Below are 56,096 nucleotides of genomic sequence, written 5' to 3'. Positions count from 1 at the left end.
CTGGGCCGCGGCCGCGCCGGCGACGCTGGGGAAGCCGAGCCCGATGGACTGGAAGGCGGTGCCGACCATCATCATCCGGTCGGGCGACGCCACGGGCCAGTACATGTTGGCCCAGCCGATGAAGTGGCCGCCGTCGGACACGACCACCCGGTCGGCGGGGAGCAGCGCGCCGATGCGGCTCGCGACGCCGCGCGGGTCGAGCCGGCCGTCGGCGGCGAGGCCGTCCGCGGGCCCGGTGTCGTACGTGCGGGCGGCGGCGACGCCGACGGAGTCGCGCCAGCCCGACGGCGCGGCGCCCAGGGCGCGCAGCTCGTCGAGCAGGGCGCGCGTCACGAGCGCGGCGTCCCCGCGGACGAACGAGCCCACGTGGCGGTGCGTCGCGGCCTGCGCGACGTCCACCTGGACGACGCGGGTGCCGGGGGAGAAGAGCTCGCCGAACCGCATCGTGAACTGGTTGAGCGAGGCGCCCACGACGACCGCGACGTCCGCCTCGCGCACCAGCGCCATCGCGCCGTCGGCGCCGAACCCGCCGGCGACGCCGAGGTCGTACCGCCCGTCGGGGAAGACGCCGCGGCCCAGCGCCGTCGTCGCCGTGAGCGCCCCGGTGGCGTCCGCGAGCTCGCCCAGCGCCGAGCTCGCGCCGGCCAGCCAGGCGCCGCGGCCCGCGAGGAGCAGGGGTCGCTCGGCCCCGGCGAGGGCGCGCGCGAGCGCGGTGATGGCGGCGGCGTCGAACGGGCCGGCGGGGGCGAGCGGCCCGGGGAGGGAGGGCTCGGGCGCCTCGGGCACCGGGCCGGCCTCGAGCGCGGCGACGTCGTAGGGGATGGCCAGCACGACGGGCACGCGGTAGGTGAGCGAGTGCTCGATCGCGATGACGGTGGTCGCGGCGGCGTCCGCGCGACCGACGGTATAGGTGCGCGCGCCGACGGCGGCGGCCAGCGCGATCTGGTCCACGTCCCACGGGCGCGGGCCCGACGTCGGCTCGTCGCCCGCGAGGAGCACGAGCGGCACGCGGGCCTGCGCGGCCTCGGCGAGCGCCGTCAGCGTGTTGGTGAAGCCCGCGCCGTACGTGACGGTCGCGGCGGCGATGCGGCCGGAGGCCCGGAAGTAGGCGTCGGCGGCCACGACGCCGCCGGCCTCGTGCCGGACGGCGGTGAACCGGGCGGCCGCGGTGCGCTCGACGTCGTCGAGGAACCAGGCGTTGCCGTTGCCCATGACGCCGAAGACGTGGTCGACGTGCTGGGCGAGGGTGCGGGCGACATGGGCGGACACGGTGGGCACGGGGGCCTCCAGGGGAACAGTGACGGATGAGTGGTGCGGTCCGTATGTGTCCCGTGCGGTCCCGACGCCGGGTCCGACGCGCTGGCGGTGCAGCGGTGCCTGCCGGTGACCGGGCTGCCGTGCGCCCCTTTTTCGAGCGCAAGGCGGCGCGGGTCCGCCTCGACGCCGCGAGTATATCCACCGGTCGGGCGCGATCTCCGACGGGGTCTTGTGGAGGCAGACGGTCAGGCGTAACTTACCGTAAGTGGCTACTGACGTATCCGGGTTCGCCGCCCTGGCGGACCCCACGCGGCGCGAGATCTACCAGCGCGTCGCGGCCCGGCCGTCGTCGGTCGGGGAGCTCGCCGCCGGGCTGCCCGTGAGCCGCCCGGCCGTCTCGCAGCACCTGCGCGTGCTCAAGGACGCCCGGCTGGTCGCCGACGAGGCCGTCGGCACCCGCCGCGTCTATCGCGCCGACCCTGAGGGGCTCGCGATGCTCCGCGAGTACCTGGACCTGTTCTGGCGCCGTTCGCTCGACAGCTTCGCCTCCGTCGCAGAGGAGACCTTCCATGACCACCCCGACCCGACCTGAGACCGCCCCGGTGTCCGTCTCCGTGGACGTCGCCGCCCCGGTCGAGCACGTCTTCGACGTGTTCACGCGGCAGATGTCGACCTGGTGGGACCCGTCCCACCACCTGCTCGACGACACCGTCGACATGGACGTCGAGCTCCGGGCCGGCGGCTCCATCACGGAGGTCGACTCCGCCGGGCGCCGCTGCAGGATCGCCCGCGTGCTCGTCGTCGAGCGTCCCGCGCGGTTCGTCTTCACCTGGGACGTGTCGCCGCGCTGGGAGGTCGAGACCGACCCTGCGCGCTGCAGCGAGGTGCACGTCTCGTTCGTCGCGGTCGACGAACGCCGCAGCCGCGTCGTCCTCGAGCACCGGCACCTCGAGCGGCACGGGGAAGGCTGGGAGGGGATGCGCGACGCCGTCGGCGGCGCCGACGGCTGGGCCGTCGACCTGAGCGGGCTGCAGCGGGCGGCCGGCACGGCATGACCGGGAAAACCGTGGATCGTCGGGGCGGGTCTGCCGTAGCGTCGCGGCCGGCTCGCAGGGAGCCCCGCCGGTCGCGTACCAGGGCGGTGACTGAGAGGTGTGATGCACGATGACGGTCCCGGTGTCGGCGAGCGGGCCTGCCCGCTGCCACGAGCGCACCCACCGGAACCCGTGCAAGGAGCACCACCATGGTCGACCTGAGGATCTTCTCCGTCCGTGAGTCCCGCCATCGCATCCACAACCCGCTGACCGAGCGACAGCTCGCCGACCTCGGGGAGCGGCTCGACCTTCCCGCGGGCACGCGCTTCCTCGACCTGGCCTGCGGGTCCGGCGAGATGCTGTCCACCTGGGCGCGTGACCACGGCGTCACCGGGCGGGGGGTGGACCTCAACCCCGACTTCGTCGCCGCCGCCCGGGCGCGCGCCGACGAGCTCGGCGTCGGCGACGCCGTTCGCTTCGTCGAGGCGGACGCAGCCGGCTACGTGGCCGACGAGCCCGTCGACGTCGGTGCCTGCGTGGGCGCGACCTGGATCGGCGGCGGGGTGCCCGGCACCCTGGACCTGCTGCGCAGGAGCGTCCGGCCCGGCGGGATGCTGCTGGTCGGCGAGCCGTACTGGCGCGTGATTCCGACGTCCCCCGCCGCCCTCGCGGCGTGCGGAGTGGAGTCCGCAGACGCCTACCTGGCGCTTCCCGAGCTGCTGGCGTCGTTCGGCGGCCTCGGGTACGACGTCGTCGAGATGGTCTGCGCCACCGAGGAGTCCTGGGACCGCTACATGGCGCCCCAGTGGCTGACCATGCGCCGCTGGGCGGACACCCACCCGGACGACGAGCTGCACGACGACGTCCGTCGCCTCCTGGCCACCGAGCCGCAGCAGTACGCGGCCGGCGCGCGCGTGCACTTCGGGTGGGGCGTGTTCGCGCTGATCGCCCGCTGATCAGGGCCGCGGTCGGCGGGCGGGCCCGGCCCGTCCGCCGACCGCGCGGGTGCTAGGCGTCCAGGAACAGCTCGACCACCGGCACGGCGACGTCGGGGCGCGCCGTGGGCAGGTGCAGCGTGAGCGTGCCGGGCGGCTGCCCGCCGGGGTTGGTGTTCCACGCCTTCTGGTCCGGGTCGGACACCGACGTGCGCAGCTCGGAACCGTCGTGCAGCAGCTGGGCGTAGCGCACCCGGTCCGCGAGCCCGCGCAGGTGGACGTGCCCGAACGGCCACGCGAACAGGTGGAGGTAGAGGCGGTCGCCGCGCTGCGTGAGCACGACGCCGGGCGGCAGCCCGGGCGCGACGGCGGCCGCGAGCTCAGGGTCGGCCGGGCCCGCACCCGTGATCGACCGCGCGTGCAGGCGCGTCCACGCCCCGAGGGCGGCGAGCGAGGCGGCGTCGCGCGCCGGGATGGCGCCCCGGCCGTCGGGGCCGATGTTGAGCAGCAGGTTGCCGCCCTTGGAGACCGTGTCGACGAGCATGCGCACCAGCAGGTCGGGGTCCTTGAACCGCGTGTTGTCGCGGTCGTAGCCCCAGCTGCCGTTGAGGGTCTGGCACGCCTCCCAGACGACGAGCTCGCCCGCGTCGTCGCGCATCGGCGCATCGGGCTGGTACTGCTCCGGGGTGACGAGGTCGCCAGGGATGCCCAGCCGGTCGTTGACCACGGCCTGGGGCTGCAGCTCGCGGACGAGGGCGAGCAGCGCCTCGGCGTCCCAGTCCTCCGGGTACTTGCCTCGCCAGCCGTCCTTGTCCTCGGCGAACGTGAAGTCGAAGAACACGTAGTCCACCGGCCCGTACCCGGTGAGCAGCTCGCGCACCTGGGCGTGCAGGTACTCGCGGTACTGCGCCATGTCGCGGCCCTCGTTCAGGGCGTGCGCGTCGGGGTCGTCGCGCCGCGGGTGCACGTGGTCCACCGTGAAGTCGGGGTGGTGCCAGTCGATGACCGAGTGGTACATCCCCAGGTGCAGGCCCTCGGCGCGGACGGCCTCGGCAAGCTCCGCCACGAGGTCGCGCCCGCGGGTGCGGGCGATGCTGTAGTCGCTGACGGCGGAGTCCCACAGGGCGAAGCCGTCGTGGTGCTTGGTGGTCAGGACGACGTACTTCATCCCGGCGTCCTTCGCGGCCCGGGCGACGGCGCGCGCGTCGAACAGGTCCGGGTCGAACACCTCGGCGTACCGTGCGTACTGCTCGACGGTCATGCGCTCGTTGCTCATCACCCACTCGTGCCGGGCGGCCGCGGAGTACAGGCCGAAGTGCACGAAGAGGCCGAAGCGGGCCTCGGTGAACCACGCCTGCTCGGGGCGCAGGGGCGGGGCGGCCGTGGTCATGCGGATCACTCCTCGTCGAGCGGCGGGTCCGGCGCGGGGGCCGGTCGAGTCAGGCACGCAGAGATATGACGTCTTGGCGTGCGGTCTGAGGATACTCGGCGAAGGCAGGGCTGGCGCAAGCAGTTGACCCGCCTATACATTGGATGAATCAGTCCGCAGGCCGAGGGAGTCCGGATGTCCGACGTCGTCGTCGACGCGCACCACCACCTGTGGGTCCGCGCGCGGCACCCGCAGGACTGGATCGACTCCGCGACGATGGCGGCGATCGACGCCGACTTCACGACCGCCGACCTGCCCGCCGCGGCGCACGGCGTCGACGCGACCGTCGTCGTGCAGAGCGTGAGCACCTGGGCCGAGACCGAGGACCTGCTCGACGTCGCCGCCTCGCCCGCGGGGCGCGCGGCGCGCATCGCCGGCGTCGTGGGCTGGGCCGACCTCTTCGACCCGGCGCTCGAGGACCGCCTCGCCGCGCTGCGCGAGGGCCCGGGCGGCGACCGTCTCGTGGGGATCCGCACGATGGTGCAGGCCGAGCCCGACCCGGGCTACCTCGACCGCCCCGACGTGCACGCCGGCATCGCAGCCGTCGGCGCGGCGGGCCTGCCGTTCGACCTCGTGGTCCGGGCCGACCAGCTCGCGTCGTGCGCCCGGCTCGCCGCGGCCCTGCCCGGCACGCGGTTCGTGCTCGACCACCTGGGCAAGCCGCCCCTCGCGGCGCTGCACGGCGTCGGCGACCACCCCGGGGACCCGGCCGCCCTGGACGGCTGGCGCGCCGACCTGGCGGCGCTCGCGGCCCGCCCGAACGTCGTCGCAAAGCTGTCCGGGCTGGTCACGGAGGCGCGCTGGGACACCTGGACCACCGCGGACCTGCGCCCCGCCGCCGACCACGCGCTCGACGTCTTCGGCCCGGGCCGCCTCCTGCTCGGCAGCGACTGGCCCGTCTGCCTCCTCGCCTCCGGCTACGGGCGCTGGTGGGCCGCCGCCGACGAGCTGCTGGAGTCCCTGTCCGACGACGAGCGCGCCGCCGTGCGCGGCGGCACCGCCGTCGCCACCTACGGCCTCGCGGTCGACCACCTCACCACCCGCACGAAGGAGCACCCGTGAGCACCGCCCCCCTCGAGAACCCGCCGGAGTTCGCCGGCATCCGCGCGATCGTGACCGGGGGCGCGTCCGGCATCGGCGCGTCCGTCGTGCGCGCCCTGCTCGCCCGCGGCGCCCAGGTGGTCGCGATCGACCGCACGCGCGACGGCGTGCCCGACGGCGCCGGCGCCCAGGTCGCCGACGTCACCGACGACGCCGCCGTGCGCGCCGCCGTCGAGGGCGCGGCCGCCGAGATGGGCGGCATCGACGTCGTCGTGAACAACGCCGGGATCGGCGCGCAGGGCACGGTCGCGGACAACGACGACGCCGAATGGCTGCGGGTGCTCGACGTCAACGTGCTCGGCATCGTGCGCGTGACGCGGGCGGCGCTGCCGCACCTGCGGGCGTCGGAGCACGCCGCCGTCGTCAACACCGCCTCGATCGCGTCGTGGTCCGGGCTGCCGCAGCGCGCCCTGTACTCCGCGAGCAAGGGCGCCGTGCAGGCGCTCACCCTCGCGATGGCGGCCGACCACGTGCGCGAGGGCGTCCGCGTGACCTGCGTGAACCCCGGCACCGTGGACACCCCGTGGGTGGGGCGGCTGCTCGACGCCGCCCCCGACCCGGCCGCCGAGCGCGCCGCGCTCGAGTCCCGCCAGCCCACCGGGAAGCTGGTGAGCCCGGAGGCCGTCGCGCACGCCGTGTGCTACCTCGCGAGCCCGCTCGCGACCGCGACCACCGGCACCGCGCTCGCCGTCGACGGCGGCATGCACGAGCTGCGCGTGCGCCCGCCGGAGCAGGCGTGAGCGCGCTGCCCTCCCGGGAGGTCCGGGCGACCGGGGTCCGGCTGACCGGCCTCGGCTACGGGGCGGCGCAGGCCGGCAACCTCTACCGGGCGACCACGGACGCGGAGACCCAGGAGGCGGTCGACGCCGCGTGGGACGCCGGCGTGCGCTACTTCGACACGGCGCCGCACTACGGGCTGGGGCTGTCGGAGCGGCGGCTCGGCGCGAGCCTGGCCGGCCGCCCGCGGGACGAGTACGTCGTGTCGACGAAGGCGGGGCGCCTGCTGGTGCCGTCGCCGGAGACGGCGCACCAGAAGGACGAGGACATCTTCGACGTGCCTGCCGTGACCCGGCGGGTGTGGGACTTCTCCCGCGACGGCGTGCTGCGGTCGTTGGAGGCGAGCCTCGAGCGCACCGGCCTGGACCGGGTCGACGTCGTGTACCTGCACGACCCGGACGAGCACGAGGAGCAGGCGTTCACCGAGGCCGTCCCGGCGCTGGTGGAGCTGCGCGACCAGGGTGTCGTCGGCGCGATCGGCGCCGGGATGAACCAGTCCGCGATGCTCGCGCGGTTCGTCGCCGAGGCGGACGTGGACGTGGTGATGTGCGCGGGCCGGTTCACGCTGCTGGAGCAGCCCGCGCTGGCCGACCTGCTGCCGGCTGCCGCCGCGCGCGGCGCTTCGGTCGTCGTCGCCGGCGTGTACAACTCCGGGCTGCTGGCCCGCGACGTCGTGCCCGACGACGCGACCTACGACTACGCCCCGGCGCCCGCGGCCCTGCTCGACCGCACGCGCCGCATCGCCGCCGCGTGCGCCGAGCACGGCGTCACGCTGCCGCAGGCCGCGCTCGCCTACGTGCGCACCCACCCCGCGGTGACGAGCACCGTGGTCGGGCTGCGCACCGCCGACCAGGTGCGGCAGGCCGTGGACCGGCACGCCGCCGTCGTCCCCGCCGACCTGTGGACCGACCTGGTGGGCCGGGGGCTCCTCGCCCCCGAGGCCCATCCCGACGCCTTCGCGTGACGTCCCGTCCGCCCCGCCGCCCGCATGGCGGGACGGATGTGACCCGGACGCGACCCGGGCGCATGATCGAGGCGCCCCCCAGAGAGAACAGAGGACATCGATGCAGCTGCTCCGCCTGGGCCCGGTGGGCCAGGAGATCCCCGCCGTCACCACCGCCGGCGCCACCTACGACCTGCGGCCGCTGACCGGCGACGTCGACGGCGGCTTCCTCGCCGCCGACGGCATCGCGCGCACGCGTGCCGCCCTCGCCGCCGGCGAGCTGCCCGTGCTCGACGGCGCGGACGGCCTGCGCCGCGGTGCCCCGATCGCGCGGCCCACCGCCGTCGTGTGCGTGGGCCAGAACTACGCCGCGCACGCGCGGGAGTCCGGGGCGGAGCCCCCGCGCCTGCCGATCATCTTCTTCAAGCACCCGAACACGGTGGTCGGTCCCGACGACACGGTGCCGATCCCGCCCGGCTCGGAGAAGGTCGACTGGGAGGTCGAGCTCGCGATCGTCGTCGGGACGCAGGCGAGCTACCTGCCGTCGCCCGAGGCCGCGCTGGCGCACGTCGCCGGGTACACCGTGGTGGACGACGTCAGCGAGCGGGCCTGGCAGCTCGACGACTCCCTCGGTCAGTGGTCGAAGGGCAAGTGCGGCCCGGCGTTCCTGCCGACGGGCCCCGCGCTGGTACCCGCCGACGAGGTGGACCCGGGTGCGCTGCGGCTGCGGTCGTCCGTCAACGGCGAGCCCCGCCAGGACTCGTCGACGACGGACATGATCTTCGGCGTCGCCGAGATCGTGCACCACCTGTCGCAGTACATGACGCTCGAGCCGGGCGACCTGATCTGCACCGGCACGCCCGAGGGCGTCGCGCTGTCCGGCCGGTTCCCGTACCTGACCGACGGCGACGTCGTCGAGGTCGAGATCGACGGCCTCGGCCGCCAGCGGCACGCGTTCGCCGACGCGCGCGTCCCGGCCGCGGCCGCGCGGGGCTGACGTGCTCCGCTACGAGCTGTTGCACCCGGGCCTCGTCGCGGAGCTCGCCGCGGCGGGGCACGGGTCGCGGGTGCTGCTCGCCGACGCGAACTACCCGCACTCCACGGGCGCCCGGCCGGGCGCCGCGCGCGTGCACCTCAACCTGAGGCCCGGCCTGCTGACCGTGGACCAGGTGCTCGAGGTGCTGCTCGACGCCGTGCCCGTCGAGTCCGCCGCCGTGATGGTGCCCGGCGGCGTAGCGGGCGACGTCGTCGCCGCGGGGGAGGAGATCCCCGCGCACACCGGCTACCGGGCGATGCTCGGGGCCGAGGTCGGCTGGGACGAGCTGGACCGGTTCGCGTTCTACGACGCCGCCCGGTCCGACGACGTCGCCCTGCTGGTCGCCACCGGCGACCAGCGCGTCTACGCCAACCTGCTGCTCACGATCGGGGTCCGGTCCCCCGCGACGTAGCGTCGGGGAGAGGCCTGCTCGTCCCGCTGTGCCCCGATTCGTCAGAGGAACCGGCCAGCCGTCGTCGTGCGCCGGATTTCTCGGCACGCCGTCGCCCAGGCTGGAGCGACGGATCCCCGGCACTTTGACCACAATGGCACGCGGGCCGAGCGGGCTCTCACCTGCGGACCCATCGGTTCGTGGACCTCTGCGGACTGCCAGGCGACCGGGGTCATCTGATCTTTCAGGGTCGAGGGGATATGCAGCGCGTTAATCATCAGGTAGCCTGACTAAAAGTAATCACCGCGGCCGTCCGGCCGCCCGGACGAGATGGTCGCAATGATGCGGAAGCCCCTGTCGGTCAACGAGCGGATGGTCGTCGACCTCCTGCTCGAGCACCAGTCGGCCTCCCGGGCCATGATCAGCAAGGCGACCGGCCTGTCGAAGCCCTCGACCGGTGAGCTTGTCGTCCGGCTCATCGAGGCCGGGCTGGTCACGCCCGTCGGCGAGGTGTCGTCGGCCCAGCGCGGCCCGAACGCGGTGCACTTCCGCGCGGTGACCAACCTCTGCCACGTCGCCGGCGTCGAGATGCAGCCGGGCCGGTTCGTGCACGCGGTCGTCTCCGACCTTTCCGGGGCCGCGCTGTCCGACGTACGCATCCCGCAGCGCGGTGACGACCCCGTCGAGACCGTGGCGGAAGCGGTCGCCGCCGCGAGCGCGGAGGCCGGCATCGAGCCCTCCGACCTGTGGCAGGTGCTCGCGGGAACGCCCGGCGTCGTGAACCCCCAGGGAGACATGGACTTCGTCTCCGGGCACCCGGCCTGGCGTGCGGGGCAGCGCGGCAGGCTCGCCGCACGGCTCGGCTGCCCCGTCGCGCTCGAGAACGACGTCAACCTCGCCGCCCTCGCCGAGGCCGAGAGCGGCAGCGCGGCCGGCGTCGAGAGCTTCACCCTCCTGCGCCTCGACGAGGGCATCGGCGCCGCGACCGTCGTCAACCGCACCCTGCTGCGCGGCGCGCACGGGTACGCGGGCGAGATCGGCCTCGCGCCGACGACGGTCGGCGGCCGGCTCGGCTCCTCGTCCGCCGGCTTTCAGAGCCTCGTCGGCTCGGCGGCGCTCCAGGAGGTGCTCGACGGGCTGGGGCTCGCCGGCACCTCGCCGGAGCAGGCGCTCCGGGACGACGCACCAGGAGAGGCTCTCCGCACGTTCCGCAGCGAGGCGGCGCGACGAGTCGCCGTCGTCGTCACCACGATCTCGACCGTCGTCGACCCGCACTGCGTCGTCCTCGCCGGGACGGTCGGTACGGCGGGGGCCGAGCGCTTCGCCGCGGAGGTCGAGGAGCTGCTCCGCGCGGAGTCGCCCCTGCGGACCGAGGTGGTCCCGTCCCTGCTGGGCGCCGGCGGCGTGGTGAGCGGCGCACTGACCCTTCTGCGCGAGGCCGCGCGGGAGTCCGTCTACGGGATCGGCGCGGTCGCCGCCCCGGTCCGGACCTGGCCCGAGCTGCGCGGCCCCTGACGACCCACCACGCACGACCCAGCACAGCACGCCGCGCGAGAACGACCTCGAGCGACGGCACCGACCGCCACACCTGTGGATCACCACGGACCGCTTCCAGGTCCGGCCCACCGTCGGGTAGACACCTCACGAGGAACGGCTGAAACCATGACCACTCACACCCTCATGCCCCGACCGCGCCGCCGCGGCCGCACGCTTTCGGGCGGCGTCGCCGGCGTCGTCGTCGCTTCCCTCGCCCTGTCCGCGTGCGGTATCGGTGGCGGCTCCGCCGAGGTCGGCGCCGACGGCAAGCCGACCACGGCGGGCAAGTGCGAGCTCTCGGACGAGGTGACCTCCGACCAGCGGCTGGCGGGTGAGCCGTCCGGCGAGATCACCTTCCAGACCACGGCGCTCAAGCAGGACTTCAGCCCGTACTTCGAGAAGCTCATCGCGGCCTTCGAGGAGAAGTACCCGGACGTCACGGTGAAGTGGCAGGACGACCCGGGCGACGCCGAGTTCACCCAGCGCCTCGTGACCAACGCGCAGTCGTGCGACCTGCCCGACGTCGTCAACCTCAACCAGACGACGGCCTACGCGCTCTACCGCGAGAACTTCCTGCTCGACCTCACCACCAAGGGCCCGGAGGACATCGGCGAGTCCTTCATCCCGTCGGTGTGGGAGTCGCAGAAGTTCCCCGGCGACGACGACCACTACGTCCTCCCGTGGTACTGGGGCCTGAACGGCCTGCAGACGTTCAACGAGGACCTCATGAAGGACGCCGGCCTCGACCCGCAGGCCCCGCCGTCGACCGTCATGGAGCAGCTCGAGATGGCGAGCCAGATCGCCGAGAAGTCGGGCGGCGAGTACTACGCGTTCCCGGCGAACCCGTACACGCACGTGCCGAACGACTGGCAGCTCATGAACGCCGCGATCACGAACGCGGACGAGACCGAGTTCACGTTCGCTGACGACCCGAAGATCCAGGAGTGGCTGGCGAAGTACGCGGAGCTGTACGCGGAGGGCGCGCTGCCGAAGGACACCCTCTCGAGCGACGTGGACGTCACGCAGCTCTACTCCGCCGGCGACGTCGTGTGGGGCTCTACCAACGCTTCGTTCCTCCGCTACGTCAAGGACACCAACGAGGCCACCTACGACGTCACGGGCGTCGCCACGCTGTTCGACGCACGCGGCCACGCGTTCCAGGACGGCCAGCTCATCGGCGTCCCGTCCACGTCGAAGAACCCCGTGGCGGCCGTCGCCTTCGCGCAGTTCCTGCTGAGCCCGGAGTGGCAGACGGAGTTCGTCTCCAGCCCGCTGGTCTCCAACTTCCCCTCGACCGAGGAATCGCTGGACATCCCCAAGTTCACGGACATCACCGGCGACTCGCCGCTCGACGAGGCCAACCGTCTGTCGGTCGAGGCCGCGACGGATGCCGAGAACGTCTTCATCTTCGCGTGGTCCGATGCCGTGCAGACCGCGGTCGTCTCCGAGCTCCAGCTCGCGATCTCGGGCAAGAAGCCGGTCGACGAGGCGCTCCAGGCCGCCGAGGACGCCGCGAACCGCATCCTCGAGCAGCAGGGCTGACCGATGGCGACCGACGTCTACGCGGGGACCCTGGCCGCCGGTGAGCCGGTGGCCAGGGTCACCCGGTCCAGCCGGACGCGCACCCGCCGTCCGCGTCCGTCCTCGGGCGCGGCGCTCTACCGGCCCTGGTGGACTCCGTGGCTGTGGGTCGCGCCCGCGATCATCGTCATCGGGGTGTTCGGGGTCTTCCCGTTCCTCAACACCATCCTGCTGTCCTTCACGGACGCCCGGCCGCTCGGCGGCGGCGGCGGCTGGGTCGGCCTGGACAACTACTCGCGCATGGTCGCCGACCCGGCGTTCTGGCTCGCGGTGCGCAACTCTGTGCTCTACGCGGTCGTCGCGGTCCCGCTGCTCGTCGTCCTGCCGCTGATGCTCGCGCAGCTCGTGTACAAGAAGGTCCCCGCCATCGGGTTCTTCCGCACGGCGTTCTACGCACCCGTGGTCGCGTCGATGGTCGCGGTCGCGCTGGTGTGGCAGAACCTCGTGTCCGAGAACGGGCCGATCAACACCGCGCTCCAGCAGGTCGGGATCATCGACTCCCCGATCCCCTTCCTGTCGGACACGACGCTGCTGCTCCTCACCGCCGTCGCGCTGACCGTCTGGAAGGGCCTCGGGTGGTACATGATCTTCTACCTCTCCGCGCTCGCCAGCGTGCCCAAGGACCTGTACGAGGCCGCGTCGCTCGACGGCGCCGGCACGTTCCGCCAGTTCGTCCACGTCACCGTCCCCGGTGTCCGCCTCACGATGCTGCTCGTCGGCATCATGTCGGGCATCGGCTCCCTGCGGGTGTTCACCGAGATCTACATCCTCGGCGGTGCGACGGGCGGCGTCGGCGGCCAGGCACGGACCCTGCCGTTCTACATCCGGGACGTCGCGCTCGACCCGATCTCGGGGAACGTCGGCTACGGCGCGGCGATCTCCGTCGCCCTGTTCGTCCTCACGATCGGTCTCGCGGTCGCGTCGCACAAGCTCGGCTCCAAGGAGGAGGACTGATGACCTGGTGGCGCACGCACGGGCGCACCCGCGCGCTCGTGACGCGGTACGTCCTCCTGCTGGTCGTGCTCGCGATCTCCGTGGGCCCGCTCCTGTGGCAGTTCTTCTCGTCCCTCAAGGGACCGCAGGACGCCCTGTACGGGAGCAGCGCGACCTTCTTCCCGGCGAACCCGACGTTCGCGGCCTACCAGACCGTGTTCGAGCAGGTGCCGATGGGCCTGTACATCCGCAACAGCCTGATCATGTGCCTGCTCACGGTGTTCTCACAGGTCGTCTTCCCGACGCTCGCGGGCTACATGCTCTCGCGCCAGGGATGGCGGGGCCGCGGCGTCTTCTACTGGGTGCTCATCATCTCGATGATGTTCCCGTTCGAGTCGATCATGGTCTCGCTGTACACCCAGATCACCGACCTCGGCCTCGACGACTCGTTCATCGGCGTCTGGCTGCCCGGCGCGATCGCGGCGGTCAACGTCCTCATCACCCGGGCCGCGTTCAGTGCCGTGCCGAACGAGGTCGAGGACGCCGCGATGCTCGACGGCGCCGGCGAGGTCCGCCGGTTCTGGAAGATCTACCTCCCCGCGGCGCGGGGCGCGATGGTCGTCGTCGTCATCAACTCGTTCATCGCCGCCTGGGACGACTTCCTGTGGCCGTTCATCGTGCTGCGGTCGGAAGAGCTGTACACGCTCTCCCTCGGCCTGTCGCGCCTCGCGTCCTCGTCCCTCTCGTACGACCCGCGCGTCACCATGGCCGGGTCCATCATCGCCATCGTGCCGATCCTCGTGCTCTTCGTCGCACTGCAGCGGTACTTCTTCAAGGGTGTGGAATCAGGAGCAGTGAAGTGACCTCGAACCAGGACGTCGTCCAGGACGTCGCGCCGCAGGCGGCCAAGGACGTCATCGTGCCGACGGCGGACCAGCTGCGCTGGCAGCAGCTCGAGGTGGGCATGTTCTTCCACTTCGGCATCAACACGTTCCACGCCAAGGAGTGGAGCGACGGCTCCCTGCCGGCGTCGTCGTTCGACCCGACCGAGCTCGACGCCGACGAGTGGGTGGCCCTGGCCGTGGCCGCGGGCGCGAGGTACGTGGTGCTCACCGCGAAGCACCACGACGGGTTCTGCCTGTGGCCCACCGCGACCACCGACTACTCCGTCGCCTCGTCGCCGTGGCGCGACGGAAAGGGCGACGTGGTGGCCGAGGTCGCCGCTGCGTGCCGCGCCGCGGGGATCGGCCTCGGCCTGTACCTGTCCCCCTGGGACCGGAATCATCCGGCCTACCGGGACCCGGAGGCGTACGCCGACGTCTACGTCGCCCAGCTCACCGAGCTCTGCACCCGGTACGGGCCGCTCGTCGAGCTGTGGTTCGACGGTGCGGGCTCCGAGGGGTACACCTACGACTGGGCGCGCGCCATGGAGGTCGCGCGCACGCACCAGCCGCAGGCGATGGTGTTCAACATGGGCGCTCCGACGATCCGGTGGGTCGGCAACGAGGACGGGCTCGCGAGCGACCCCGTCGAGTACGTCGTGCACCACACGCAGATGAGCAACTACACGGTCGTCACGACGCAGTTCGCGGAGGCGCTGTACCTGCCCCCGGAGTGCGACGTGTCCGTGCGCCGGGGCTGGTTCTGGGCCGAGGACGACGAGCCCAAGTCGCTGGAGCACCTGCTGGCCATCTACTACCGGTCCGTCGGCCTGGGCGCGAACCTGCTGCTCAACGTCCCGCCGGACCGTCGTGGCCGCATCGCCCCGGCGGACGCCGCGGTGGTCACGGCGTTCGGCGACGAGGTCCGTGCGCGGTTCGGGGACCCCGTCGCGGCGGCCGTCACCCGCATCGGGGACACCACGTGGCGTGCCGACCTCGGCGACGAGCCCGTCGAGCTCGACCACGTGCTGGTCCGGGAGGACCTCACTACGGGCCAGCGGATCGCGCGGCACGAGGTCCGCCGCGGCGGGACCGTGGTGGCCGCGGGCGGCACGGTCGGGGCGGGGCGGCTGCACGTCCTGGACACCCCCGCCACGCGGGAGCTCGAGATCGAGCTGGAGGGCCCGGGCGCTCGCCTCGCAGAGGTGCTGGTGTACCGGACCGGCCACCGGACCGCACCGGTGGTCCCGGAGGGTTACAGCGCGCCGACCGACTACCCGGAGGACTGAGCGCGTGCACGACCGGAACCTGCAGGACGTGACCGCGGCCGGGACGGTCCATCGCACGGACCTGAGTGGACCGGGCTGGACCGTGCGGCTGGGCGGAGCCCTAGCAGCCGGTGCGGACGGTCCGGCCGACGACGTCGTCGCGCGCCTGCGTGACGGGATCGCGGCGTCGGTCCCGGGGTGCGTCCACGACGACCTGCTCGCTGCGGGCGTCATCGCGGACCCGTACGTCGACGACAACGCCGCCGCGGTGCGCTGGGTGGGAGAGAGCGACTGGGTGTACGAGGCGGACGTCGAGCTGACGGACGCCCTCACGGCCGGCCGGGTCGAGCTCGTCCTCGACGGCCTCGCCACCGTCGCCACGGTCCGCGTCAACGGCCGTGAGGCCGTGGCGACGGCGAACATGCACCGCGCGTACGCGGTCGACGTGTCCGCGCTCGTCCGCCCTGGCGCGAACCGGCTTGCCGTCGAGCTCTCCTCGGCCGCACGGGCGATGCTCGCCGCCGACGACGGCACCCTGCCGTACGACTGGGCCTACCCGTACAACCGGCTGCGCGTCATGGCGTCGAGCGTGGGATGGGACTGGGCGCCTCCGCTGGTGTCGGCCGGCCTGTGGCGCCCCGCCCGGATCGAGGCGTGGAGCGGCGTACGGCTGCGTTCGCACGCGCGCGGCGAGGTCTCGGCGGACCTCGCCGGGCGCCGGGTCGTGGTCGCCGTCGAGCTCGACGGGCAGGACGGCGAGGTCGTCATGGGCGAGGTCGAGATCGGGTTCGGCGAGCACCGGTCGCGGCACGTGGTGATCGGCCGCGACGAGATCGTCCTCGACGTGCCGGACGCCGAGCTGTGGTGGCCGCGCGGGTACGGCGCCCCGACGCTCCACGAGGTCACCATCGCGCTCGTCGGGACGGACCAGGAGCAAGCCCACCGGGTCGGGCTGCGCCGCGTCGACCTCGACACGACTCCGGACGCGCACGGGCGCCGGTTCGTCGTCGTGGTCAACGGGCGCGAGGTCTTCGCGCTCGGCGCGAACTGGATCCCCGACGAGCTGCTGGTCTCGCGCATGACGGCCGGGCGCTACGCGGAGCGCGTGGACCAGGCGGTCGCGGCGAACATGAACATGCTGCGCGTGTGGGGCGGCGGCGTCTACGAGGCCGCCGCGTTCTACGCGGCCTGCGACGCCGCGGGGATGCTGGTCTGGCAGGACTTCGCGTTCGCCTGCGCCGCCTACCCCGAGGAGGAGCCGCTGCGCTCCGAGGTCGAGGCGGAGGCGCGGGAGCAGGTGCGCCGCCTCGCCGCGCACCCGAGCGTCGTCGTGTGGAACGGCTCCAACGAGAACCTCCAGGGCTGGAGCGACTGGGGCTGGCCCGACCGGGTCGGGACCCGCACGTGGGGCGAGGGGTACTACCGCCAGCTCCTGCCGCAGATCGTCGCCGAAGAGGCCCCGGGCACCCCCTACGTGCCGTCGAGCCCGTTCTCGTCGACCGACGGCGTCGGGCCGAACGTCGACGGGGAGGGCACGAGCCACCTCTGGGACCAGTGGAACCTGTACGACCACACGACGTACCGCCACCACGTCCCGCGCTTCGCCGCCGAGCTCGGATTCCAGGCCCCGCCCACGTGGGCGACGCTCGCGGCCGCGCTCACCGAGCGCCCGGTCGACGTGCGGGGCGACGCCCTCGCGACCCGCCAGCGGCAGGTCGGCGGGATGCGCCACCTCGTGCGCCGGCTCGACGGGCACGTCCCCGACCCCGACCGCCTGCTCGACGACGTCGACGACTGGTCCTGGGCGACCCAGCTCAACCAGGCCGACGCCCTGCGCACCGCCGCCGACCACCTGCGCGGCTCATGGCCGCGCACCGCCGGGATGCTCGTGTGGCAGCTCAACGACGCGTGGCCGGGGATCTCGTGGTCGGTGATCGACCACGGCGGGCGGCCCAAGCCCGGGTGGCACGCGCTGCGCCGGGCGTACGCGCCGCGCACCCTCTCGATCCAGCCGCACGACGGCGCACCCCGGGTGGTCCTCGTCAACGACACGGACGCGGTGTGGCGGGCGCGCGTCGTCGTGCGGCGCGTGCACGTCGTGGGCGGTCCGCTCGGCGCGCCGGCGGAGGTGGAGCACATGGTCGAGGTCGCGCCCCGGTCGGTCGCACGGTGGGACGTGCCGCCGCAGGTCGCGCTCGCCGGCGCTCGCCGCGACGAGGTGCTCGTGGCGGACTGCGACGGCCTGCGTGCGTGGTCCGCGCTGTGCCGCGAGGACGGCGTGCGCTGGGCCAGGCCGGCGCCGGCGGTCGAGGCCGAGAGGACCCCGCTGGGCTGGCGCGTGCGGATCACGGCGGACGTGGTGACCTGCGACGTCGCGCTGCTCGTCGACCGGCTCGACCCTGCGGCACGGGTCGACGACCTGCTGACGCTCCTGCTCCCCGGCGAGACCGTCGAGCTCGACGTGACCGGCGCCGAGGCCGCCGACCCGGCGGCGTTCGGCGCACGCCCCGTACTGAGGACGAGGAACGACCTGTGGCACCGATGACGCACGAGGCCCCCGCACCCTGCGTGCACGGCGCCGGGACCGACCCGGCTCGGCGGCGCGCCGCCGAGGTGATGGCAGGCATGTCCCTGCGCGAGCGGGTCGGCCAGCTCAACCAGCGGCTGCTCGGGTGGCAGGCCGTCGAGCGCACGGCCCAGGGGACGTGGCGGACCACCGACCTGCTGCGCGAGGAGGTCGACCGGTGGGGCGGGCTGGGCGCGCTGTACGGCCTCTTCCGCGCCGACGCGTGGTCCGGGCGGGGCTGGGCCGACGGGATCCGGCCGGAGGAGCGGGCCGAGGTCGCCGCGCTCGTCGTCGACGAGGTGCGCGCCGCGTCCGGGCAGGACGTCGGGCCGCTGCTCGTCGAGGAGGCCCCCCACGGGCACCAGGCGCTCGGCGCCGAGCTGCTGCCCGTCAACCTGGCCGTGGGCGCCACCTGGGACGCCGAGCTGTACCGGCAGGCGTGCGCGTCGGTCGCCACGTCGCTGCGCGCCGACGGCGTGCACCTGGCGCTCGTGTCCACCCTCGACCTGCTCCAGGACCCCCGCTGGGGCCGCTCCGAGGAGTGCTACGGCGAGGTCCCGGCGCTGGCGGCGCGGATGACGGAGGCCGCGGTCGTGGGCATGCAGGGGCGCGACCGCTCGCGCCTGGCCGACGGGAGCGGCGTCGGCGTCGTCCTCAAGCACTTCGCCGCGCAGGGCGCCGGTGCCGGCGGCCGCAACGGGCACTCCGCTGCGCTGGGGCCGCGGGACCTCTCCGAGCTGCACCTGCCCGCCGCGCGCGCAGGGGTCGCGGCGGGGGCCCTCGGCCTCATGGCCGCGTACAACGACATCGACGGCGTCCCGTGCGTCGCGAACCGTGCGCTCCTGACCGACCTCCTGCGGGGGAAGTGGGGCTTCGACGGCCTGGTCATGGCCGACGGGCTCGCCGTCGACCGGATCGTCGAGCAGGCCGGGGGCCTGGTGGCGGCGGCCGCCACGGCGCTCCATGCCGGCGTCGACCTGTCGCTGTGGGACCGGTCGTTCACGATGCTGGAGGAGGCGGTGGCGCAGTCGCCCGACCTTCTGTCCCGCGCCGTGGACGAGGCCTGCCTGCGCGTGCTCACGGTCAAGGCCCGGTCGGGCCTCCTGGGGCCCGTGGACGAGGCGCGGCCCTCCGACCGTCCGGCCACCGGCGACCTCTCCGTCGCGATAGCCGCCCGGTCCGCGGTCCTGCTGCGCAACGAGCCCGCCGCGGGGGCGGACCGTCCCGCCCTGCCCGTCGCCCCCGGGGGACGGTGGGTCGTCACCGGTCCGCGCGCCGACGACGTCGACGCCCTGCTCGGCGACTACGTGGCCCCGCTCGCCCCGGACCGCCGGGTGTCGGTCGCGGATGCTCTGGTGGCGTCGGCCGGCGCGCACGGCGTGGTGGTCGAGCGCGCGGATGCCGACGACGTCCCCGCGGTCGCGGCGGCGGACGGGGTCGTGGTCGTGCTGGGCGGGTCGAGCCACCGCGCCTACACGGACGAGTTCGCGGGCAACGGCGCGAACGCCGGCCAGACCGCCGCGGACTGCGGCGAGGGCGTCGACCTCGCGTCCCCGGTGCTGCCCGCCGGGCAGGTCGAGACGCTCGCCGCGGTGCGCGCGGCGGCCCGCGGCCCCGTCGTCGCCGTCGTCCTCGCCGGGCGCCCGTACGTGCTCGCGGACGTCGTCGCGCACTCCGACGCCGTCCTCCTCGTCTTCTACCCGGGGCCGGCCGGGGGCCGGGTGGTCGCCGACCTGCTGCTCGGCGTGCGCCAGCCCGTCGGCCACCTGCCGGTGACGCTGCCCGCGCACCCGGGCGCGATCCCGGTGCGTGACGACGAGCGGATGCCCGCCGAGGGCGTCTACCGCGACGTCCCGGAGCCGGTGCTGGCACGCGTCGGGGACGGGATCGGCTACGGCGGTCTCGACGTCGACGGGGTCCGGCTCTCGGTGAGCGGCGAGGACCTGGTGGTCGAGGCGGACGTCCGTGCCGCCGCGGGGGACTGGGACGGCGAGGGCCTGCTGCTCGTCCGGTCGCGGCGCGTCGGCGGCGTGGACTGGGCGCGCACCGTCGTCGTCGGGTGGGAGCGTGTGAGCGTCGCCTCCGGGGACGGGGCGCGGGTGTCGGTGCGCGTCCCGTGCGACGAGATCCTGCGCCCGGACCTGGCCCTCGCGGTCCTCGCGGACCGGCGCGCGCGCGTCGAGGTGGCACTCGCCGGGCGGCGGTGGTCGTTCGACGTCGCGCAGGACGGAGCCGGGGAGGTGACCGTCGATGGGGCTCGAGCCTGACGACGTGACCCTCGGTCGCGTCCGGCGCTTCGTCGACGAGCGGCTCACCCCGGCTCTGGACGCCGCGAGCGCGCCGATCACCGTGACGGCCTGGTCGCAGCCGGGGGAGCCCGTGCGCCCCGACGTGGTCCTGGCCCTGCCGGACGACGCATTCCACCCCGTGGCCCCGGGCGAGCCCTGGGGCGAGCCGTGGTCGACGACCTGGCTGCGGCTGCGCGGCGAGGTGCCGGCCGCGTGGGCGGGCGAGGAGTCGCTCGTCGACCTGGAGGTGGACCTCGGGTTCACGCGCGACACGCCCGGCTTCCAGGCCGAGGGCACGGCGCGCGCGCATGACGGCCGGGTGCTCAAGGGCATCTCGCCGTACAACCGGCGCGTGCCTCTCCCGCTCCTCCTGCGCGCGGACCGCACCGGCTGGGACGCATGGTCCGCCGGAGAGGCGGCCCTGCCGGTGGACGTGTGGGTGGAGGCCGCGGCCAACCCGGTCATGGACCCGGACTTCACCTTCGCTCCGACGCCGCTCGGCGACCCCGCGACGCTGCCCGCCGTCCCCCAGTACGCGTGGGGCGAGATCGGCCTGCGGCTGCGTGACGACGCCACGTGGGGGCTGTGGCGCGACGTGCGCGTCCTGCGCGAGCAGCTCGAGGTGCTGTCCGGCCCCGGGCTGCGTCGCGGCCGGGTCCTGCGGGCGCTCGCGCGCATGCTCGACGTCGTGCAGGTCGCGACGCCCGAGGCGCTCCGTGCGTCGGCCCCCGCGGCGCGCGCGGAGCTCGCCGGGGTGCTGGCCGAGGGCAACGGGGACGGCGGGCACGAGGTCGTGGCTGTCGGCCACGCGCACATCGACTCCGCCTGGCTGTGGCCCTTCCGGGAGACGCGCCGGAAGGTCGTGCGGACGTACTCCAACGCCCTCGCGCTGCTGGAGGAGTACCCCGAGACGACGTTCGTGACCTCCTCCGCGCAGCACCTCGCGTGGGTGCAGGAGAGCGAGCCGGAGCTGTTCGAGCGGATCCGGTCGGCCGTCGGCGCGGGCCGGTTCGTCCCGGTGGGCGGGATGTGGGTCGAGTCCGACACGGTGCTGCTGTCGGGGGAGTCCATGGCGCGACAACTCCTGGAGGGGACCACCTGGTTCGCGGACGAGCTCGGGGTGCGGTGCCGCGAGGTGTGGCTGCCCGACTCGTTCGGCTACTCCGCCGCCCTGCCGCAGATCTTCCGTGCCGCCGGCATGCGCCGGTTCCTGTCGCAGAAGATGTCGTGGAACGACACCAACCGGATGCCGCACCACACGTTCACCTGGGAGGGGATCGACGGTTCGCGCGTGCTCGCGCACTTTCCGCCGGTCGACAACTACAACAGCGACCTCACCCCGCGCCAGCTCGCGCACGCGGAGGCGAACGTCGCGGACTCCGACACGGTGTCCGCCGAGCTCTCGCTCGCACCGAGCGGGTGGGGCGACGGCGGGGGCGGCCCGACGCGCGAGCACGCCGAGACGGCGCGGCGCGTGCGCGACCTCGCCGGCTCGGCCCGCGTGGCCTGGGGCACCCCCGAGGACTTCTTCGCCCGCTCGGAGGCGCTCGCCGCCGCCGCGCAGGAGCGGGGCGAGGCATCGCCCGTGTGGGTCGGTGAGATGCCGCTCGAGCTGCACCGCGGCATCTCGACGTCGCAGCAGCGGCTCAAGGCGGACAACCGGCGGAGCGAGTCGGCGCTGCGCGAGGCCGAGCTCTGGTGTGCGACGGCGACGCGGCGCACCGGGGCCGCCTACCCGCTCCACGAGCTGCGCGACCTGTGGCGTACCGTGCTGGTGCACCAGTTCCACGACGTGCTCCCGGGTTCGTCCATCGCCTGGGTGTACCAGGACGCGGCGCGCGACCACGAGCGGGTCCAGCGGCGGTGCGCCGAGCTGGTCGCGGGTGCGCTGGACGTGCTCGCCGGTCGGGCGCAGGGCGACCTGACAACCGGCCGGGGGGAGCTGTGGGCGAACCCGAGCCCCGTCGTCCTCGACGGCGTCCCGCCGCTGTCCGTGGGCCCGCGTCGCGCGGCGGAGTCTCTGCCCGCGCGGGCGGTCGGCGCGACGTGGATCCTCGAGGACGACGCGCTGCGCGTCGTCGTCGACGGATCCGGCCACGTGCTCTCGCTCGTCGACCTCACGACCGGGCGCGACGCGGTCGCCGCGGCGGGACCGGCCAACGTCGTGCGCCTGTTCCGCGACCTGCCCAACCGCTGGGACGCGTGGGACATCGACGCGCACGCGCACCGCGTGTCCCGGGACGTCCCCGAGGCCCGCGTCCGGGTCGAGGACGGCTCGATCGTCGTCGAGCGCGTGCTCGGGCCCGGTGACAGCACCCTGGCGCAGCGGCTCGAGCTCGTGGACGGCGCGCTCGAAGTGACGACGGCTGTGGACTGGAACGAGCGCGAGGAGCTCCTCGTGCTGTCGTGGCCGCTCGACGTGCGCGCGCAGGAGGTGGCGGCCGAGACGCAGTTCGGTCACGTCCGCCGCCCCACGCACCGCAACACGAGCTGGCAGTCGGCGCGGTTCGTCGACGTCGCCCACCGCTGGGTCCACGTGGGGGACGCCGGCTTCGGCGTCGGCATCGCCAACCGCACGACCCAGGGGTACGACGCGGCGAGCGAGGTCCGCCCCGACGGCGGGACCACGACGACGGTGAACCTGCACCTGCTCCGGGGACCGCAGTACCCCGACCCCGGGGCCGACCTCGGGCGGCACACGTTCGTCCACCGCCTGCGCCCCGGGGCCGACGTCGCCGACGCCGTTCGGGACGGCTACGCCCTGTCGCTCCCGCCGCGCCAGGTGTCGTCCGGGCGAGCAGCCGTCGAGCCGCTGGTGCGGGTCGACGGGCCGGGCCTCCTCGTGGAATCGGTCAAGCTCGCGCACGACGGGAGCGGGGACCTGGTCGTCCGGCTGTACGAGCCGTACGGCGCGCAGGCGAGCGCCGGGGTCGCGTTCGACGGGCCCGGGACGGTCGCGCGCGTCGACCTGCTCGAGGAGCCGCTCGGGGACGGGGCCGACGGCTGCCGCAGCTTCGAGGGATGGACGGCGGACGACGCGTGCGGAGCCGCACTGGTCGTGCGGCCCTTCGGCATCGTCACCCTTCGGGTGACAGAGGTGGGGGCCTGAGATGGAGACGAAGGGAATCACCATGACGACGAGGTCGCGACAGGGCGTCCCGGGTACCACGGTCGGCATCGACATGGGCGGGACGATGATCCGCGGAGGGTTGGTCGGCCCGGACGGCTCCCTGCGAGACGTCGTGCGCCGACCGCTGCCCGACAGCCCCCAGGCTCGGCACGCCGCGGTGCTCGACCTGGCCCGAGACCTCGGGCAGGACGCCTCTGCTGTCGGCATCGCGGTCGCCGGTGTGGTCGACGATGGTCGCCTCCTGCTCAGCGCGAACGTGGGCCTCGGTGATATCGACCTGCGTTCCGCTCTCGTCGAGTACACGGGCCTGCCCTCCGAGGTGATCAACGACGCGCAGGCCGCCGCTCTCGCCGAGGTCCACGGGAGCTCGGCGCCAGGCCTCGTCCTGGTCGTCACGGTCGGCACCGGGATCGGTGGCGCGGTCGTCCTGGACGGCACGCTCGTCCGGGGGCGAGGCTTCGCCGGCGAGATCGGCCACGTGGTGGTCGACCGCGGCGGCCTGTCCTGCGGTTGTGGCGCTGCCGGATGCTGGGAGGGACTGGCGTCCGGGGAGGCGCTTCGCCGCGCCGCCGAGCGGGTGCTGCCGGGACCGGATCGCACGGTCGACCGCCTCGTCGCGGCCGCCGACTCGGGCGAGCCTGCGGCTGTCGGGGCCCTGATGGAGGCCGCCGAGGCCTTCGCCGACGGGCTCAACGGCATGTGCGCGGTCCTCGCGCCGCACCGCATCGTGCTGGGGGGCGGCGTGTTCGCCCGAGGTGGCCTCGTCGCCGACGTCTACCGGTCCCAGGCCGCCACGAGGCGCTGGGTCCGAGGGGCGGAGGTCAGCATGGCTGCCCTGGGCGACCATGCCGGTCTGCTCGGGGCCGGGCTGGCGGCCCGTGATCTCGTGGCCGACCCGCCGACGGACGTTCTTGCCACGCTCTGACCAGGGAGGCGCACCATGGCTCAGCACATCACTCCTCGTCTCGACCCGGCGATCGACACGACGCTACGGACGGCGGCCGACCGCGTGCGAAGGGTCGCCGGCGAGCGCATCGGCACGATGGTCGACCGGGCGCTGCGGCGCACCCTCACCGACACCATGACCGTCGGGACGGACGGCAGCACCTTCGTCATCACCGGTGACATCCCCGCGATGTGGCTGCGGGACTCGACCGTCCAGCTCACGCCCTACCTGAGATTCCTCGCCGACTGTCCACCGCTGGCCACGCTCGTGGCCGGGGTCGTGCGGCGCCAGTTCGAGTGTCTGGACCACGACCCGTACGCCAACGCCTTCAACGACGGCCCCACCGGGGCTCGATACGACCCCGACGACATCTGCGTCGACCCTCACGTGTGGGAACAGAAGTACGAGGTCGACAGCCTGGCGTACCCGGTGACGCTCGCGCACCGGCTCTGGCGTGCCGACCCGGGCCAGGCGGCGCGGCTCTTCGACGAGCGCGCGCACCGGGTCCTCCGGGTGGTCGTCGACCAGCTGCGTGCCGAGCAACGACACGACGGCTCGACCTACCGCTTTTCCCGCGACACCGCGACTCCCACCGAGACGCTCGCGCGGGGCGGTCGGGGTACGCCCGTGGGAGTCACCGGGATGACCTGGAGCGGCTTCCGTCCCTCGGACGACGCATGCACGTACGGCTACAACGTGCCGGCCAACCTGTTCGCCGCACAGGCGCTCCTCGACCTGGCAGCGATCGCGGGCGAGGTCTACGCCGACGGCGTGCTGGCGCACGACGCGCGCTCTCTCTCCCGCGAGCTGGTCGACGGCGTCGCCACCCACGGGGTCGTGACCTCTCCCGGCGGCGACGAGCAGATCTACGCCTACGAGGTGGACGGCCTCGGCGGTGTCCTGTGCATGGACGACGCCAACACGCCGTCGCTCCTGTCGCTCCCTCTCGTCGCACCGGACGTGATCGACGCGACGATCTGGCAGGCGACGCGCAGGTTCGTCCTCAGCCCCGCCAATCCGTATTTCTTCACCGGGACGCTCGTGAGCGGCGTCGGCAGCCCGCACACGCTACGAGGCCATGTCTGGCCGATCGCCCTCGCCGTCGAAGGGCTGACCGGCACGCCCGATGACCGCAGACGCCTGCTCGAGCTGATCGCACGGGCGGACGGCGGCACAGGGCAGGTCCATGAGAGCTTCGATCCTTCCGACCCGACGCAGTACTCACGACCCTGGTTCTCCTGGGCCGACTCGATGTTCTGCGAGCTCGCGCTCGCCGTGGTCGACGACGCTGCCCGGGTCACCCTCGGGGTCCGGTCCCCGTCCGCGTAGCGTCGTCGAGCGGCTCCGTCGGGTCGGCGTCGACGAAGTCGACCAGCATGTCGAAGCTCATCATCTCGAAGATGTCGCGGACGAGCTGCGGAGCGCCGACCACCCGCGGGTGCGGGCCGTTCTCGCACGCGAGGACCACGAGGCGGACGCCGGACGAGTCGATGAACGTGACCCTGCGCATGTCGAGGGTCTTGCGGCCCTCGCCCGCAGCCTCCAGCGTGGCGTAGACCTCGTGGGCGACGGCGACGTCGATCTCGCCCCACATCTCCCACCGGAGCCCGTCGTCGCTCAGGTTGATACCACCGTGGGCGGCCATGATCCGTTCCTCTCGCACGCGTCTCCTGCTGGTGACCGGTGGCTTGATCGCAGGCGACGTCCAGTCTAGGTGCGGCCGCCGGGGGCTCCGACCCGCGGGGTCAGCCCTCGGTGGCCTCCGGGCCGGGGAGGGTCTCCTCGACGTCGAGGAGGTGCGCGGCCATGCGCACGCGCGCGGCCTCGGCGTCCCCGGCGGCCAGGGCGCGCCAGACGGCCTCGTGGTCGCGCTGGGTGCGGGCCTCGGCACCCTCCTCGTGCAGCCCGCGCCAGAGCCGCTCCCGCGCGGTGCGGCCGGCGATGGCCTCGACGAGGGCGGTGATCACGGGGTTGCCGCCCTGGTCGGCGACGATCCGGTGGAACGCGGTGTCGGCCTCGATGAAGGCGGCGTGGTCGATCTCGTCCTGCGCGAGGGTGCTCGCCGCCTGCTCGAGCACGACGCGGGCCTCCTCCAGCGCCGCCGGGGTGATGCGGTGGGCGGCCAGGCCGGCGGCCTCGGTCTCGAGCACCCGCCGGACGGCGTGGAACGGGCGCGCGCTGGTGTCGCCGTGCAGGTCCACGACGAACTGCAGCGAGGACATGAGCCGGGCGGGGTCGAGGCTGGTGACGTACGTGCCGTCGCCCTGGCGGGTGTCGAGGACGCCGAGCACGGTGAGGGCGCGTACGCCCTCGCGCAGGGAGCCGCGGGAGACGCCGAGCCGGTCGGCGAGGTCCTTCTCCACGGGGAGCCGGTCGCCGGGGCCGAGCTCGCCGCCGGTGATCATGCGGCGGACGCCGTCGACGACCTCATCGGTGCGGGACATGACCTGGATTATGGCCCAGTTCCCGCGCGGGTGCACCGATTCCTCCGATGAATCCGGGGGCGTCCGTGCGTGGACCCGCCGCGGTCCGTAGCCTGGCGCGATGGCGGACCTCACGCTCGACCGGCTGCTGAACCTGGAGCACCAGGGGTGGGACGCGCTGTGCCGCAGCACCGGGGGCGCGTTCTACGGCGACCTCATGACGCCCGCCGCGCTCATGGTGCTCGTCGACGGCTCGGTGCTCGACCGCGACGCCGTCGTCGCCTCGCTGGACGGCGCGCCGCCGTGGGACTCCTACGACCTGCACGACGTGCGGCGCGTCGGGCTCGTGGACGGCGCCGCCGCGCTGGTCTACCGCGCGCGGGCGGTGCGCGGCGACGACCCGCCGTTCGTCGCGCTCATGGCCAGCACCTACGTCGTCGTCGACGGCGAGCCCCGGCTCGCGCTGTACCAGCAGACAACGCTGTGAGCGGGCCCCGGCCCTGTCTCCCGACGGAGACAGGGCCGGACGCCCGCTCACGGCGCGGGGGCGTCAGGCGGGGACGATGAGCCCGGCGGTCTGGGTGCGGGCGCGCTGGAGGCGGGCGGCGACGTCCTGCCAGTTCGCGATGTTCCAGACGGCCTTGACGTAGTCGGCCTTGACGTTGAGGTAGTCGAGGTAGAAGGCGTGCTCCCACATGTCCAGCATGAAAAGCGGGGTGATGCCGACGGGGACGTTGGCCTGCTGGTCGAAGAGCTGGAAGATGGCGAGGCGCTGGCCGATGGAGTCCCAGCCGAGCACGGCCCAGCCGGAGCCCTGGATGCCGGTGGCGACGGCGGCGAACTGGGCCTGGAACGTGTCGAAGGAGCCGAAGGCGTCCTTGACGGCCTCGGCGAGCTCGCCCTCGGGCTGGCCGCCGCCCTCGGGGGAGAGGTTGTTCCAGAAGACGGTGTGGTTGGTGTGGCCGCCGAGGTTGAACGCGAGGTTCTTCTCGTGCAGGTTCACCGCGGCGTTGTCGCCGGACTCGCGGGCCTCGGCGAGCTTCTCCAGGGCGGTGTTGGCGCCGGTGACGTAGGCCGCGTGGTGCTTGTCGTGGTGCAGCTCCATGATCTTGCCGCTGATGTGCGGCTCGAGGGCGCTGTAGTCGTACGGCAGGTCGGGCAGGGTGTAGACGGGCATCTCGTCCCCTTCGTCGTCGCGGATGTCGTTGCTGGTCACGCTACGACCTGAACCCTTGTTGAGGTCAACGTGTTCCGGGCAACGTGTCCCAGGTCACCACGGTCACGACGTCCACGCAGCGCCGCCGGGGAAGCGGAACTCCGCCACGGACTCCGGGCGCATCTGCGTGGAGTAGCCGGGCGCGGTCGGCACGACGTACGACACGCCCTCGCCGAGGTCCTCCACCAGGCACGGGTCGGTGAAGTGCTCGTGCAGGTGGTCGACGAACTCGGTGATGCGCCCGTCCAGCGACCCCGACACGGCGACGTAGTCGAGCACCGACACGTGCTGCACCATCTCGCACAGGCCCACCCCGCCGGCGTGCGGGCAGACGGGCACGCCGAACTTCGCGGCGAGCAGCAGCACCGCGACGATCTCGTTGATGCTGGCGAGGCGGCCCGTGTCGAGCTGGCAGTAGTCGGTGGCCCGCGCCTGGAAGAGCTGCTTGAACATCACGCGGTTGTGGCAGTGCTCGCCCGTCGCGACGCGCACGGGGGCGACGCCCTCGCGCACGGCGGCGTGGCCGAGGACGTCGTCGGGCGACGTGGGCTCCTCGATCCACAGCGGGTCGAACCGCTGCAGGGCGCGGACCCACTCGATGGCCTCGGGCACGTCCCATACCTGGTTCGCGTCGATCATCAGCGTGAGGTCCGGGCCGAGCTCCTCGCGCGCGATGCCGAGGCGGCGGACGTCGTCCTCGAGCCGCGCCCCGACCTTGAGCTTCACGTGCCGGTAGCCGGCGTCCACGGCCTCCCGGGTGAGGCGGCGCAGCTTGGCGTCGTCGTACCCGAGCCAGCCGGCCGACGTCGTGTACGCGGGGTAGCCGCGGCGCTCCAGGTGCGCGATGCGCTCGGCCTTGCCGGGCTCGGCGGCACGCAGGATCTCCAGCGCCTCGTCGCGGGTGAGGGCGTCCGAGAGGTAGCGCAGGTCCGCGACGTCGACGAGCTGCTCGGGCGTCATGTCTGCGAGCAGCCGCCACACGGGCTTGCCGGCGCGGCGCCCGGCGAGGTCCCAGGCTGCGTTGAGGACGGCGGCCAGCGACAGGTGGACGACGCCCTTCTCCGGCCCGAGCCAGCGCAGCTGGCTGTCGGCGGTGAGGTCGCGGTACGTGCCGCCCAGGTCGCCGACGACGTCGTCGACGTCCCGCCCCACCAGCCGATCGGCCTGGTGCCGGGCCGCCAGGGCGACGACGTCCGTGCCGCGCCCGATGGTGAACGTCAGGCCGTGGCCGGCCAGCGGCTCGCCCGCGGGGTCGGTGCCGTCGGTGCGCAGGACGACGTAGACGGCCGAGTAGTCGGCGTCGGCGTTCATCGCGTCCGACCCGTCGGCGGTGCGGGAGGTGGGGAAGCGGACGTCGGTGATCTCGACGTCGGTGATGGTGGGCATGCGCACCTCTTCGTGGCGACGGGCAGAAAGATCGGATGACTGAGGCCAACCTAGCGGCAACACGTCGAGAACGGCAACGAACGTGCGGTCGTCCGCGGGGCAAGAGATCCGAGGACTGGGGGCGTCAGGCGCGGGTCGAGCCTCGCTCGACCAGGTGGACGGGGACGGTCACGTGCTCGTGCGGACCGTCGCCGCCGGCCATCCGCTGCTCGAGGAGCCGCACGGCGGTGGCCGCCACGACGTCGTAGCCGGGGTCGACCGAGGTGATCCCCGGCGGGACGAAGCGCGAGACGCCGAGGTTGTCGAAGCCCACCAGCTGGACGTCGTCGGGGACCTGCACGCCTCGCTCGGCGAGGGCGGCCACCGCCCCGAACGCCACGGTGTCGTTGACGGCGAAGACGCCGTCGAACGGCGTGCCGTCGTCGAGCAGCCGGGTGACGGCGTCGTACGCGGCCTCGGACGTGAAGTCCGGCACGGGCGTGACGAGGCGCTCGTCCGCGACGAGCCCGGCCGCGCGGTGCGCCTCGGCCCATCCCGCGTGCCGGTCCGACTCCATGCCGACCGACGCCTCGACGGAGGCGCCGAGGGCGAGCACCCGCCGCGCCCCCCGCTCGAGCAGGTGCGCCGTCGCCAGGCGGGCGCCCTCGACGTTGGCGAGCCGGACGTGGTCGAACTGCTGGGGCACCTCCCGCTCGCCCAGGAGCACGATCGGGGTGGACGTCGGGACCCGGTCGAGCTCGTCGCTGAGCAGGCCGGCCACCGAGAGGAGGACGCCGTCGTACATCCGCAGCCGCGGCATGCTCAGCGACTCCATCTCGCTGCGCGCGTCCGCGCTGGTGCGCTCGACCACGAGGTGGCGGCCGCCGGCCTCGACCAGGGGGGCGATCCGGTCCGCGACCTCGCCGAAGTAGTCGTGGAAGCTGGGCACGATGAGGGCGACCGTGTCCGTGCGTCCGGCGCGCAGGTGCCGGGCGGTGAGGTTCACCTCGTAGCCGAGCGACTCGACCGCCGCGAGCACCCGGTCGCGGGTGGGGTCGCCCACGCGCTTCTTGCCCGTGAGCACGTTCGAGACGGTCATCATCGACACGCCCGCCTCCCGCGCGACGTCGCTCATCGTGACCATGCGCCACCTCCCGGGGTGATCCTGCCAGGCCGTGCGCGGCGGCGTCGTGCCGGCCTTGACGACGCGGTTCCGCCATGTCAGGGTCGGCCCGGATTAACGATAAACCGAGAAGGGTTCGACGATGCGCTCCGACGATCCGTACGGCTATCTCCTCGTGCACTTCGTGGAGGACCCGGCGGGCCACGGGGAGCGCGTCCACCTCAGCCTCAGCGAGGGCGACGACCCGCTGCGATGGCGTCCGCTCCACGGCGGCGCGCCGGTTCTCGAGACCACCGCCGGCACCACCGGCGTCCGCGACCCGCACGTCGTGCGCCGGCCCGACGGCGAGGGCTTCCACCTCGTCGCCACCGACCTGCGGGTGTGGCGTCCCGCCGGCCCGGACTGGCACGAGTACGCCCGGCACGGCAGCCGGGACGTCGTCGTCTGGGACTCGCCGGACCTCCTGACGTGGTCGGAGCCGCGCCACGTGACCGTCGCGCCGCCGCACGCAGGCATGGCCTGGGCGCCGGAGGTGTTCCACGACGCGGACACCGGCGTCCTCGTGCTGCACTTCGCGGCGGCCCTCTACGCTCCCGACGACCCGCGGCACGAGGGGCCCTGCGTGCCGCGGATCATGACCGCCACCACCCGCGACCTCCGCACGTTCGCCCCCGCCGAGACGTACCTCGAGCTGCCCGGTGGGGTGATCGACATGACGGCGGTGGCCGTCGGCGACGAGGTGCACCGGTTCGCGAAGCAGGACGACGGCGCGCCGGGGTCGTGGCAGGTCTTCCACCAGGTGGGGTCGTCGTTCTTCCACCCCGCCTTCCGGACGCTCGCGACCGGGCTGGGCCAGGTTTTCGGCCCCGCGGTCGAGGGTCCGCTCGTCTTCCCGACGCACGACGGGAGCCGCTGGTACCTGTGGGTGGACCAGTACGGCCGTCCGCCGCAGGGGTACCGGGCGCTGACCACCACCGACCTCTCGTCCGGACGGTGGGAGCCCGTGCCGGAGGAGGAGCTGCACCTGCCCCCGCACACCAAGCACGGCGCCGTGCTCCCGCTCCGGCGCGGCGAGTGGAGGGGCCTTGCCCGGCTCTGACCAGGACGACGCACCACGAAGGAGACGCATGAGAAGAACGCCCGTGCCGCTCACGCCGGAGGCTGCGGCGTGACCGGCCTCGACCACCGCCGCACCCGGAGCGTCGTCACGCTCACGGACGAGGGGGGCCGCCCTCTCGCGCACGAGGACGTCACGGTGCGCCAGGTGCGCCACGCGTTCGAGTTCGGCTGCGCGGCCTTCGAGGTGGCGGGCGCGGACGCCGGCTACCAGGACCTCTGGCTGGGGCTGTTCGACACGGCGACCCTGCCCGTGTACTGGGGGCGCTACGAGCCGCGGCGCGGGGAGACGGCCCTCGCCGACCTCACCGAGGCGGCGCGCTGGTTCGCCGACCGGGGGGTGCGCCTCAAGGGGCACCCGCTCGTGTGGCACACGGTCAAGGCCCCGTGGGTCGACCGCCTGCCGCTGGACGACGCGGAGCGGCTGCTGCGCGAGCGCGTGCGCCGGGAGGTGCGCGACCTCGCCGGCCTGATCGACACGTGGGACGCCATCAACGAGGTGGTGATCATGCCCCGGTTCACGAACGAGCCCGACGGTGTCCCCAACGCGATCAGTCGCCTGTGCGCACGACTCGGCCGCGTCGAGATGGTGCGGCTGGCGGTCGACGAGGCGCGCGGCGAGGGCACGTCGCCGCGCCTGCTGATCAACGACTTCGACCTGGGGCCCGAGTACGAGCGGCTGATCGAGGAGCTGCTCGAGGCGGGCGTGCGGATCGACGCGATCGGGCTGCAGTCGCACATGCACCAGGGCTTCCGCGGCGCCGACCGGCTGCTCGAGGTCTGCGACCGGTTCGCCCCCTTCGGGCTGCCGCTGCACTGGACCGAGACGACGCTCGTCTCGGGCGACCTCATGCCGGCCGACGTCGAGGACCTCAACGACCACCAGGTCGCCCGGTGGCCGTCCACGCCCGAGGGCGAGGCGCGCCAGGCGGACGACGTGGTGGCGCACTACTCGGCGCTCGTCTCCCACCCGGCCGTCGAGTCGATCACGTACTGGGGTCTCGGCGACGCCGGGGCGTGGCTCGGTGCGCCGGCGGGGCTCGTGCGGGCGGACGGCACGCCCAAGCCGGCCTACGACGCCCTGCGGTCACTGGTGCGCGACGCGTGGTGGACGGGCCCGACGCCGGGGCGCACGGACGCGGCCGGGCGGATCGACGTGGAGGGCTTCGCGGGCAGGTACGAGGCGCGCTGCGGCGCGTCGTCGGCGACGGTCGACCTGGCGGCGGGAGAGCACGCCGTGGAGCTGCGCCTCGCCCCCTGATCCCCGGTGAGACGGGGGTTGACGGGCCCGGAGGCGGGCTCTAGTTTAACGCTAAAATCGCAGACGGACCGGGCAGTCGGACGGTCGGTCGGCTCGGGCGACGTGGCCCGGGGTTCTCGAAGGGGAGACACATGATGGGTGATCTGACACCGCGGGCGCGCCGCCCGTGGCGGGCCGTCCCGGCAGCCGTCGCGGCGTCGTCGCTGCTGCTCCTCGCCGCGTGCAGCGGTGAGTCGGAGGAGGGCGGCGCGGGGCTGGACAACACCGAGGCGTCGATGACCGACTTCGCCGCCGACCAGCAGTTCAAGGCGACGGAGCCCGTCGACTTCTCGATCCTGTGGACCGACTGGCCGGAGCTCCCGATCAAGGACTCCTGGCAGCTCTTCGACGAGATCGAGAAGCGGACCAACGTCACGCTCCAGCCGACCAACATCCCGTTCAGCGACGCCACGGAGAAGCGCAGCCTGCTCATCAGCGCCGGCGACGCCCCCCAGATCATCCCGCTCGTCTACACGGGCGAGGACGCCCCGTTCGTCTCGTCGGGGGCGGTGCTCCCGATGAGCGACTACGTCGACCTCATGCCGAACTTCCAGAAGTACGTCGAGGAGTGGGACCTCGGCGACATGATCGACAACCTCCGCCAGGACGACGGGAAGTACTACATGGTCCCCGGGCTGCAGGAGGTGTCCGTCCCGGTGTTCTCGATGATCATCCGCAAGGACGTCTTCGACGAGGTCGGCGCCGAGGTGCCGGAGACCTGGGACGAGCTGCGCGTCGCCCTCGAGAAGATCAAGGCGAAGCACCCCGACTCCAAGCCGCTCGCCGACGGCTTCGAGGGGCAGTCGATGCTCAACTACGCGGCGCACGCCTTCGGCACCGTCGCCGGCTGGGGCTTCGGCAACGGCACGTTCTGGGACGAGGGGGCCGACGAGTTCACCTACGCCGCGACGTCCGACGGGTACAAGGAGATGGTCGAGTACTTCCACGGGCTCGTCGAGGACGGGCTGCTCGACCCGGAGACCCTGACCACGACCAGCGACGGCAGCGTGAACGAGCTCTCCGAGAAGGTGGCGAACAGCGCGGTGTTCGCGGCGTCCGGTGCCTCCGGCACCGTGGCGGAGTTCCAGCTCGCCCTCCAGGAGGCCGACCCGGACGCCGAGTTCGAGCTCGTGCAGATCGCCCCGCCCGGCGGCCCCGCGGGCCAGGTCGTGGAGCCCCGCAACTTCTGGCACGGGTTCATGATCAGTGCCGAGGCCAAGGACGACCCGCACTTCGTCGCCCTGGTCCAGTTCCTCGACTGGCTGTACTACAGCCCCGACGCGCGCGAGATGCTGCGCTGGGGCGTCGAGGGCGAGACGTACACGAAGGACGCCGACGGCACGATCACCATCGACCCCGACTACTCCCTCGACGCGTACAACATCAACCCGGACGCCACGACCGACCTCGCGAAGGACCTCGGCTTCTCCACCTTCCTCGCGGAGTCCACCGAGTCGCGCGCCCTGAAGGAGTCCTACAACTCCGACCAGTTCGTCGAGTACATGGACCGCGTCCTGGAGAGCAGGACCCCGCGCGACCCGTTCCCGCCGGCGCCGCTGGACGACGCCGAGCTGGAGCAGGCGTCCCTGCTCGCCACCCCGCTCAAGGACACCGTGGACACGAACACGCTGAAGTTCATCCTCGGCGACCGTCCGCTGGCGGAGTGGGACGACTACGTCACCGAGCTCGAGGGACAGAACCTGCAGGGCTACCTCGACCTGATCAACGGCGCGCAGCAGCGCTTCGCCGAGAAGAACTGACCCATGAGCACGACCTCGGACCGGCAGCTGTCGGCGCCGACGCCGGTCCTCGACGGGCCCACGCCCCGCCCCCCGCGGGCGGACGTGGGCCGGTCGAGGCCGGCCCGCCGGTCCTGGCGGCTGAGCCTGCGCCGCGACTGGCAGCTGTACGCCCTCGCCGTCCTGCCCGTCCTGTTCCTCGTGGTCTTCCGCTACGTGCCGATGCTGGGGAACGTCATCGCCTTCCGGCAGTTCCGCCCGGGCGGCAGCATCTTCGGCGAGCAGTGGGTGGGCCTGCGGTACGTGGAGATGTTCATCCACGACCCCACCTTCTGGAAGGTCTTCTGGAACACGGTGATCCTCGGGGGGCTCACCCTCGTCGTCTGCTTCCCGCTGCCGATCGTGCTCGCGCTCCTGCTCAACGAGGTGCGCAAGAAGGCCTTCAAGCGCACCATCCAGTCGATCTCCTACCTGCCGCACTTCCTGTCGCTGGTGATCGTGGCGGGCATGGTCATGCAGTTGCTGTCGCTGCAGGGCACCGTCAACCAGATCATCGAGGGCCTCGGCGGCGAGGCCATCCCGTTCCTGCAGCGGGCGGAGTGGTTCCGCACGATCTACGTGGGGTCGGAGGTCTGGCAGACCGTCGGCTGGGGCACGATCCTCTACCTCGCCGCCCTCACCACCGTGGACGCGTCCCTGTACGAGGCGGCGCGCATCGACGGCGCGAACCGGTGGCAGCAGACGTGGCACGTGACGATCCCCGGGATCCGGCCCACGATGATCACGCTGCTGATCCTCAACATCGGCACGTTCCTCAACGTCGGGTTCGAGAAGGTCCTGCTGCTCTACAACCCGCTCACCTACTCCACGGCGGACGTCATCTCGACGTACCTCTACCGGGTCGGCCTGGTGTCCAACAACCTCAGCTACGCGGCCGCCATCGGGCTCTTCCAGGCGTGCATCGGGCTGGTCATGGTGCTGAGCGCCAACTTCATCTCGCGACGAGTGGTGGGAGCAAGCCTGTGGTGATGCAGCGCGCGACGTCGTCCCCGAGCGTGCGGTCCGCCGGCACGCCCGTCGGGGCGCGGGACACCCGGGGGTACCGGGCGTTCACGGTGTTCAACACGGTGGCGCTGGTGGTGGTGTCCCTGTTCATGCTCTACCCGTTCGTCACCGTGCTCGCGCAGTCGTTCAGCAGCCCCGGCGCGATCAAGGCCGGGATGGTGAGCTTCTGGCCGGTCGGGTTCAACCTGGACACCTACCGCGCCATGGCGCAGGACGGGCTGTTCTGGAGCAGCTACCGCAACACCCTCGTCTACACGCTCGTCGGCACCACCATCGCGATGGTCCTGACCACGACGTTCGCGTTCGTCATCTCCAAGCGGCACCTGCGCGGTCGCGGGGCCCTCATCGGCGTCGCGGTGTTCACGATGTTCTTCAACGGCGGGCTGGTGCCCAACTACGTGCTGATCTCGTCGCTCGGGCTGAAGAACACGATGTGGGCGGTGGTGCTCCCGGGCGCTGTCTCCGTCTTCAACCTGCTGGTCATGAAGTCGTTCTTCGAGAACCTCCCGCAGGAGCTGGAGGAGGCGGCGCAGATCGACGGGCTGGGGTGGTTCGGGATCTTCGGCCGCATCGTGCTGCCGCTGTCGAAGGCCGTGCTCGCCACGATGGTGCTGTTCTACTCGGTCGCGTACTGGAACGACTGGTTCTCGGCCTTCCTGTACCTCGACAAGAACGAGCTCTTCCCCGTCACGCTCTTCCTGCGGAACCTCATCGCGGGGGCGTCGTCGTCGGCGTCCGAGGGGGCCGCCGCCGTCGGCGCGACCACCCAGGCCGTCTCGGCGAACATCCAGGCGGTCACGATGATCCTCACGATCATCCCCATCGTGTGCGTCTACCCGTTCGTGCAGCGGTTCTTCGTGTCCGGCGTGATGCTGGGCTCGGTCAAGGGCTGAGGGCGGCGGGCGCGTGCGCGGCCGATCGCGTGGACGACGACGAGGTGCTGCACCAGCAGCGAGAGCCCCAGCGCCAGCAGGATGCTCCCCTCCGTGACGCCCGGGGACGCGCCGACCCGGGCGCCCGCGTCGGCGAGCTCGAAGCGCAGCGCCACGGACACAGCCCAGAGCGCCACGGTCACCCCGGTGTAGCGGAACCGGACCGACCCGGTCGGGTCTGTGGTGACCTCGACGGTGGCCCCGCGGGCCACGCCGAGGCCCACCGTGAGGACGAGGTCGACGGCCAGGACCGCGATCGTGGCGATCGCGCCCCCGGGCGACGGCAGCGCGAGCCACGGCACCAGCAGGAACGCGCCGACGAGCATGACGACGACCGGGACGATCAGCAGGCGCCCGGTCCGCGCGGGTCGGGGGCGCAGGCGGAGGAGGACGATCACCGTCAGGGTCGCCAGGCCGACGAGGACCTGGGGCGGCACCGTGTCCAGCACGGGGTCCAGCGTGGTGTCCATCAGGCGGTCTCCTCGCCGACGAGGTACGCCGCCACCGCGGCCGAGAGTGCGGCCCGGAACGCGGTGGCGCGCTCGGGGTCGCCCGGGTCGTGGCCGAGCGCCGACTGCCAGGACCGCCCGCCCAGCGCGTAGCCGTACGCGCCGGACATCCCGACGAGCAGCACCGCCTCGATCCGGTCGCGCGACGGGACCCGGTCGGCGGGCAGCGCCGCGCGCAGGCCTGCCTCCATCACGTCCGCGACGCCGGCGAGCCCGTCGGTCGCGAGCGTGCCGTGCTCGGGGTGCAGGGCGGACCAGGCCCACAGCCGCAGGTACCGCTCGTCGTCGAGGGTCGCGAACACGACGTCGAGCATCCGGGCGGCGTACGGGACGCCCGCGTCGTCCGCGACCCGGGCGCGGACGCGCTCGCGGTGGTGCGTGTCCTCCTCCCGCAGCACCGCCCGCACGAGGCCCGCGTAGGTGCCGAAGTAGTGGCTCACCAGCCCTCTCGTCACGCCGGCCGCCCGGGCCACCTTCGCGAGGGTGACGCCGTCCGGTCCGTGCTCGGCGACGAGCGTCGTGGCGGCGTCGAGGATCTCCTGCCGCGCCTGCTCGGGGGAGCGGCGTCGTCGCGGGGGACGACCGGGCGCCCGGCCGTTATTGGCGGTCATGCCAATAACGTACCGGACGCCCGTCGTCGAGGGGTCAGCTCGCGGGGGAGAGGCTCATCTCGCCCGCGGGCCCCTGCCGGTAGACGGTGAAGTACCCGTCGGTGGCGAGCGGGTTGCCGGCCGCGTCGTCGAGGTAGCTCCACACCGGCTCGCCGTCCACGCGCAGCACCACGCGGGTGCCGCCCTCGACGTCGACGGCGCCGAACGTGACCTCGTGGGTCGAGTTCGGCTCGATCACCGTGTTGGGGAACGTGTCGACCATGAAGACGGCGGGGCTCCACTTCTGCATCTCGATGACGTCCTCCTTGATGACCACGAGGTAGCCCGAGCTGCTGTTGGTCCACACCGGGTCGCCGGCGGTCTTCGACCGGACGGAGAACCCGAACCAACCGCCGTTGAAGGCGCCGACCGAGGTGTCGAACCGGAGCAGCTCGTCCCCGAACTGCCGGGGCTTGAAGCTCCACGCGCCGCGCGGCGCCAGGTGGGCCGCGCCGTCGGCCACCGTGATCCCCTCACCCGGCGTCCAGGCCGCGGGGTCGAGGATCTCGGCGCCGAGCGGCGTCACGGGGTGGTCGGCCGCCTGCACCGTCACGGTGGACGACGCCGCGAGGCCTGCCACCACGGTCGACGTCGCCGTGATCGTGGCCGTGCCGGCGGCGACGCCGCGGACGACGCCCTTCGCGTCCACGGTCGCGACGGACGCGTCGCTCGAGGTCCACTCCAGCCCGGTGCGCGTGGCGTCCGCGGGGGTGAACGACGGCGCGAGCGGGTGCGTCTCGCCCGGCTCGATCGTCGCCTCGGACGGCGCCAGGGTGAGCCCGTCGGGGTCCACGCCCACGAGCGAGAACCGCACGTCGTCGAAGTCGAGCGACACGAAGCCCTGCACGTAGAAGCCGACCTTGCCGGCCCCGCCGGGTGCCGGGTTGGCGCCCGCCACGACCTCCTCGCCGTCGAGCAGCACACGCACGCCGCCGGCCGTCACCACGACCCGCACGTCGTACTGGGTGGAGGGCTCGAGCCCCTCGCCCGCGGGCAGCGTCACCTCCTTCACCGTGCCCCACGCGGAGTCGAAGATCGTCCACGTCGGACCGGCCGCCGCGTGGCGGTAGCGGACGTACCCGCCCGGCGTGCTGCCGGTGCGGTCGTAGACGAGCATCTGGCCGCCCTCCGGCACCTCCGCCGGCGTCGTCACCGTGAAGTCGAGCGCGTACTCCGAGAAGGAGCGGTCGAGCTGGGAGTTGGCGCCGTTCTTGATCCGGTAGACGTGGTCGCCCGTGCCGTCGTCGACGATCGCGCGGTTCGGGTCGGTGGCCCAGCCGTTGCCGCCCGTCTCGAAGTCCGTGGAGTGCAGCACGCCGTCGCCGGCCGCCACGGTCACGGTCATCTCGTCACGGATGCCCGCGTCGGCCTTCGCCTCCGCGGTCACCGTCACCTCGCCGGGCGCGACGGCGGTGAGGACCCCCGCGGCGCTGACGGTCGCGACCTCCGGGTCGCTCGAGGTGTAGGTGACGGCCTGCTGGGTGGCGTTCCACGGCACCGCCTGCGCGGCCACCGACACCTCGTCGCCGAGCGTCACCGCCAGCTGGTCCGCGGGCAGCTGGAGCGACTCCAGGGCCACGGTGTCCGGCGTCTGCGACTGGCCGACGTGCCCGTCCGTGCCGATCTCGTCGAACGGGATCGCCTCGAACCCGGGGATCTGGTCGAAGACGGCGGCGTCGTCGCGCAGCGTGTAGTCGCCGTTCGCCGCGTCGACGAAGCCCGGGTCGGCGTCCGCCACCCAGTTGGCGTCGTCGCCGGTCCCGTAGTTGAGGAGGTTCTTCGTGTCGAGCGCCCCCTCGGCGTTGACGTCGGGGTTGCGCGTGCGGTCCGGGTTCCACACGACGTTCTTCGCGAACGTGGAGTGGTTCGGGAAGTAGTGGTTGTCCTCGAAGAAGTGGCCCAGCTCCGGGTACTTCTCCAGGTACGGCGTGCCGACGAAGTCCTTGTTGTCGGCGAACACCTTCTCCCACTTCGGCATGTACACGCGGTCGACGGTGTTGCCCTCCCCGTCGCCCATCCACTGCGTGTAGTTGTCGTAGGGCACGGTCGTGTCGACGAACACGTTGTTCGTGGCGTCGATGTAGTCGGCCGAGCCGGACTTGATCGCGTCGTTGCCCATGTCCACGAAGACGTTCTGGCTGATCTCCAGGTCCCACGTGAAGTTGTCGGCGTAGATGCCCTCGACGCCGTGCTTGGTGAGGCCGACGTCGTGGAAGTAGTTCTGCCGGAACACGTGCCCGCGCTGCTGCGGCGTCTCGCCGGAGTTCATGTAGATCGCGCCGAGGTCCTGGAACGTCTTGCAGACGTCGTAGACCTCGTTCTGCTCGAACAGGTGGTCGTTGCCGTGCACGATGACGCCCGGGTGGGGCGCGTCGTTGATCTCGTTGCCGCGCGCGACGTTCCCGACGCCGTCGAACATCACGCCCGGGTTGTACGCCTTGTGGTAGTACGCGAAGTCGTGGATGTGGGAGTCCTCGACGCGGTTGCGGCCGGGCTCCAGGGTGGTCTTGTCCCCGCCGGTCAGCACGACGCCGACCCCGCCCACGTGGCGGATGTCGCTGGAGACGACGGCGTGGTCGCGACCGCCCCGGTTCACCGGGATGCCGTCGTACGTGTACCGCCCCGGCGAGTTGATGGACACGCCGCCGTCGGAGAAGTTCTGCACGTCGCTGTTCGAGATCGTCACGTGGCTGCCGCCGAGGATGACGGCGCCCAGGGCCCGCCCGTACTCGAGGACCAGGTCGTCGAACGTCACGTACGACGCGCCGTCCGTGCGGATCATCGGCTCGTCCAGCGTCGTGACGACGGGCGCCCCGCGCTCGGCCAGGAACGACGCGTTCGGCACCAGGTAGAGCATCCCGGTGTCGCGGTCGATGTAGTACTCGCCCGGCGCGTCGAGCTCCTCGAGCAGGTTCTGCGCGAAGTGGAAGTCGGGGTACCAGGTCTTCATCAGCCCCGACATCTCGCCGTAGCGCAGCGTGATGGTGCGCGCGTCGGTGTCGATCTTCTCGATCTTGTTGTACGACCACTCCCAGCTCTGACCGAAGATGCCGTCCATCCAGACGCCCTTGGCCTCGCCCCAGTACTGCGGGCGGTCGTAGGAGTAGCTGAACGTGCCGCCGCGCTCCTGCAGGTCGGCGTCGTCCTTGGTGGGGCCGGGGTCGACGATCTTGTTCATCTGCACGGTGTCCTTCGCGGCGCCGGCGTTGGGCCAGCGCGCGAGGGTCATGTCCTCGCCGTCCACGTACAGCTCCATCGGCGGCGTCGTACTGACGTCGTTGGCCTTCCAGTAGCCGTGCCGGCTGAGCTGGCCGTAGTCGTCGATGCCGAGCTCGCTCAGGTCGATCTGGAGGACGTCGTCGTGCGCGGACGTCTCGATGATCCGGTCGAGCACGGCCTGGTCGGTGACGGGGGAGAAGCCGTCGTACGGCAGCTCCCTGCCGCCCGAGATCGTGGCCCGCTCGCCGGGGTAGGAGGCGTACGTGATGGGGGCGTCCTTGGTGCCCGAGTCCTCCGGCCCGAGGAGGAACGACTCAGAGCGCTCGTACGTGCCCTCGCGGAGGTACACGGTGACGCCCTTCTTGCGCTGTCCCTTCGACAGCTCGCGGATCGCGTCGCGCGCGCCCTCGAGGGTCGCCAGGGGGCGCTTCTGGGTCCCCTTCGCGCCGTCGTTCCCGTCGGGGGAGACGTAGAGGACGACGCCGGCCTTGTGGGCGCCGGCGGCCGCGGGCGGTTCCGCGTGCGCCGTGGTCTGTGTCCCTGCGAGGAGCAGGGACGTCAGCAGCAGTGCTGACAGTGGTCGCTTCATTGCGAGTGCTCCGACCTCTCGTGCGGTCACGGGGGTTCTCGGGGCGACGCGGGTGCGGCGCGCCCGGATCGACAAGCATCCGCAGGTTACATTAATCGATAATCGCTGACAATGCGGCGACGGGCGCTCCGACCCGCTACGGTCGGACCCGTCACTCGAAGGAGAGCTCATGACCAGCAGCGCAGCCCCCGATCGACTCGTGTTCGTCGGGGACTCCATCACCGACGCGGGCCGCGACCGCGCGGACGAGGCGTCGCTCGGCGACGGCTACGTCTCGCTCGTCGCGGCGGACCTGCCCGACGTCGTCGTGCTCAACCTCGGCATCGGCGGCAACCGCGCCGTCGACCTGGAGGAGCGGTGGGAGCGCGACGTCGCGGCGACCGCGCCTGACGTCCTCACCGTGTACGTGGGCGTCAACGACACCTGGCGCCGCTTCGACTCCGACGACGCGACGAGCGCCGAGGAGTTCGAGGCCACCTACCGGCGCCTGCTGGCGCGCGTGCCGGGCAGCCCGCGGCTCGTGCTGGTCGAGCCGTTCCTGCTGCCCGTGCGCGACGAGCAGCACGGCTGGCTGGAGGACCTCGACGGCAAGCGGGACGTCGTCGCGCGACTGGCCGCCGAGACCGGGGCCGCGCTGGTGCCCCTGCACTCCCTGCTGACCCACGCCGCCCAGGACGCCGGCGCCGCGGCTCTCGCCCCCGACGGCGTGCACCCGACGCCCCCGGCGTCCCGGATGATCGCGGACGCGTGGCTGGCGGCGTACGCTGACGACACACAAACGATTGTCGATAACGACCCGAGGAACGACGTGAGGCTGCACGGATGACGGACGCGCTCAGCTCGATCAGCGGCCTGGAGCGGGGGCTGCTGTCCGACCAGATCTACGACCTCGTGAAGTCGATGATCAAGACGTCGCAGCTCGCCCCGGGGGAGCAGCTCGTCGAGTCGCAGCTCGCCCGCCGCCTCCAGGTCAGCCAGGCGCCCGTGCGCGACGCGCTCAAGCGCCTCGCCCACGAGGGCCTCGTGACGCACGTGCGCCACCAGGGCAACTTCGTGGCGCAGTACTCCGACGAGGAGGCGCAGCAGGCCAAGCAGGCGCGTGTCGCCGTCGAGGCCCTGGCGGGCCGGCTCGCGTGCGGGCAGCTCGCGCCCGAGACGCGCTCCAGCCTGGAGAAGGTCATCGACGAGATGCACGGCGCCGTCGACGCGGCCGACCTGCCCGCCTTCCGCGAGCTCGACTTCGGCTTCCACCGCGCCGTCATCGAGGCCAGCGGCAACACCTACCTGCCGCGCATGTGGGACATCATCGAGCCCAGCCTCCGGTCCATGCACCTGCTCGGCGACCCCGAGTTCACGGGCGACTGGCACCAGGTGGCCGACTGGCACCGCAGCCTGCTCGACGTGCTCGACGACGGCGATGCCGACGCCGCGTCCGCGCTCTTCGAGGCGCACGCGGCGGGCACCCTGCTCGACGGCGAGGGCTAGAGACGCCAGCCCGTGGCGGCGGCCCACGCCTCCGCCCGGGCGGTGATCTCCGCGATCAGCCCGCCCTTGGCGTCGGCGTAGTGGTTCATGCTCGGCCAGTCCCGGGCCGCGAGCTCGCGCTTGAGGGCGGCGTAGGCGGCGCGGTCGTCGGCGTCGTGCCGCAGCCGGTCGCGGAACAGCAGGTGGCTTCGCTCCCAGTCGCCGCCCGCCGCGCAGACGTGGACGTGCACGTCGCGCTCCGGCGTGCGGACCAGTCGGTGGCCGGGCTCGCGCACGCGCAGCTCGTAGCCCGCGACGAGGAGCGCGGGCAGGTACGCGTCCTCGTCCTCGACGTCGGGCACGCTGACGTCGATGTCCACGATCGGCTTGGCCGCGAGGCCCGGCACCGACGTCGACCCCACGTGGTCCACCCGCACCGCTGTCGGGCCCAGGGCGGCGACGATGCGCTCGCGCTCCCGCGCGAACCGCGCCGGCCACGCCGGGTCCGGCTCGACGAGGACGATCTCGCGCTTCTCGATCCCGCCGACAAGCTCGACGCCGTCCAGCTCGACGCCGTCGTCGGTCATGCCCTGGCCTCCCACTCCGGCGCGAGCACCGACCAGACCTCGATGTCCTGCCGCACGCCGCGGTGCTCGTGGTGCTCGCGCAGCACGCCGTCGCGCCGCATCCCCAGCCTGCGGGCGACGGCGATGCTCGCCGTGTTGCCCGACGCCGCCCACCACTCGACGCGGTGGATGCCGCGCTCGCGGACGGCCCAGTCGATGATGGCGCGCGCCGCGCGGGTCACCAGGCCGCGCCCCGCGGCCGCCGGCTCCAACCAGCAGCCCGCCTCGGCCGTGCCCTGCGCGACGTCCATCGTGCGGAACAGGACGCCGCCCACCAGCGTGCCGTCCAGCCAGATGCCGTAGAGGCGCCCGGTGTCGGTCGCGGCCTTCTGCGCGTACGACTCGAGGAACGACCGGCTCGACGCGAGGTCCGTGATCCGGTCCGCCAGGCCGACGAACCGCCCGACGAACTCCCGGCCACGGTCGATCGTCGCCAGCAGCTCCTCCGCGTGCCACGGCTCCAGCGGCCGCAGCTCCGCGCCGTCGTCCCCGAGGGACCTCGCGAACATCGTGCCTCCCTGGTCATGGCCGGCGGAGCGCCGGCCCGTCGAGATCCTCGCACGCCGGTCCCGTGGCGTGCAGGCTTCCTCCGGTGTGCCCGCGACTCGCCAGCAGGGAGCTCAGCGCCGCGGCACCACGACCGAGGCGCTCTGCGCCCGCGTCCCCGTCGCGTCGGCCTTGACCACCACGCGCCACCGGACGGCCGCCGCCCCTCGGGTGACGGTGAACCGTGCGGTGCCGATCGACGTCGCGCTGCCGGCCGGCGTCTTCTGCGCGGTCGTGCGCCACGCGCCGCGGGTGTACTTCTGGAGCACGAAGGTGCCCCGGGGGCCCGCCTTCGCGGTGAGGACCTTCGTCGTGCGTGGGCTCGTGGGCGAGGAGGTCATCGACAGGCTCACGGATCGGCGGGCCTTGATGACCTCGGTCCTCGCGCCGCTCGCGGCCTCGTACTGCGAGTCCGCCACGACGACAGCGCGGTACGACGCGCTCACCTGGTGCGTGACCGAGGTCTTCGCGACTCCGCCGGACGACGCGACCGTCGCGAGCGCGCGCCACGTCGTCGAACCGCTGGTGCGCGCCTGGAACTGGACGCGCGCTCCTTCCGACGGCGTCCAGGTGCCTTCGTCGGACAGGCGTGCGGTCAGGGTCAGCCGCTTCCCGTAGGCGAGCACGGGCGGGTCCCATCCCGGCAGCACCTTCTCGGACACGAGGCCGTCGGTCGAGAAGACGGGCTTCGAGCGTGCGAGGTTCGTCGTTGTCGAGGTGCTCGTCGGTGCGTAGTTGGTGTTGCCGGTGTAATCGAGCGTGACCGTGTGCCGGCCGGCGGGGATCGGCAGGTGCTCCCACTCGAGCCGCTGGGTGAACGCCGGTGCGGTCTGCTGGAAGGCGTCCGGCTCGAGGGGCAGGGTGGCGACCTGCCGGCCGTCGACCCGGAGGGCGACCGACCTGCCCGCCCCGGCGAACAGGGCATCACCCTGGGTGTGGACGGTGGCGGTGATGCCGGCGTCGGCGCGCGGGCCCCTCACCACGACGTTGGTGAGGGTCACGGCGCGCCGGCGGTCCGCGAAGGTGGCCACCCGGGTGGCCGGTCCGTAGTCGAAGCCCTCGGCGTAGGCCACGGTGAGGTCCTGCCCGGCGGCCACCGGCATCCGCTGGAGCACGAACTTCCCGTCGGCCGCCACCGGAGCCGAGCCCACGACGACGTCGCCACGCCGGAGGGTGACGGTGCCGGCCAGCGAGAGGACCGAGCCGAGGCCCGCCGAGGTCGACGGCGCCTCCGTCTTGAGCTGACCCGAGATCGTGACCCGCGACGGGTCCTCGCTCCAGTGGGCGACGGTGAGCGGCCCGAACGACGTCACGGCGTACCGCGAGGTGAACTCCTTGCTCGCCGTCGCGGCGTACGTCGCGCTGCCTGTCGGCCGGAACGCGGCGGTCAGCGTGTGCACGCCTTCGACCGCGGCGAAACTCTTCCCCCCGGACCAGTGGCCGGCCACGGTCCAGTAGGCGGCGGCCTCCGTGAACGGTCCGCCGTCAACGGAGAACAGGACGGTTCCGGCGTCGGGACCTAGCGGCTGCCCGCACGACGTGACGCTGACCTGTACCGCCGCCTTTCGCCCGACGCCCTGGGCCGACGGGTTCAGGACGAGCGGGCATTCCGCCGCGTCCCCGTCCGGCTCCGTGGTGGTCGCGCCGGCCGCACCCCCCGAGACGAGGAGCGCCGCGCAGACGAGGGCGGCCCAGAACGTCCTCGTGAGGTGCCGTACGTGCATGGGAGGGCCCTTTCGTCCGCCGGGAGTCGCGCGAAGTCTAGGGACGGTGGCCGGTCGCCAGCCGCGCCCGAGGGCCTGGCGGCGGGTGAAATCCTGGCGGCCTCAGGTGAGGCCCGTGCCGTAGAGCCGGGTCGCCGTGCCGGACCAGACGTCCGTCGCCGCGGCGTCGTCGAGCGGGGGGAGGGCGGCGGCTGTGCGCCCGACGACCTCCGCGTAGGGGGCGACGCGCGCGGACATCGGCCAGTCGCTGCCGAACAGCAGCCGCTCCGGGCCGAGCAGGTCGACGGCGGCGCGGGCGGCCGCGGCCGTGCGCAGGGCGTCGTCGGGAGCCGTGGTGTGGAGGCCCGACAGCTTCGCGTGCGCGCGGGGGCGGGTGGCGACGGCGGCGAGGGCGTCGCGCCACGACGCGTCGGGGTCGCCCGCGCCGAGGCCCAGGTGGCAGACGACGACGTCGAGGTCCGGGTGCCGCCCGGCGAGGGCGGCGAGGGCGGACAGCTGCTCCGGTCGCACGAGCGTCTCGAGCACGCGGCCCGACGCCGCGAGGCCCTCGCACAGCGCGTCGAGGCCCGCGACGTCGGACAGGTCCGCCGCGCCGCCCGGGACGGCGAGCCGCAGGCCCGCGACGGGGACGCCGTCGTCGATCGGTGCCTGCGCCATCCCGGCCCAGGCGTGCGGGTCGTCGGGGCGGGCGTCGTACTGGAGCACGACCGGTCCGGGCAGCGGCCCGTGGGCGGAGGCCTGCCGCGCGAGCCAGCGCGCCTCGCCCTCCGTGTCCGCGGCCTGCACGGCCACCGCGGCGCGCACGGGCACGGGTGACGTCGCGACGGCGCGGGCCAGGTCGTCGGGCCCGACCCGCGCGGGCAGGCCCAGGTCGTCCCGGAACCACGAGACCCGCACGGCCGCCGTGTCCCACAGGTGCACGTGCGCGTCCACGACCCCGTCCAGGCCCTCGCCGAACAGGCGGTTGACACCGTTATGCGGTGCCATGCGACCCGATAACGGTGTCAACCGCCTGTTCGGCGGAGCTCGCGATCGCGTCGAGCTCCGTCCACAGGCGGTCGGGGACGACGGCGTCGGCGGCGTCGGCGAAGACGTCCACCTCGGCGGGGGTGCGCGCCCCCACGACGACGGCCTCCACGCCCGGCACGCGCAGCGGCCAGCGGACGGCGGCGGTGGGCAGGTCGATCCCCTCGCGGTGGCACGCGGCCGCCATGCGCAGGGCCCGGTCGACCTGGTCCGGCGACGCGGGGTGGTAGTCGAAGAACGGCGCCGCGACCGGGTCGGCGAGCACGCCGGAGTTGTAGACCCCCGCCGCGACGACGCCGACGTCGCGCTCGCGGGCGGCGGGCAGCAGGTCGTCCAGGGCGGTGCGGTCGATCAGCGTCACCCGCCCGGCGGGCATGACGACGTCCAGCGCGCCGGCGGCCTCGCGGACCAGGCGCGCCACGGGAGCGTTGCGCCCCATCCCGACGCCCACGGCCCGCACCACGCCCTGGTCCCGCAGCTCCAGCATCGCGGGCAGGGCGCCCCGCAGCGCCTCGTCCACGTCCGCCGGGTCGTGCAGGTACAGCAGGTCGACGCGGTCGGTGCCGAGCCGCGCCAGGCTGCCCTCCAGCGACCGCAGCACGCCGTCGCGGCCGAGGTCGCCGACCGTCGTGCCCCCGGGGCCGCCGGTGCCGCCCGAGGGCACGGGCGCGCCGTCGGCGTCGACGATCACGCGGCCCACCTTGGTGGCGATGACGACGGAGTCGCGGTCGACGCCGGCCAGGGCGTGGCCGAGCCGCAGCTCGCTGACGCCCTCGCCGTAGTGCGGCGCCGTGTCGAAGAAGCGGATCCCGCGATCGAGCGCGCGGCCGACCGTCGCCTCGGCGTCGGCCTCCGCCACGGGGGTGAAGAGGTTGCCGATCGGCGCGCAGCCGAGGCCGAAGGACGACGCGGCGACGCCGGTCGGGTCGGGCGCGCCGTCGTCGGCCGGGGTCAGCGGGCGGAGCCCTGCGCGGAACGCCATGCCTCGAACTCCCCTCGGGTGTCGGGGGTCAGCGGGTAGTAGTCGCTGAGACGGGCGCCCTCGTCGAGCCGGCGCCGGCTGAAGACCTCCCACTCCTCGTGGTCCTGCGCGGACTCGACCACCTGGTCCGCCATCGCGCGCGGCACGATGACGGGGCCGTCGTCGTCCGCGACGACGAGGTCGCCCGGCATGCACAGCACGCCGCCGACGGCGACGGGCACGTCGTACGCCCAGGGGAACAGCTCCGACTGCGAGGCGTAGTGCGGGGTCACGCCCGTGGACCACACGGGCAGGCCGAGGTCGCGGATCTTCCCGGAGTCGCGGATGCGGCCGTCGACGATCATGCCCGCGCCACCCTTGCGCTGGAAGTACCGGGCGAGGATGTCGCCCACGCAGCCGGAGAACCGGCTGCCGTACGCCTGGACCACCAGCACGTCGCCGGGCTGGACCGCCTCGAGCACGTGCCACAGCGCCGTGTGCCGCTCCACGTACTCCTGCTCGTCGCCGGCGGCGAGGTCCTCGCGCTGGGGCATGAACTGCAGGGTGAGCGCGGAGCCCACGACGCGGTACCCGGGCTTGAGCGGCCGCGGGCCCTCGACGAACGAGTGCCGGATGCCGAGGCCGTGCAGCTTGGCGCAGGCCGTCGCCGCCGACACCTGGCCGAGCCGCTCCAGGGACTGCGCGTCCGCCCGCTCGTACGCGCCGCCGCGCACGGGCAGGGAGATCTCGGGCCGCACGAGGCCCGCGCCGGGGCCGGTGGTCAGGGTGTCGACGGGCAAGGTGTCGACGGGCGACCCGTCGGTGAGAGCGTCGGTCATGGTCGGGCTCCTTCGTGGTGCTGGTGACGTGGCGCGCTGCCGGCCGGTGCGGTGAGCAGCACGACGTCGGCGCGGTGGCTCGGCGGCAGCTCGACGAGCAGGTCGGGGGCGTCGAGCGGGACGGTCGCGGCGGTCCGCGTGCCGGCGCGGCCGGCGGACGCCGTGGACGGGCCGGGCCAGACGCCGCCGTCCTCGCCGCGCACGACGACGCCCGTCAGGCGCTCCTCGCCGAACCGCGAGGGCCGCACGCGCACGCGCCGGGCGTGGGTGGGGGAGAGGTTGACGAGGCTGAGCTCGACGCGGCCGGTGCCGTCGGCGTCGCGGTCGAGGCCGGAGACCAGGGCGGCGACGTCGGGCGGCAGGCCGGGGCGCCGCCGGTCGGCGTCGGTGTACGCGACGGCGGCGAACGGGAGCCCGCCGTTGTACAGGGTCTGCGGCGTGCCGGTGATCAGCTGCCCCAGCACCTCCGTGACGACCGGGTTGGCGCGCTGCCAGAAGTGCAGGTGCACGGTCTCGGGGTCCACGGGCTCGGCGTCCATCACGGCGACGCGGCGGGCGAGCTGGCCGAGCGCCATCGACAGCGCGCGCTCCGGGTAGTCCGGCAGCGAGCCGTCGAGGAACGCGAGCCACGGGCCCTCGTGCCCGGCCTCCACCTTGTCGCGGAACGGGCGGACCTCGTCGGAGCCGGGGACGCCGTCGAGCACCCGGTCCAGGCGCTTGCGGTCGGCGTCGTCGCGCGTCCACCACCACAGCCAGGTGGGCAGGTCGAGCTGGAGCGGGCCGTAGTCGAACCAGCCGTCGGCGCCGAACCTGTACGGCACGAGCGTCGCGGGCTCGGCGGCGTGCGGCCCGAGCCGCTCGAGCCAGCTGCCGCGCAGGCTGAACGGCGTCTCGGTGACGGGCGCGGTGATCGCGTGCTCCAGCGCCGTGTCGAGCATGGTGCGCACGAGGTCGAGCGGGCCGTCGTCGCGGGTGCCGGTCGTCCCGCCCGAGACGAACGACGCGTTGATCGCGCCGATCAGCGTGCTCATGCCCACCGAGTGCAGGCCGTGCGGCCACGTCCACCCGTAGTGGCCGCCGTACCAGGCGCCGTCGTGCAGGCCGCCGACGACGCCGTCGGGCGCCACGTTGTCGGGCATGAGGCCGCCCGCCGCGGCGGCGCGCTCGCGCCAGCCGTCGACGTACCGCGCCACCCACGCCGCGGACGCGGCGTCGCCGTCGTACAGCCACCGGTTGGTGACGAGGGACGTCGCGGCGAGGTTGACCGCCGTGTCGCCCGCCGCCCGGCGCTGGAGCTCGTCGCCCATGAGCTGGGCGTGGGCCGGGTCCTCCAGGTCGGACCACCGCGTGATGCCGGGCAGCCCGTGCAGCGGCAGGCCGTACGCCTCCATGTAGTCGAGCGACGCCGGATAGGTGAGCCACTCGGTGCCCAGACCTTCCAGAGGTCCCTGCGCGCCGTTGTGCGGCGCCGTGATCAGGTTCCGCCGGGGGTCGTAGTTGCCGTGCGCCGGGTCCGTGTACAGGGCGGCGAACCGGCGGGCGCGCTCGGCGAACCGCTCGTCGCCCGGGTCCGCCGCGCACAGGCCGTAGAAGAACAGCAGCGACTCGCCCTGGTGGAACCAGTCGTACCCGTTCTCGTACTCGTCGGTGAGCATGCCGCCCTCGGTGAGCTGCGCCGTCACGCCCTCGAAGTGGCGCTTCGCCGCGGCGAGGATCTCGTCGCTGCCGCCCAGGGCGTAGAACGCGGGCCAGTTGAAGAACGGCTCGTACAGGTCGTCGACGCCGTCGCGGTGCTCGAAGCCGCCCGCGTGCAGGATGCGGCCGTCGGGCCCGGTGTAGCGGTCGGAGAACAGCCGCCAGGCCTCCTCCGTCGCGTCGAACAGGCGGCGCTCCAGCACGGCCCAGGCCGGGACCTCGCGCAGCGGCGTCGTGGGGATGCAGGGCCGGGTCGTGCGGTCGGTCGTGCCGTCGGTCGTCTCGCTCATGGTCGGGCTCAGCCCTTCGTGGCGCCGGCGACGAGGCCGCCGATGATGTGCCGCTGCATGAGCACGAAGAACAGGATCGCCGGGCTCACCGCCAGCAGCAGGGTCGGGAAGACGGTCGTGTAGTCGGTGGAGAACTCGCCCACCGCCGCGTACACGCCGGTCGTCACGGTGTAGATGCCGGAGCTCGGGCCCAGGATGATCTGCGGGCTCACGAAGTCGTTCCAGACGCTGATCGAGTTCAGCACGACGATCGTCGCGACCACCGGCTTCATGATCGGGAAGATGCACGACCAGAACGCGCGGATCTTGCCCGCGCCGTCCAGCGCGGCGGCCTCGTCGATGTCGCGCGGCACGGTGCGCAGGTAGGCGGCGAACAGGAAGATCGTCACCGGCAGCGTCGCCGCCGTCTCGAACAGGATGAAGCCCGGGATCGTGTTGATGAGCCCCAGCACCCGCAGCACGAAGACGACGGGGATCAGCGTCACCTGGCCCGGGATGAACAGGCCGGACACGAAGAGCAGCAGCAGGCCCAGGTGCCACTTCGACCGGCCGCGCGCGATGACGTACGCGACCGGCGCGGCGAGCGCGATGCCGCACACGTTGACCAGCGCGACGAACAGCAGCGTGACGCCGTACGCGCGCACGACGTTGAACTTCTCGCTGGTGAGCGCGGCCTGCAGGTACTCCAGGCTGAACGTGTCCGGGGTGATCGCCAGCGGCGAGGAGATGATCGCGTCCTGCGGCTTGAAGGCGTTGATCACCATGATGTACAGCGGCACGAGCATGACCAGCGCGCCGAGGCCCAGCACCACCCACTTGAGGACGGTGCCCACGCCCGGGACGGGCCGTCGCCGGGCCTTCGACGACGGGCGTGCGGCGGGCGTGCGGGGTGCCACGGGCGGGGTCACGGGGGTCGTCGGGTGCGTCGTCGTCGCCATCAGTCGGCCACCTTCTTCTCCGCGCCGCGTCGGGCGAACGTCACCGCGAGTCCCAGCACGGCCGTGACGAGCAGCAGGACCACGGACTGCGCCGCGCCGAAGCCGAGCTCCGAGTTCGCGAACGAGTCCCGCAGGATCTGGTAGACGATCGTCTGGGTGGACCCGGCGGGCCCGCCGTCGGTCAGCGCCAGCACGATGTCGTAGACCTTGAGCAGCCCCACCAGCGTGAGCACGAGGTTCACGGTGAACACGGGGGCGATGAGCGGCAGCGTCACGTTGCGGAACTGCTGCCACTTCGAGGCGCCGTCGACCGTGGCGGCCTCGTAGTACTCGGTGGGCACCGACTTGATGCCTGCGAGGAACAGGATCATGTTGAAGCCGAAGTGCGACCACACGATCGTGAGGATCACGCTCGCCTTCGCGAACGCGACCTCGGTGAGGAACGGCACCGGCCCGAGGCCGAGGTGCCCCAGCAGGCCGTTCACCGCCCCCTCGGGGGAGAGCATCGCCGACCACAGGAACCCGATGATCAGCGCGCTGATGATGTACGGGTAGAAGAAGATCGTGCGGAGCAGGGTGTTCGCGCGGCTGTTGCCGGCGATGAGCGCGGCGATGAACAGCCCGACCGCGTTGCACAGCACCGTGCCGCAGAAGGCGACGACGGCGGTGAAGATCGCCGCGTCCACGGTGCGCGGGTTGCGGAACGCCTCCGCGTAGTTGTCGAAGCCGATGAACGTGAAGTTCAGGCTGTAGCCGTTCCAGTCGGTCAGGCTCAGGACGAACGCCAGGAACATCGGCACGATGAACATCGCCAGGAAGACCAGGACGGCGGGGCCGCCCATGACGATGCCGGGCAGGCGGTCGCGCCACACGCGCGCCGCCGGGCGGCGGCGCGCGCGGGCGAGGGGGACGGTGGTCGCCATCGTCAGCCGATCGTGGCGGCGAACCAGTCGTCCATCGCGGAGTCGACCTTGTCGGCCGAGGTGCCGCCGATGAGCGCCTGCGTCTGCGCGTTGATCTCGTCCGAGTAGCCGGTGGGCAGCGTGCGCTCGCCGTAGCCCTGGCCGGTCGGCGTGTACGACTCGGCGGGGGTGTCCGCGACGATCTGCAGCAGCTCCTTGCCCAGGTCGTCCATCTCGTACTCGTAGCCGTCGCGGAAGTTGCCGTCGACCTCGAGCTGGCTGGCCACCGCGTCCTGGTCGGTCACGAGGAACTCGACGAGCTTGGCGGCCGCGTCCTGGTCCTCGCTGGTCTTGAGGATCGAGTACGGGCTGGCGATGTTCGCGCCCATGGCAGGGCTGGCGACGCCGTCGACGGCGGGGGCGCGGAAGACGCCGATCTCGGCCTTCTCCTCCGCCTTCGCCTCGGTGCCGGCGAACCAGCTGCCCATCGGGTAGACCGCGCTCTTGCCGGAGAGGAACGCCTGCTCGGCGTCCGGGTACTTGATGCCCAGCGCGTCCTTGGGGACGTAGCCCTTCGCGACCCAGTCGGCGTAGGTGGCGACCGAGTCGCCGTACGTGTCGGAGAAGGTGGCCTCGCCCGAGCTCATGTGCGCGAACCACTCCGGGTCCTGGCCGACGATCGACGGGAGGCCGAGGGCCTGGAGCGAGTGGCTGGTCATCCAGTCGCCGCCGGTCTGCAGCGGCGTCCAGCCCGCGTCCTTGAGCTTGCCGAGGGCCGCGGTGAGCTCCTCCACCGTGGTCGGGGTCTCCGAGATCCCGGCCTCCTCGAACGCCGTCTTGTTGTAGAAGAAGAGGCTCTGCAGCTGGAACCCGATGCCGGCCATGTAGTACTTGCCGTCGATCGAGTACTGGTCGGCGAGCGGGCCGGACGTCGCCCAGTCGTACTGGGACAGGTCGACGAGCTCCGGGGCGAGGTCCGTGGTCGGGGGCAGCGACTGGACGACGTCGGGCGCGTCGCCCGCGGTGAGCAGACGGGGGAGGGCGGCGGCGACGCCCTCGGCACCCGGGTTCTGGACGACGACGTCGATGCCGGGGTTCGCGTCCTCGAACGGCTTGACCAGCTCGTTCCAGTACTCCTCGGTGAGGTTCGGCGTGACGTTGACGAGCATGCTCACCTCGGTGGTGCCGCCGGAGCCGCCGTCGTCGTCGGAGCCGGCGCAGCCGGTGAGCGCGAGGGCGGCGACCGTGAGCGTGCCCACGCTCGCCAGGGTGCGGTGCTTGATCATCGTTGATCCTCTCGGGTTGCCGCCCCGCCGGGACGCTGCTTCGCGTGCCCGGAGTTCGGCCTTGCGGCTGTGGATGACGTCCGGTGTGGAGGGACGACTGGGACACTAATCGATAATCGTTGGATTGGGAAGATGGTGCCCCACGGCAGGTGATCTCACACCCGGGACGTCCCGGCGCGCCGCCCGCCGCCCATAGGCTGGACGGGTGACCTCCGCAGCCCCCGCCGTGCAGCGGCCGGGCGGTACCCCGAGCGTGCCGCCGCGTCCCTGGTGGCTCGTCGCCGCCGGACCCGCAGCCGCCCTCGTCGCCGTCCTCGCCGTGCTGTGCGGCGGAGCCTACTCGGGCGCGTTCCAGGCCCTCAGCGGCTTCACCGACCCGGGCGCGATCGTGCGCTACGGCCTGCCCGTCACGACCGTGCTCACCGAGCTCAGCGTCTCGGTGACGGTTGGCGCGCTCCTCGTCGCGGCCTGCCTGGTGCCGCCCGGCCGCACCCAGACGCGGGTGCTCACGACCGCTGGCGCCGCCAGCGCCGTGTGGGCGGTGGCCGCCGTCCTCCAGCTCGTGCTCCGGTACGCGAACATCTCCGGGACCTCGCCGGCCTCGCCCGCGTTCGGGCAGGGCCTCGCGCAGTTCGTCACCGACCTCGACCTCGGCCGGCTCTACCTCGCGATCATCGTGGTCGCCGCGCTCACGTCCGCGCTCGCGATGGCGGTGCGCGGGCCGGTGGGCGCCCTGTGGGCGACGCTGCTGCCGCTCGCGGCCCTCGCCATGCAGTCGACCACCGGCCACGCGTCGGGCGCCGCGAACCACGAGCTCGCCGTCGGCGCGATGCTGCTGCACCTGGTCGGCGCCGCCGTGTGGGTGGGTGGCCTGGGCGCGCTGCTCGTCACCGTGCTCACGCGGGAGGAGGCCCGCGACGACGGCCGCACCGCCGCGGCCGCCGTCGCGCGCTTCTCCCCGGTCGCGGGGTGGTGCTTCGCCGCGGTGGGCGTCTCCGGCATCCTCAACGCGTGGCTCCGCATGGAGTCCTGGGGCGACCTGCTCACCCCGTACGGCGTGCTGCTGCTCGTCAAGGCGCTGCTCATGGTGGCGCTCGGCGGGTTCGGGTTCGCGCACCGGATGTGGGTCGTGGACCGGCTCGGCCGCGCCGGCTCCGCGGGCGCCGTCCGCCGCCTGTTCTGGCGGCTGCTCGCCGTCGAGCTGCTCGTCATCGGCGCCGTCTCCGGCGTCGCCGTGGCGCTCGGCTCCACCGCCCCGCCCGTGCCGGACGAGGTGCCGGTCGACGTCACGCCCGCCTTCCAGCTCACCGGCCAGGCACTGCCGCCCGAGCCGACCATGGGCCGCTGGTTCACCGAGTGGAGCCTCGACCCGCTGCTCGCGTTCGCGTGCGTGGCCGGGCTCGTGGTCTACCTGCGCTGGGTGCGGCGGCTCGCGCGCCGCGGCGACGCGTGGCCCGTGGGGCGCACCGTGTCGTGGTGCCTGGGCATGGTCGTGATGTTCTGGGTGACCAGCGGCGGCCCGGCCGTGTACGGGCACGTGATCTTCAGCGGCCACATGGTGCAGCACATGATCCTGGCGATGCTGGTGCCGCTGTTCCTCGTGCTGGCCGCCCCCGTCACGCTGCTGCTGCGCGCGATCCAGGCCCGCAAGGACGGCAGCCGCGGGCCGCGCGAGTGGGTGCTCGGCCTGGTGCACTCCCGGTTCGGCCAGTTCATCGCCCGTCCGGTGGTGGCCGCGGTGCTCTTCGCCGGCGGCATGATCGCGTTCTACTACACGCCCGCGTTCGAGTTCGCGCTGCGCAACCACGCCGGGCACGTGTGGATGATCGTGCACTTCACGCTCGTCGGGTACCTGTTCGCCAACGCGCTGGTGGGCATCGACCCGGGCCCGAAGCGGCCGCCGTACCCGCAGCGGCTGCTGCTGCTCTTCGCGACGATGGCGTTCCACGCGTTCTTCGGCGTCGTGCTCACGTCGGGCACCTCGCTGCTCGTCGCCGACTGGTTCGGCAACATGGGCCGGCCCTGGGGCCTGCCCGCCATCGAGGACCAGCAGCGCGGCGGCGGCGTCGCGTGGGGCATCGGCGAGCTGCCGACGCTCGCGCTCGCCATCGCCGTCGCGATCCAGTGGACGACGTCCGACGAGCGCGAGGCGCGCCGCCGCGACCGCAAGGCGGACCGCGACGGCGACGCCGAGCTCGAGGAGTACAACGCCATGCTCGCCAAGATGGCCGAGCGCGACGACGAGACCCCGCCGAGGTAGTACGGGCAGCGCGCCAGGTCAGGCGGGCTGCGGCACCGGGTGCCGGGACGGGCCGGCCAGCGCGGCGACGTGCGCCGGGACCGGCTCGCGCGTGTCGGCGTCGGGGACCGCGGCGCCCACGACGCGCTGCACCGGGACGTGCCCGCCCCAGCCGCCCGCGGCGACGTCGGCCGGGTCCTCGACGGGCGCGCCGGCGCGGGCCTTCATCGACGCCTCGCGCAGCGGCACGGCCAGCACCGCCGTCGCGGCGAGCTCCTTGCG

General features: G+C 73.1%; 48 protein-coding genes (2 of these 48 cut by a window edge). 27 read left to right on the top strand and 21 right to left on the bottom strand.

The features are described from left to right. A protein-coding gene (locus tag ACFQ8T_RS10585; protein WP_430546497.1) for a thiamine pyrophosphate-binding protein crosses the window boundary here: on the bottom strand, positions 1–1,278 show its 5' portion. 387 nt of this gene lie to the left of the window's left edge; 1,278 of the gene's 1,665 nt are visible here — the first part of the coding sequence; the start codon lies at positions 1,276–1,278; the stop codon falls past the left edge of the window. A 244-nt stretch (positions 1,279–1,522) separates the two neighbouring features. Here ACFQ8T_RS10585 and ACFQ8T_RS10580 point away from each other — a divergent pair, with 244 nt between their 5' ends. The 3 genes from ACFQ8T_RS10580 (at position 1,523) to ACFQ8T_RS10570 (ending at position 3,247) form a co-directional block, all read left to right on the top strand. Beyond that, positions 1,523–1,849: an ArsR/SmtB family transcription factor gene (locus ACFQ8T_RS10580; protein WP_430546496.1), complete on the top strand. Its 327-nt coding sequence runs from the start codon at positions 1,523–1,525 to the stop codon at positions 1,847–1,849. Continuing rightward, positions 1,827–2,312, top strand: a complete 486-nt coding sequence (locus tag ACFQ8T_RS10575) for an SRPBCC domain-containing protein (protein WP_430546495.1) — start codon at positions 1,827–1,829, stop codon at positions 2,310–2,312. The genes ACFQ8T_RS10580 and ACFQ8T_RS10575 overlap by 23 nt, the downstream gene beginning before the upstream one ends. Positions 2,313–2,500: 188 nt before the next feature. Beyond that, positions 2,501–3,247, top strand: coding sequence for an SAM-dependent methyltransferase (locus tag ACFQ8T_RS10570; RefSeq protein ID WP_430546494.1), 747 nt, complete (start codon positions 2,501–2,503; stop codon positions 3,245–3,247). A 52-nt stretch (positions 3,248–3,299) separates the two neighbouring features. Here the strand turns inward: ACFQ8T_RS10570 and ACFQ8T_RS10565 are convergent, their stop codons facing one another. After that, positions 3,300–4,616, bottom strand: a complete 1,317-nt coding sequence (locus tag ACFQ8T_RS10565) for an alpha-L-fucosidase (protein ID WP_430546493.1) — start codon at positions 4,614–4,616, stop codon at positions 3,300–3,302. 174 nt (positions 4,617–4,790) lie between these two features. Between ACFQ8T_RS10565 and ACFQ8T_RS10560 the strand changes: the two genes are divergently transcribed. The 15 genes from ACFQ8T_RS10560 (at position 4,791) to ACFQ8T_RS10490 (ending at position 25,361) form a co-directional block, all read left to right on the top strand. Further along, positions 4,791–5,717, top strand: a complete 927-nt coding sequence (locus ACFQ8T_RS10560) for an amidohydrolase family protein (protein WP_430546492.1) — start codon at positions 4,791–4,793, stop codon at positions 5,715–5,717. Next, the gene (locus ACFQ8T_RS10555; protein ID WP_430546491.1) at positions 5,714–6,496 is read left to right on the top strand and encodes an SDR family NAD(P)-dependent oxidoreductase; all 783 of its coding nucleotides are present in this window, start codon (positions 5,714–5,716) and stop codon (positions 6,494–6,496) included. The genes ACFQ8T_RS10560 and ACFQ8T_RS10555 overlap by 4 nt, the downstream gene beginning before the upstream one ends. Continuing rightward, complete coding sequence (locus ACFQ8T_RS10550) at positions 6,493–7,497, top strand: aldo/keto reductase (protein WP_430546490.1); 1,005 nt, start codon at positions 6,493–6,495, stop codon at positions 7,495–7,497. Before ACFQ8T_RS10555 ends, ACFQ8T_RS10550 begins: the two co-directional genes overlap by 4 nt. 100 nt (positions 7,498–7,597) lie before the next feature. Next, a complete protein-coding gene (locus ACFQ8T_RS10545) occupies positions 7,598–8,473 on the top strand; it encodes a fumarylacetoacetate hydrolase family protein (protein ID WP_430546489.1) in 876 nt (291 codons plus the stop codon). A gap of 1 nt (position 8,474) precedes the next feature. Beyond that, positions 8,475–8,924 (top strand): RbsD/FucU family protein, encoded by a 450-nt coding sequence (locus tag ACFQ8T_RS10540; RefSeq protein ID WP_430546488.1) that lies wholly within the window; start codon positions 8,475–8,477, stop codon positions 8,922–8,924. A gap of 321 nt (positions 8,925–9,245) precedes the next feature. Beyond that, positions 9,246–10,418 (top strand): ROK family protein, encoded by a 1,173-nt coding sequence (locus ACFQ8T_RS10535; RefSeq protein WP_430546487.1) that lies wholly within the window; start codon positions 9,246–9,248, stop codon positions 10,416–10,418. 147 nt (positions 10,419–10,565) lie between these two features. Beyond that, positions 10,566–11,981 (top strand): extracellular solute-binding protein, encoded by a 1,416-nt coding sequence (locus ACFQ8T_RS10530; RefSeq protein WP_430546486.1) that lies wholly within the window; start codon positions 10,566–10,568, stop codon positions 11,979–11,981. 3 nt (positions 11,982–11,984) lie between these two features. After that, complete coding sequence (locus ACFQ8T_RS10525; RefSeq protein WP_430546485.1) at positions 11,985–12,974, top strand: carbohydrate ABC transporter permease; 990 nt, start codon at positions 11,985–11,987, stop codon at positions 12,972–12,974. Beyond that, positions 12,974–13,816: a carbohydrate ABC transporter permease gene (locus tag ACFQ8T_RS10520; protein ID WP_430546484.1), complete on the top strand. Its 843-nt coding sequence runs from the start codon at positions 12,974–12,976 to the stop codon at positions 13,814–13,816. Before ACFQ8T_RS10525 ends, ACFQ8T_RS10520 begins: the two co-directional genes overlap by 1 nt. Continuing rightward, positions 13,813–15,123: an alpha-L-fucosidase gene (locus tag ACFQ8T_RS10515; RefSeq protein WP_430546483.1), complete on the top strand. Its 1,311-nt coding sequence runs from the start codon at positions 13,813–13,815 to the stop codon at positions 15,121–15,123. The genes ACFQ8T_RS10520 and ACFQ8T_RS10515 overlap by 4 nt, the downstream gene beginning before the upstream one ends. A gap of 4 nt (positions 15,124–15,127) precedes the next feature. After that, the gene (locus tag ACFQ8T_RS10510) at positions 15,128–17,647 is read left to right on the top strand and encodes a glycoside hydrolase family 2 protein (protein WP_430546482.1); all 2,520 of its coding nucleotides are present in this window, start codon (positions 15,128–15,130) and stop codon (positions 17,645–17,647) included. Further along, a complete protein-coding gene (locus tag ACFQ8T_RS10505) occupies positions 17,644–19,935 on the top strand; it encodes a glycoside hydrolase family 3 N-terminal domain-containing protein (RefSeq protein ID WP_430546531.1) in 2,292 nt (763 codons plus the stop codon). The genes ACFQ8T_RS10510 and ACFQ8T_RS10505 overlap by 4 nt, the downstream gene beginning before the upstream one ends. After that, complete coding sequence (locus ACFQ8T_RS10500) at positions 19,919–23,065, top strand: alpha-mannosidase (RefSeq protein WP_430546481.1); 3,147 nt, start codon at positions 19,919–19,921, stop codon at positions 23,063–23,065. The genes ACFQ8T_RS10505 and ACFQ8T_RS10500 overlap by 17 nt, the downstream gene beginning before the upstream one ends. A gap of 22 nt (positions 23,066–23,087) precedes the next feature. After that, the gene (locus ACFQ8T_RS10495) at positions 23,088–24,011 is read left to right on the top strand and encodes an ROK family protein (RefSeq protein WP_430546480.1); all 924 of its coding nucleotides are present in this window, start codon (positions 23,088–23,090) and stop codon (positions 24,009–24,011) included. Between the two features lie 15 nt (positions 24,012–24,026). Continuing rightward, on the top strand, positions 24,027–25,361 hold the full coding sequence (locus ACFQ8T_RS10490; RefSeq protein WP_430546479.1) for a glycoside hydrolase family 125 protein: 1,335 nt from the start codon (positions 24,027–24,029) through the stop codon (positions 25,359–25,361). Here the strand turns inward: ACFQ8T_RS10490 and ACFQ8T_RS10485 are convergent. Together ACFQ8T_RS10485 and ACFQ8T_RS10480 are read right to left on the bottom strand one after the other, a co-directional pair. Continuing rightward, complete coding sequence (locus tag ACFQ8T_RS10485) at positions 25,330–25,677, bottom strand: STAS domain-containing protein (protein WP_430546478.1); 348 nt, start codon at positions 25,675–25,677, stop codon at positions 25,330–25,332. The two genes, ACFQ8T_RS10490 and ACFQ8T_RS10485, sit on opposite strands and share 32 nt — an antisense overlap. A gap of 100 nt (positions 25,678–25,777) precedes the next feature. Continuing rightward, complete coding sequence (locus ACFQ8T_RS10480; RefSeq protein ID WP_430546477.1) at positions 25,778–26,476, bottom strand: FadR/GntR family transcriptional regulator; 699 nt, start codon at positions 26,474–26,476, stop codon at positions 25,778–25,780. A 100-nt stretch (positions 26,477–26,576) separates the two neighbouring features. Here ACFQ8T_RS10480 and ACFQ8T_RS10475 point away from each other — a divergent pair, with 100 nt between their 5' ends. Then, a complete protein-coding gene (locus tag ACFQ8T_RS10475; RefSeq protein WP_430546476.1) occupies positions 26,577–26,942 on the top strand; it encodes a nuclear transport factor 2 family protein in 366 nt (121 codons plus the stop codon). Between the two features lie 63 nt (positions 26,943–27,005). On the opposite strand, the gene ACFQ8T_RS10470 is transcribed toward ACFQ8T_RS10475, so the two are convergent. From ACFQ8T_RS10470 to ACFQ8T_RS10460, 3 genes are all read right to left on the bottom strand, one after another. Continuing rightward, positions 27,006–27,632 (bottom strand): superoxide dismutase, encoded by a 627-nt coding sequence (locus tag ACFQ8T_RS10470; protein ID WP_430546530.1) that lies wholly within the window; start codon positions 27,630–27,632, stop codon positions 27,006–27,008. Between the two features lie 102 nt (positions 27,633–27,734). After that, positions 27,735–29,057 carry an enolase C-terminal domain-like protein gene (locus ACFQ8T_RS10465; RefSeq protein WP_430546475.1) on the bottom strand — a complete coding sequence of 441 codons (1,323 nt, stop codon included), beginning with the start codon at positions 29,055–29,057 and terminating at the stop codon, positions 27,735–27,737. A gap of 124 nt (positions 29,058–29,181) precedes the next feature. Next, positions 29,182–30,180 (bottom strand): LacI family DNA-binding transcriptional regulator, encoded by a 999-nt coding sequence (locus ACFQ8T_RS10460; RefSeq protein WP_430546474.1) that lies wholly within the window; start codon positions 30,178–30,180, stop codon positions 29,182–29,184. A gap of 121 nt (positions 30,181–30,301) precedes the next feature. On the opposite strand from ACFQ8T_RS10460, the gene ACFQ8T_RS10455 reads away from it, so the two are divergent. From ACFQ8T_RS10455 to ACFQ8T_RS10435, 5 genes are all read left to right on the top strand, one after another. Then, on the top strand, positions 30,302–31,258 hold the full coding sequence (locus ACFQ8T_RS10455) for a glycoside hydrolase family 43 protein (RefSeq protein ID WP_430546473.1): 957 nt from the start codon (positions 30,302–30,304) through the stop codon (positions 31,256–31,258). A gap of 69 nt (positions 31,259–31,327) precedes the next feature. Further along, positions 31,328–32,536 (top strand): endo-1,4-beta-xylanase, encoded by a 1,209-nt coding sequence (locus tag ACFQ8T_RS10450; protein WP_430546472.1) that lies wholly within the window; start codon positions 31,328–31,330, stop codon positions 32,534–32,536. A 131-nt stretch (positions 32,537–32,667) separates the two neighbouring features. Next, the gene (locus tag ACFQ8T_RS10445; RefSeq protein WP_430546471.1) at positions 32,668–34,335 is read left to right on the top strand and encodes an extracellular solute-binding protein; all 1,668 of its coding nucleotides are present in this window, start codon (positions 32,668–32,670) and stop codon (positions 34,333–34,335) included. 3 nt (positions 34,336–34,338) lie between these two features. Further along, positions 34,339–35,343 carry an ABC transporter permease gene (locus ACFQ8T_RS10440; protein ID WP_430546470.1) on the top strand — a complete coding sequence of 335 codons (1,005 nt, stop codon included), beginning with the start codon at positions 34,339–34,341 and terminating at the stop codon, positions 35,341–35,343. Beyond that, on the top strand, positions 35,343–36,272 hold the full coding sequence (locus tag ACFQ8T_RS10435; RefSeq protein ID WP_430546469.1) for a carbohydrate ABC transporter permease: 930 nt from the start codon (positions 35,343–35,345) through the stop codon (positions 36,270–36,272). The genes ACFQ8T_RS10440 and ACFQ8T_RS10435 overlap by 1 nt, the downstream gene beginning before the upstream one ends. Here the strand turns inward: ACFQ8T_RS10435 and ACFQ8T_RS10430 are convergent. The 3 genes from ACFQ8T_RS10430 to ACFQ8T_RS10420 are packed head-to-tail and all read right to left on the bottom strand — an operon-like array spanning position 36,212 to position 41,278. Beyond that, positions 36,212–36,781 (bottom strand): hypothetical protein, encoded by a 570-nt coding sequence (locus tag ACFQ8T_RS10430; protein WP_430546468.1) that lies wholly within the window; start codon positions 36,779–36,781, stop codon positions 36,212–36,214. The genes ACFQ8T_RS10435 and ACFQ8T_RS10430 overlap by 61 nt on opposite strands. Continuing rightward, entirely contained in the window at positions 36,781–37,431 is a 651-nt protein-coding gene (locus ACFQ8T_RS10425) for a TetR/AcrR family transcriptional regulator (RefSeq protein WP_430546467.1), read from the bottom strand. Before ACFQ8T_RS10425 ends, ACFQ8T_RS10430 begins: the two co-directional genes overlap by 1 nt. Positions 37,432–37,465: 34 nt before the next feature. After that, on the bottom strand, positions 37,466–41,278 hold the full coding sequence (locus tag ACFQ8T_RS10420) for an Ig-like domain-containing protein (RefSeq protein ID WP_430546466.1): 3,813 nt from the start codon (positions 41,276–41,278) through the stop codon (positions 37,466–37,468). 169 nt (positions 41,279–41,447) lie between these two features. Here ACFQ8T_RS10420 and ACFQ8T_RS10415 point away from each other — a divergent pair, with 169 nt between their 5' ends. After that, a complete protein-coding gene (locus ACFQ8T_RS10415; RefSeq protein ID WP_430546465.1) occupies positions 41,448–42,104 on the top strand; it encodes an SGNH/GDSL hydrolase family protein in 657 nt (218 codons plus the stop codon). Beyond that, positions 42,101–42,763 (top strand): GntR family transcriptional regulator, encoded by a 663-nt coding sequence (locus ACFQ8T_RS10410; protein WP_430546464.1) that lies wholly within the window; start codon positions 42,101–42,103, stop codon positions 42,761–42,763. The genes ACFQ8T_RS10415 and ACFQ8T_RS10410 overlap by 4 nt, the downstream gene beginning before the upstream one ends. On the opposite strand, the gene ACFQ8T_RS10405 is transcribed toward ACFQ8T_RS10410, so the two are convergent. From ACFQ8T_RS10405 to ACFQ8T_RS10360, 10 genes are all read right to left on the bottom strand, one after another. Continuing rightward, entirely contained in the window at positions 42,760–43,329 is a 570-nt protein-coding gene (locus tag ACFQ8T_RS10405) for a GrpB family protein (protein ID WP_430546463.1), read from the bottom strand. The two genes, ACFQ8T_RS10410 and ACFQ8T_RS10405, sit on opposite strands and share 4 nt — an antisense overlap. Further along, entirely contained in the window at positions 43,326–43,877 is a 552-nt protein-coding gene (locus ACFQ8T_RS10400) for a GNAT family N-acetyltransferase (RefSeq protein WP_430546462.1), read from the bottom strand. The genes ACFQ8T_RS10405 and ACFQ8T_RS10400 overlap by 4 nt, the downstream gene beginning before the upstream one ends. 111 nt (positions 43,878–43,988) lie before the next feature. Next, positions 43,989–45,314: a hypothetical protein gene (locus ACFQ8T_RS10395; RefSeq protein ID WP_430546461.1), complete on the bottom strand. Its 1,326-nt coding sequence runs from the start codon at positions 45,312–45,314 to the stop codon at positions 43,989–43,991. A gap of 426 nt (positions 45,315–45,740) precedes the next feature. Then, positions 45,741–46,625, bottom strand: a complete 885-nt coding sequence (locus ACFQ8T_RS10390) for an amidohydrolase family protein (protein WP_430546460.1) — start codon at positions 46,623–46,625, stop codon at positions 45,741–45,743. Further along, complete coding sequence (locus ACFQ8T_RS10385) at positions 46,612–47,646, bottom strand: aldo/keto reductase (protein ID WP_430546459.1); 1,035 nt, start codon at positions 47,644–47,646, stop codon at positions 46,612–46,614. Before ACFQ8T_RS10385 ends, ACFQ8T_RS10390 begins: the two co-directional genes overlap by 14 nt. Beyond that, positions 47,616–48,464 (bottom strand): ribonuclease activity regulator RraA, encoded by an 849-nt coding sequence (locus ACFQ8T_RS10380; protein ID WP_430546458.1) that lies wholly within the window; start codon positions 48,462–48,464, stop codon positions 47,616–47,618. The genes ACFQ8T_RS10385 and ACFQ8T_RS10380 overlap by 31 nt, the downstream gene beginning before the upstream one ends. Continuing rightward, complete coding sequence (locus ACFQ8T_RS10375) at positions 48,461–50,449, bottom strand: hypothetical protein (RefSeq protein ID WP_430546457.1); 1,989 nt, start codon at positions 50,447–50,449, stop codon at positions 48,461–48,463. The genes ACFQ8T_RS10380 and ACFQ8T_RS10375 overlap by 4 nt, the downstream gene beginning before the upstream one ends. A gap of 8 nt (positions 50,450–50,457) precedes the next feature. Further along, positions 50,458–51,387, bottom strand: coding sequence for a carbohydrate ABC transporter permease (locus ACFQ8T_RS10370; protein ID WP_430546456.1), 930 nt, complete (start codon positions 51,385–51,387; stop codon positions 50,458–50,460). Continuing rightward, positions 51,387–52,310 carry a carbohydrate ABC transporter permease gene (locus ACFQ8T_RS10365; RefSeq protein WP_430546455.1) on the bottom strand — a complete coding sequence of 308 codons (924 nt, stop codon included), beginning with the start codon at positions 52,308–52,310 and terminating at the stop codon, positions 51,387–51,389. The genes ACFQ8T_RS10370 and ACFQ8T_RS10365 overlap by 1 nt, the downstream gene beginning before the upstream one ends. A 2-nt stretch (positions 52,311–52,312) precedes the next feature. Then, on the bottom strand, positions 52,313–53,575 hold the full coding sequence (locus ACFQ8T_RS10360) for an ABC transporter substrate-binding protein (protein WP_430546454.1): 1,263 nt from the start codon (positions 53,573–53,575) through the stop codon (positions 52,313–52,315). Positions 53,576–53,780: 205 nt separating this feature from the next. On the opposite strand from ACFQ8T_RS10360, the gene ACFQ8T_RS10355 reads away from it, so the two are divergent. Then, a complete protein-coding gene (locus tag ACFQ8T_RS10355) occupies positions 53,781–55,835 on the top strand; it encodes a cytochrome c oxidase assembly protein (RefSeq protein ID WP_430546453.1) in 2,055 nt (684 codons plus the stop codon). 18 nt (positions 55,836–55,853) lie between these two features. On the opposite strand, the gene ACFQ8T_RS10350 is transcribed toward ACFQ8T_RS10355, so the two are convergent. Then, on the bottom strand, positions 55,854–56,096 hold the 3' end of the coding sequence (locus ACFQ8T_RS10350) for a pyridoxamine 5'-phosphate oxidase family protein (RefSeq protein ID WP_430546452.1). 459 nt of this gene lie beyond the right edge of the window; only the last 243 of its 702 coding nucleotides appear in the window; its start codon lies off the right edge, out of view; its stop codon occupies positions 55,854–55,856.

It is taken from the genome of Isoptericola sp. NPDC056618 (genome assembly GCF_042792715.1).
Taxonomy (GTDB): domain Bacteria; phylum Actinomycetota; class Actinomycetes; order Actinomycetales; family Cellulomonadaceae; genus Isoptericola; species Isoptericola nanjingensis.
Note: the sequence above shows the minus strand (reverse complement) of the source record. Positions and strands in the feature narration are given on the sequence as shown.

Bases quoted from the DNA above. Each gene is read 5' to 3' on its own strand.
- ACFQ8T_RS10525 (WP_430546485.1), top strand. From the start codon at position 11,985: ATGGCGACCGACGTCTACGCGGGGACCCTGGCCGCCGGTGAGCCGGTG.
- ACFQ8T_RS10485 (WP_430546478.1), bottom strand. From the start codon at position 25,677: ATGGCCGCCCACGGTGGTATCAACCTGAGCGACGACGGGCTCCGGTGG.
- ACFQ8T_RS10380 (WP_430546458.1), bottom strand. From the start codon at position 48,464: ATGACCGACGCTCTCACCGACGGGTCGCCCGTCGACACCTTGCCCGTC.
- ACFQ8T_RS10500 (WP_430546481.1), top strand. From the start codon at position 19,919: ATGGGGCTCGAGCCTGACGACGTGACCCTCGGTCGCGTCCGGCGCTTC.
- ACFQ8T_RS10440 (WP_430546470.1), top strand. From the start codon at position 34,339: ATGAGCACGACCTCGGACCGGCAGCTGTCGGCGCCGACGCCGGTCCTC.
- ACFQ8T_RS10480 (WP_430546477.1), bottom strand. From the start codon at position 26,476: ATGTCCCGCACCGATGAGGTCGTCGACGGCGTCCGCCGCATGATCACC.
- ACFQ8T_RS10415 (WP_430546465.1), top strand. From the start codon at position 41,448: ATGACCAGCAGCGCAGCCCCCGATCGACTCGTGTTCGTCGGGGACTCC.
- ACFQ8T_RS10545 (WP_430546489.1), top strand. From the start codon at position 7,598: ATGCAGCTGCTCCGCCTGGGCCCGGTGGGCCAGGAGATCCCCGCCGTC.
- ACFQ8T_RS10575 (WP_430546495.1), top strand. From the start codon at position 1,827: ATGACCACCCCGACCCGACCTGAGACCGCCCCGGTGTCCGTCTCCGTG.
- ACFQ8T_RS10470 (WP_430546530.1), bottom strand. From the start codon at position 27,632: ATGCCCGTCTACACCCTGCCCGACCTGCCGTACGACTACAGCGCCCTC.
- ACFQ8T_RS10430 (WP_430546468.1), bottom strand. From the start codon at position 36,781: ATGGACACCACGCTGGACCCCGTGCTGGACACGGTGCCGCCCCAGGTC.
- ACFQ8T_RS10460 (WP_430546474.1), bottom strand. From the start codon at position 30,180: ATGGTCACGATGAGCGACGTCGCGCGGGAGGCGGGCGTGTCGATGATG.
- ACFQ8T_RS10400 (WP_430546462.1), bottom strand. From the start codon at position 43,877: ATGTTCGCGAGGTCCCTCGGGGACGACGGCGCGGAGCTGCGGCCGCTG.
- ACFQ8T_RS10360 (WP_430546454.1), bottom strand. From the start codon at position 53,575: ATGATCAAGCACCGCACCCTGGCGAGCGTGGGCACGCTCACGGTCGCC.
- ACFQ8T_RS10425 (WP_430546467.1), bottom strand. From the start codon at position 37,431: ATGACCGCCAATAACGGCCGGGCGCCCGGTCGTCCCCCGCGACGACGC.
- ACFQ8T_RS10420 (WP_430546466.1), bottom strand. From the start codon at position 41,278: ATGAAGCGACCACTGTCAGCACTGCTGCTGACGTCCCTGCTCCTCGCA.
- ACFQ8T_RS10520 (WP_430546484.1), top strand. From the start codon at position 12,974: ATGACCTGGTGGCGCACGCACGGGCGCACCCGCGCGCTCGTGACGCGG.
- ACFQ8T_RS10410 (WP_430546464.1), top strand. From the start codon at position 42,101: ATGACGGACGCGCTCAGCTCGATCAGCGGCCTGGAGCGGGGGCTGCTG.
- ACFQ8T_RS10370 (WP_430546456.1), bottom strand. From the start codon at position 51,387: ATGGCGACGACGACGCACCCGACGACCCCCGTGACCCCGCCCGTGGCA.
- ACFQ8T_RS10565 (WP_430546493.1), bottom strand. From the start codon at position 4,616: ATGACCACGGCCGCCCCGCCCCTGCGCCCCGAGCAGGCGTGGTTCACC.
- ACFQ8T_RS10455 (WP_430546473.1), top strand. From the start codon at position 30,302: ATGCGCTCCGACGATCCGTACGGCTATCTCCTCGTGCACTTCGTGGAG.
- ACFQ8T_RS10375 (WP_430546457.1), bottom strand. From the start codon at position 50,449: ATGAGCGAGACGACCGACGGCACGACCGACCGCACGACCCGGCCCTGC.
- ACFQ8T_RS10390 (WP_430546460.1), bottom strand. From the start codon at position 46,625: ATGGCACCGCATAACGGTGTCAACCGCCTGTTCGGCGAGGGCCTGGAC.
- ACFQ8T_RS10475 (WP_430546476.1), top strand. From the start codon at position 26,577: ATGGCGGACCTCACGCTCGACCGGCTGCTGAACCTGGAGCACCAGGGG.
- ACFQ8T_RS10465 (WP_430546475.1), bottom strand. From the start codon at position 29,057: ATGCCCACCATCACCGACGTCGAGATCACCGACGTCCGCTTCCCCACC.
- ACFQ8T_RS10505 (WP_430546531.1), top strand. From the start codon at position 17,644: ATGACGCACGAGGCCCCCGCACCCTGCGTGCACGGCGCCGGGACCGAC.
- ACFQ8T_RS10490 (WP_430546479.1), top strand. From the start codon at position 24,027: ATGGCTCAGCACATCACTCCTCGTCTCGACCCGGCGATCGACACGACG.
- ACFQ8T_RS10495 (WP_430546480.1), top strand. From the start codon at position 23,088: ATGACGACGAGGTCGCGACAGGGCGTCCCGGGTACCACGGTCGGCATC.
- ACFQ8T_RS10385 (WP_430546459.1), bottom strand. From the start codon at position 47,646: ATGGCGTTCCGCGCAGGGCTCCGCCCGCTGACCCCGGCCGACGACGGC.
- ACFQ8T_RS10570 (WP_430546494.1), top strand. From the start codon at position 2,501: ATGGTCGACCTGAGGATCTTCTCCGTCCGTGAGTCCCGCCATCGCATC.
- ACFQ8T_RS10535 (WP_430546487.1), top strand. From the start codon at position 9,246: ATGCGGAAGCCCCTGTCGGTCAACGAGCGGATGGTCGTCGACCTCCTG.
- ACFQ8T_RS10365 (WP_430546455.1), bottom strand. From the start codon at position 52,310: ATGGCGACCACCGTCCCCCTCGCCCGCGCGCGCCGCCGCCCGGCGGCG.
- ACFQ8T_RS10530 (WP_430546486.1), top strand. From the start codon at position 10,566: ATGACCACTCACACCCTCATGCCCCGACCGCGCCGCCGCGGCCGCACG.
- ACFQ8T_RS10560 (WP_430546492.1), top strand. From the start codon at position 4,791: ATGTCCGACGTCGTCGTCGACGCGCACCACCACCTGTGGGTCCGCGCG.
- ACFQ8T_RS10445 (WP_430546471.1), top strand. From the start codon at position 32,668: ATGATGGGTGATCTGACACCGCGGGCGCGCCGCCCGTGGCGGGCCGTC.
- ACFQ8T_RS10435 (WP_430546469.1), top strand. From the start codon at position 35,343: ATGCAGCGCGCGACGTCGTCCCCGAGCGTGCGGTCCGCCGGCACGCCC.
- ACFQ8T_RS10405 (WP_430546463.1), bottom strand. From the start codon at position 43,329: ATGACCGACGACGGCGTCGAGCTGGACGGCGTCGAGCTTGTCGGCGGG.